Below are 57,671 nucleotides of genomic sequence, written 5' to 3'. Positions count from 1 at the left end.
TTCATTCTTTTTTCTGCATACAAAAACAGTGCCTGACCGATACAACCATTTCCACGAATCCACCGTGAATCTGACAGTATTAAAACCAGGCACTGTTTTTATTTTTATATGTTTGTCTTTCCTGTAAATTTATAAGATATACCGTTTACAGACTTTCTGCACGTTGTCTGATATTCTTCTTGAAATTGATCACCTTATGATCGTATTCCTGATCCATGTATTTGGAATTGATCATAAAATCTGCAGTCGACTTGTTATTTGCAATTGGAATATCATACACCTGCGCGATACGAAGCAGCGCTTTTACATCCGGATCATGTGGTTGTGCTGTCAGAGGATCCGAAAAGAAGATCACCATGTCGATTCTGCCCTCTACGATCTTGGCACCGATCTGCTGATCACCGCCTAATGGTCCGCTGTTGTAACCTCGCACCGGCAGTCCTGTCTTATCTGCGATCATCCGGGCTGTTGTTCCGGTTCCGCAGAGAAAATGATTTTTCAGTATGTCCTTATTATCATTACACCACTCGATCATCTCAGCCTTTTTGCTGTCATGTGCGATCAGTGCAATATTCTTCTGTTTCTCAATCGTAAGTGTCACAAAATCATCTGTCATATTAGGTCTCCTTTCTGTCAAAACCTGCTTACCTTATAAGAATTACCACGACATTTCTGCCAGTGGACATTTCTGCAAGCCTTTATTATTTTGTTATACCAAGCTTATGTGCTTCATCCGCAACTGCCTTGGCAACCACCTTTGCTACTCTGTCATCAAAGGCACCCGGAATAATATATTCTTCATTTAATTCTTCATCGGTTACAATTGATGCGATTGCTTTTGCTGCTGCCATCTTCATTTCCTCTGTAATTCCTGTAGCCTTTGCATCCAGTGCGCCACGGAAGATGCCAGGGAAAACCAGAACATTGTTGATCTGATTTGGATAGTCAGAACGTCCAGTCGCCATAACACGAACGCCGCCCTTCTTTGCTTCCTCGGGCATGATCTCCGGTGTCGGATTCGCCATAGCAAATACGATAGGATCGGCTGCCATGGATGCTACCATCTCTGCCGTTACGATATTCGGTGCTGATACTCCAATAAATACATCCTTCCCCTTCATGATCTCTGCAAGATTTCCGGTCTGTCTGTCTTTATTTGTGATCTCTGCCATATCTGCCTGTGCCGGATTCATCCAGTCCTGACCCGGACAGAGTGCACCCTGCTTGTCAACCAGAACTACATTTCCGATGCCAAGCTGAAGAAGCAGCTTACAGATAGAGATACCGGCTGAGCCTGCACCATTGATTACAACATTTGCCTTATCAAAATCTTTACCTACCAACCTCAGTGCATTGATCAGACCTGCGGATACAACAATAGCTGTTCCGTGCTGGTCATCATGGAATACAGGGATGTCCAGTTCTTCCTTCAATCTTCTCTCAATCTCAAAACATCTTGGTGCTGATATATCCTCCAGATTGATACCGCCAAATACAGGAGCGATTCGTTTTACGGTTTCTACAATCTCATCTACATCCTTTGTATCAAGACAAATAGGGAATGCATCTACTCCGCCAAATTCTTTAAACAGGATAGCTTTTCCTTCCATAACAGGAATCGCAGCCTCTGGTCCGATATCGCCAAGTCCGAGAACTGCAGTTCCATCGGAAACAACCGCTACCATATTGCCCTTACATGTATATTTATATACATCAGCCTTATTGTCACGGATCTTTCTGCATGGCTCTGCAACACCCGGTGTATATGCTGTACTTAGATCATCTCTGTCCTTGATCTTTACCTTTGAAATGACCTCAACCTTTCCTTTATTTTCTTCATGCATCTTTAAGCTCAGGCTATTGTAATCCATTTGTATACATTCTCCTTTTAATCTCTCATTATTTTCTTATGCCAGACTGCTTGACTGCCCGCATTTCTGCATGCTTCTGTTCATGCATATATTCTGTTTATACGGAATATAATATATAGATATAATAGCACAAACAAGCAGTCTGCATCAATGAATCCTGCTAATTATTATGGTAAAAATATAATTCTATTTTTAAATACAAAACTGCTTCTGCGCTTTATGAAAATCTTACAAGGAGAATCATTCTTATGTATCATTCCGGCAAATATAACTTTTTTATCTGGGGTATCTTTTCTTCGATCTGTATTGTCATTCTCGGAAGTATCTGGCATTTTCTTTATGATATTCTTGGAAAAAACAGCCTCATTGCCTGGTGTGCTCCGATCAATGAAAGTATCTGGGAGCATCTGAAGCTTACCCTGTTTCCGACTCTGATCGTCATGTTGATTCTTTATGCACTGCACTACATTCCCGATCAGCCTTCTATTCATAAAGTTATCCTGATGATCTCAACCGGTATCTGTATCGCCAATCTTATCATTGTAAGCATCTACTATGTCTTATCCGGCGGCTTCGATCGTACCAGCATGGCGATCGACTTGACCGCCTATGGAATCGGTATTCTTGCCGGGCAGTTCTTAAGTGCCATACATCTGCTGCCACTTCATCGGATCCCCAAATGGATATATGCCATCGGCTATATATTCCTGATCGTCCTTATCATAATTACGGCTGTATTCTCTTATAATATCCCGGATTTTCCAATCTTTGTTCCATCCGATCAGACGGTATGAAAAAAAAGGAGACAGTCACCCCACCTGCTATGGGTTGACTGTCTCCTTTTTAATTAATGCTGCTTAACTTCCGTTTTTACTCTGTAGATAGCTTTCTGAAATGCAATAATGTTATTCATACCATATTTTTTTACGCTAAGTCTGATGCGTCCACCTGCATATTCGATCACTAGCCATTTCTTGATCAAAACAAGGAATGTGATCAGGAATATAATTGCAACAATGATACCACTTGCCAATATACTGCCATCATCGGCTGATGAAGCTCCTATGATCGAACCGATCAGAATCAGTATCGCAACGATCAGAATGGAATATGGCTTGTTATCTGTTATCTTTGTACCGGTAATATCTGCTGCATCTACAATCTCTCTTGTAGATATCCGGTTGATCAGTCCTTCCCGGTGATTGTAATATAATCGTTCATCTGTAAGTACTGCCTGCTCATTTTTTAACCCCTCACCCGAAATCAGATTCAGAACCATGCCATTGCTTAATGTTGCAACCGGCGTTTCACCTTTTTCAACGAATACCTCGTCAAATACATCTCCGGATACCTGACTATTGTAATAATTGTTCTCCGACGATGTCGTCTGCTGTGACGTCTGCGTATAATAATTTGTATTATATGGATTTGCCTGTGCATTGTTATAATAGGCATTCTGCTGATAGTATGCATTATTCTGTGCATTCGTATCATATGCTCCATATGTATAGCCCTGCTGTGCTCCATACACATTCTGTGCTGCAGCTGTATTCGGCTGCGTCTGTGTCGCTGTTGCCGTGTTCTGTGTCTGTCCGGTCGTTTCCTGAACATTATTGTTTTCATTTGTAGCCATTTTCTCGTCTCCTCTTCTTTGTAATAAAATGTCCTTATGCAGGTCTTTCAGCTTTCGCTTTCTCTAATATTTAATATAGTCGTTTGCAAAAACAAACGCAAGCGGCTACACTGTTTATTTTGCAAAATCCACTTACAAATTTTCTGCCGCTATTTATATGACAGATCATGTGAACTAAAAGTTTTAAAATATTTGAAACCGGATCAATTTAAATACATACAAAAACCCAGATGCATAAGCACCTGGGTCTTTGTATGTATTTAATTTTAGATTATTGTCGAAGTATTCTGTAAATATTCGAGGTTTCCACACCCGCCATATAAAACGCCATTTTATATAAAATCTATAAATAAATTCTACTGAAGGATGAGCAATTATGTATGCTCCCGATGCAACTGCATCATTCAAATTTTAGATGTATGGTACAATATTTCAAAAGATGTGAAATGTTATACCGCAATGGTACATATTATATAAACTCCTGCTTATAACGAATCTAAACAAGTGGCATCTGTAACAGTCACTGCCTGAACAGATACTATGTTGTACCAATCCTTCCAACAACTTCTAAGCGTCTATGTGATATAGCCTAATGCCCTTGAAACACTACCTATATCTTGTGTTTTGAACAATCCTAGCAGAACATAATCGGTAATCTAATACCTACGTCCCGATACTTCAATCTATGCCGAACCGGCATCTGTGTGGGGACTTGTTTCAAGTTATATCGATAAGGCATCCCGTGTGGAAACAACTTCCCAATCATGTATGCTGCTATGATAAAACTGTTCTTCAATTGTATCCAACGGAATCTCCTCCTTCCTTGAACTTCTGGAAAACACCTTTTACTTTTGACCAGTTTCCGTGTACCGGACCTCGATCTGTTTATCCAGGTGGCATCTGTTTGATGACCGTTCTTTAATGTATCTTTATTATATGTGATAATACCCATTTTGTCAACATTATTTTTTGACAATTTAATCATTTTATTGTATTTATTTTGTCTTTTTTCATTCAAATGTTGTATTGTAGTATTAATTGTGTATATTTTTTAAACAATTATAATTCCATAAAAATTAAGTTGACTTTTCCCCTGTGCAGTGCTAGACTTTTAGAAAAATCAAAGGCTATGACAGGAAGGAGTACTTAAGCAAGTGTTACTTCAGAGAGCAGGCGGCTGGTGTGAGCCTGTAGAACATCTTAAGGAAGCAGTCCCCGAGCTGTGATTGCGAAATAGGTTTTAGATTAGCAGTCAACGGAAGGTTCCACGTTACAGGAACAACGGTTAAGAGATCTGGCCGTACAGAGTGCAGGAAGTTTTTCCTGAAGTTAGGTGGTAACACGGACTATAAAAATAATAAGTTCGCCCTAAGCAAAATTTATTTGCTTGGGCTTTTTTATTGTCATCTTATAAAGTCCGGCAAATTCCCATAACAACAGTTTCCTGTACAAGAATGGATTCTTAAGGTTGCTTAACTTCCGGTTTTGGGAGCCGGATAAATTCTTATAAAGAGAGGTATATCGCATGAGAACATACGAAAAATCAACGAAACTCGATAACGTTTGTTATGACATAAGAGGTCCTGTTATGGACGAAGCAAACCGCATGCAGGCAGCGGGCATTGATGTTCTGAAACTGAATATCGGAAACCCTGCACCATTTGGTTTTCACGCACCGGATGAAGTCATCAAAGACATGTCTTACAATCTGAGAGACACCGAAGGATATTCCGATTCCAAGGGCTTATTCTCCGCAAGAAAGGCTATCATGCAGTATTGCCAGTTAAAGCATATTCCAAATGTCGGAATTGACGATATCTATACCGGAAATGGTGTAAGTGAACTGATCACCATGTCTATGCAGGGACTTTTAAATAATGGAGATGAGATTCTGGTTCCTTCTCCTGATTACCCATTATGGACAGCTTCTGTCACACTGGCAGGCGGTACTGCTGTTCACTATATTTGTGATGAACAGAGTGACTGGTATCCGGATATCGATGATATGAGAAGTAAGATCACTCCAAATACAAAGGGTATCGTCGTGATCAATCCAAATAACCCAACAGGTGCCTTATATCCAAAGGAGATTCTGGAACAGATTGTTGATCTTGCAAGAGAATTCGATTTGATCCTGTTTGCAGATGAAATCTACGACAGACTGGTTATGGATGGCAGAAAGCATGTTGCACTCGCATCTCTGGCACCGGATGTGTTCACGATCAGCTTCAACGGTCTGTCCAAATCCCATCGTGTAGCCGGTTACCGTATCGGCTGGATGTGTCTATGCGGCAGAAAGGATCATGTAAAAGGCTACATCGAAGGTCTGAATCTTCTGTCTTCAATGCGTCTTTGTTCAAATGTTCCTGCACAGAGTATCGTTCAGACTTCTCTGGGCGGTTATCAGAGTGCCGATGAACTCCTGCTTCCGGGCGGACGAATCTACGAACAGCGTGAATATATCTACAATGCCCTTTGTGACATTCCCGGTGTATCCGTTGTGAAACCAAAAGCTTCTTTCTACATATTCCCGAAACTGGATCAGGAGAAGTTCCATATCAAGGATGATGAGAAGTTTGCCTTGATCTTCTCCGTGAGAAGAAGATCCTGATCACCTGTGGTACCGGCTTCAACTGTACAGACCCGGATCATTTCCGTATCGTATATCTGCCAAATATCGTGCAGCTTAAAACCGCTATGGGAAGAATTGCTGATTTCTTAAGCTACTACCACCAGTAAATCAAAAAAAGATTAAACCGCCTCCAGCCCTCATAAATAAAGGGCTGGAGGCGGTTTTTATCAACACGTTTTGTCCTATAGATCTATCTTAATTTATGAAACAATAAACACATCACTATAGTATTGTTCTGCTTGCTCCCTGGTCAGATCATATCGTTTCATTATTCTTTCAATGGTTTCCTTCTGATCAAGTCCACATTCATCATAAGTTTCAATCGCTTCATAAATTCCTTCTCTACGTACAAAAGCTGCAAATTCATCTTTCATATAACCATCCTCCTTTATACTGTTCTTCACATGTGTAAATTTGTTATAAGTATTTGGAAATTTATCCTTATCAGCGACTGTTAATTGCTTTTTTTGAAATAAAGTCATTAAATCCGATATCTTACTTCCATCCTTTATTTCAGTATTTACATAAATTTCTGTCAGTCCATTATCAACAACGCTTCCCGTTTCCAGAATTGTATTCTGAGCATGATATATCGTTCGTCCCTTTCTGAAAATATCAAATTCAGAAATATATATAATACATAATGTCTGAACATGATCAAACGAATCGCCTGGCTCTGAATTATTTGCTGTTATTACAGACGCATGAAACCGAACCCTTTTCACATGATTACAATTCATAGATCGTTGTATTTCTATATTAAATACATTATCTTCTTCTCCTATAACATATGCATCCATTCGAATTGAACGGCCCGCAAGATTGCGGATACTTTTTTGAGCAATCAAAGAATCTGGTTTAATTTTGAGTTCAGCATTATTGAAAATTGTTTGAAGAAGTTCTTCTATAAAAAGAGGGTCTTCACACATAACCTCAAACATTGCATCATTCATAATTACCAGCGAAGAAATAAGTTCCTGTTTTTCACTGTCAGTATGTCTTTTCTTTTTTCTATTCATTATATTACGCTACCTTTTTCATGTCAAAACACATCTAATATTGTTATTTGACAAGTTTCTTCTTTCCGGCACCTATATTGTCGACAGATTCAGCATAACAGAAAAATAATCAAAAAAGACACTAATGTAATAAACAGCATGTCTCAATGTAACTTTCGGTAAATTTATGTAAAAATCTTTGATTATAACCACAAATAAAACAAATACCATTATATAAAGTCAAAGGTTGCCTGCTGGTAGGTGATGTCCTGATATTCCAGTTCCTCCTGCGAGGTCTTGCTGGTGTAATCGACAACAACCGTCTGCTGGCGGTTACCGACCATCTGCTGACCAAGAACGTAGTTCACATCAAATTTGCCGGTGATCGCCGGAGTTGCGCCACGGGCAGGAACGATCAACTGCACATGATTAGCTGCAAGCATGGCAAAGATCGGCTCCCAGATATATACATCCTTTGCCGCGCCAAATGGGTTATCAATAAAGATCGTCTTTGTAGAGATCTCACCCTCCGCGCCATAAGAATACATACCTGCAATATAATTGATGATCGCAACCAGGAACTGAATGTAGATACCCTGTGACTGTCCGGTACTACCAACCGCTTCTTCATAACGAAGATACCGGCTCTGCTCCTTGATACGCTCTCTCTTATATAGTTTCAGCTTGATCGCATTCATGTCTGTGACCATTACGCCAAATAACCGCTTCAATGCAAGACAGTCACGGATATAACGGACACGCTTCCTCTCATCCTCATAGGCATCTGCGCCCTTTACGATATCGTCAATATAATCAGACATACGCTGTGCAAGGAATTCTTCTTTCACATATGGGATCGTCAGATCAACCATACGGATGACTTCTTCTCCAACGGTGATCTTCGATAATTTTGGAAGCTTCTCAAGCTCGGTCTTTACATCCATACAACGCTGTAAACACTGACTGCAAAAATTCTCCTTGATCGCAACCATATCTTCGATTCCTTTTTCCACTCTTTCCTTTTCCAGATCGATATAGGAAATGATCTGTAACAGGCTTTCAAGTAACGCCTTTGCATCATAGTAGTTTTCAGGTATGATGACATCTCTGCGGATCGTTTCTGCCATCTCGAATACACCCATTTCACTGAGTGCTTCCGCTGTCTGTCCCTTGAACCGCATCAGTTCATTTCTTGTCTTTTCCAAATTCTTGCGACTTCTGTCATATCGTAACAAACTGGTCTCAAATGCCTGTCGCAGCTCCTCTTTTCCGGCTTCTAACAGCTTACCATTTTCTACATTGATGTCATTTGTATCTACGATACGTTTTACATCTTTATAAAGCTCGATCATATAGCCCTGCTCTTTGTTACAGGTCTCATATTTCTCTGCTGTCTTCTTATAACTCTGTTCCAGCTCGGCAAGGATCTGATCGCCCTGTGCGATCGCCTGCTCTGCTTCACTTAAAGAAATCTGTTCTTCTACATATGCATCTTCACCATAAGTCTTTTTCAGACTGGCAACCGCATATTCGATATTTCCTTCCAATCTGCCGGAAGCCTTTGATACATTCTTCAGTTCTTCCGCCATGGATGCTGATACCAGTTCCAGACGCATCAATTCATCAGAAAGTGCCTGTAACTGCTGTTCAGATGTGGTAAATAACTGTGTCTGTGCTTCCAGATCCGAGAGTTTCACGCCACGCTTCTCGATCGTATGCAGGATACGATCCATTGACTGTGACAATGCCTGAACCAACTTCTTCTTATCCTCTACATCCGGTGCATTTTTATTTGCTACTGCATACATCGCCATAAATTCTGTCTCCAGCACTTCATCAGAGATCGTAAGGATCTCGATATCCCGTCTGGATACATCTTCCGTTTCCTGTCCAAGTGCCACCTGAATCTTCTGCTTTGGATCCAGTGACACATCCACTTTGCCATCCTCCAGGTAATAAGGTTTGAAGTAATTCTGCCATTTATCCTGTATATCCTGAATACTGTTTGCGATCGCAAGCATCCGTGCCTCCGTCTCGCTCACAGTTGTATTCCATCTGACTGCATCCCGCTTCAGCTCCTCGATCTGTCCGGTGATCCGCTGTTCTTTCTGAACATTCTCCGTATAACGGGATTCTTCCTCAACTGTCAGATCAGAAAGCTCCTTAATACGAAGCAGGATTGATTTGTCTTCCTCCAGCTCATGCAGCTTTTCTTTTACGGATGCCTCATCTTCTTTCTGCTGGGTGATCCGGCTTGTCCGTTCTGTTATACGATCCTGAAGCTCACGGACCTCATCCTTTTTATTTAACAGATCCTGATTCAGCTTTCGTTCGATATCTGCCGCATCCAGGTGCCTCTCATCTGCCAGATGACTGACAAATGCCAGATCTTCCCGGTAGGTCGCAAGCTTCTCATCGATCATGGATATCTCATCCTCAAGGCCACGGATCTGGATCGTCAGTTCTTCCTTTAACGATTTCAGAATCTCATCATCTGTAAAATATTCTCCTTTTCTGCAGACCATAACGGCATTTTCGTTTATGGTAACTGCCTTTTCAGACAGGTCATCCATATCGTAGATCAAAACCATTTCATTGTCTGTCTGAATCGAATCCAGATTGATATCCTCTGCAATATCAGCGAAATTCTTCACGACTACTCCATACGGAAGTGCCCCGTTTTTCTTCAAGATCTCCGTCCGCTGCTCCGGCTTAAGTGCTGCCAGATAATCAGCTCCGTGCATCGCCATATGTCCATGTCTGGTCACGATATAATCAATAACTGCCGATGCTCCTGCACTTGGTCCGAATAAACGTCCGGATTCCAGATATTTGCGTCTTGCAAGCTGTCGGTCAATCTCCTGTTTTCTGATGACCGTCTCGGTCAGCGTTCCTGTGATCCTTGCATTGATCGCATCTATGATTTCTTCTGCTTTCTCTACACTATATACCGCCATAATGCTTTCTAACTTCTTAGCTGCCTGACGATATTCCTCTGCATCCAGATGGCTTGTCTCATATTCTTTTTCCAGTGTTTCCAGACTGTTTTCCGCAAGTGACAACCGGTAACGGTCTTCAAATACCTGCTCCTGATCTTCCCGTATGCTCTCTGCAAGTGCCTGTAAGGATGCCTCAAATTCTGCTGCCTTTTCTTCGGATGCTTCGATCACGTTTGCCGCATCCGACACAACAAGCAGGGCAACCTGTGAGGTCAGCTCGGATATCTTGTTATTTAAGGACTGTAATTTGTCCGAAGCCGCTTTCCGATTATCCCCGGATACAGCCAGATCGATCTCGCCCTCTTTGATACATTTCATGCAGTAATCAGCCTCTTTCACTGCATACTCATGCGACTGTTCGACCTCTTCCTTTGCCAGAAGAAGCTCTTTCAAACGCGCATCATCCCGAAGCTTTCTGTTATAGGCATAGACCGTCATTTTCTCACGGTCTGCCCCGGTATTCTGTAAGATATGATCGATGATCTTCTGATTCTCGGATAACTGTTTTCTGTCTTCCAGATAACCCAGATAATCATTGATACTTTCTTTCATATTCATATCCTGCTTTAATGCCGATACCTGTCGTTCATTTTCAGCAAGATTTGCATTTAACTGTTCTGACTTATCCCGGAGCTCCTGCAGACGGAAACCATCTCTGGTGATCTTCAGATTCTCCAACCGCTTCTTCTGGCTTTCCTTCTGTTCAAATGCAGTCTGTTTTGCCACAAGCATTTCTTCCAGATGTTCATTTTCTCTCGATGTCAGTTCTTTTCCCGTCACATAGATATCCGCAAGCTGCCTTATGATATCTTCGTGTGCCTCGTACTGGTTAATACAGGAATTGACCTTTGCCTGCAGGACATTGATCAGCTCGATCTGATGATCGAAGTTCGCGATATCCCGTTTCTTCTGTGCCAGCACGTTCAATTTATCCTTAATATCAAGCAGCGTTTCTGCCATCGTGCTCTCATCCCCATCCCTACCGGTACGGGTCAGAAATGCTTTCTCTATGATCTCCTCGATCAGCAGATCTTCTACTACTTTTCTGGTCGTCTTATAATTCGTCTCAAAATAAGTACGGACATGACCCTCTGTCTTATTGATTCCACGGATGATCTCCCAGTGGCTCTCATGCAGACCATATTCGCTGATGAACCGCTGGTACTCCCCTTTCCGCTCAAATAAGCGCACTTCAAGGCTCATATCCTTATGTCCAAGCTCCTTAATGTAGGATTTTAGACCACTGTATGTAATTCTTTCATTACCATTTGACAATGGAAGATTAATGATATCGTTCTTATTATAATCCCGATAGAAAATGCAGTAATTGAAATACTCGATCGCCGCCGTCTGTCCGTCCTGTGATGCTCCCTCGTCGGATTCCTTTGCTTTCCTGGCACAGAAGCCGGTCGTCATGTAGCGGTATCCATCCTTGATATCCGCGTCGTCTAATTTCCATTCGATCAGGGAATGAATAGTCGTATTGCCGCCACCATTCCGGAATAATTTCTCGATCGGCTGCTTATCATCTAACGTACAATTCGGTATCAGATTCTGAAGCAGAAGAAGCATCAGCACACTCTTTCCTCCACCGTTTGCAAGGTCATAAAGCGTGTTCTTGCCATACATACGCATCGAAAAATCATCGTACTGCTGTGTACCAAAGTTGTATTTTACATTATTTACCCGTATTCGGTTAATGCACGGCATCCTCTTCACCTCCAAGCAGCTGATACAGACGTCCCCTGTATTCTTCAAAATAATTCTCACATAACGCCTTGAACCGATCGGTCGGATAGTAGCGTTCTTCGTTCTCGACAAATAATTTCTGGCTGACCATAAAGTTAAATGTCAGCTTCACATAACCGGATTTGGATGCCTTTGACGCCTTCGTCTTTTCTCCGTCATAGACTGCATGACTGACTGCCGGAAGCTCATCCCACAGCAGCCCAACCGCTTTAAAGCTCTCTGCCCCGACATCCTCTGCGGAAAATACAGACAACCGCTTCGTCACATCTGCCAGATATTTGTCCGCCTCTTCGATCACCTTTTCCGGCTTGATAAATTCACGGAACTGATAGCTTCCGGAATCTTTATAAAAATACAGCAGGATCACATACATGAGGAAATAGCACAGGAACAATTCTTTATTCAGCCGCAGTCCAAGTATGCGCTTCATATCGTCATTTGTATAACCAAATACCCGGTTGCCTTCACCCGGAGTGATATAAAGTGCTTCGTTGTATTCGTAAATACTCAGATTCAGTTTCTTTAACAGATTGCCTACAATCTCGTAGACCTCTGCATTTCCATAATAATCTTCGTACAGAGCACTGTTTTCTCTGCTTGCTTTCGCGATCGTTTCGCCCTGTATCAGTCTGGCGTAGATCTCAATCGCCTTATCCAAATTTCTGCTGTCCATCTTTTTTCCTCACATGTATTTTTATTGCAATTCAAATATTATGTTCGTAACATACATATCTGCTCCAACCGGGATCTCCTCAGTGCTGTCAAAGGTCAGCGTGAAGCGCATATCTTTGTATGGCTCAAATGAGATATCCGGAGCATAAGCATCTTCCGAATAAATATCCGGTACGCTTACAGTTGAAATGCTGTCGGCTGTAGCCTGTGGTATCTGCTGCTCTCCGATGCTGTCCCGCACCTTCTGATATTCCCGAATACTGTCAACTACCAGCTTTTCAAGCATGGTATCCTGCTTCTTTAACATCCGGCTGATATCATATTCCTTCTTCTGTGCCAGATGGGTAAGGAATGCGTAATAATCGGCATTCTCATAGATTTCTTTTCCAAATCGTATCTCTAGGAATCCGTTGAATTCTTTCAGGCTGAGCTTCTTCCAGCGGGCAAGCACATCCATCAGTTCAAAGAATAACTTGCCATAGTTTCTGCCGGAGCGTTCTTCTTCAATCTCGTCCTCGTAACGGAAGTTCGCATTTACATCTTCTTTCTTTGCTGTCACCATCTTCGCCTCATCCTCTGATTTGAGCGTAAGAAGATTGTCGATCGATGTCATCGAGAACGACTTCGTGATCGCCGGTGCAAATAAAGGAGCAAGAATCATGCCCATCTTATCCGGCCGATCCTCCCTGATCATCTTCTGTAATTCCTTTTCAAAATCAAATACCGGACGCAGACGCTTTAACTTCGCCTTCTGAATAATGTTGTCCGATATATTCTGTAATTCCATGGTGCTGTTGATCAGATTTCCATGCTTTAATATGGTCTTCTTCAATTCCAGCTCCAACTGACTGATCTCATCCAACAACGTAGAACCTTTTGTCAGATGGTCAAAGTTCGCTTTCGCAACTGCCTTATCGACCAGTGCCTTGTTCTTCGCAAATAATTTCTGTTCCTCGGAAAACCATTTGCCAACCGTCTTCATATATTTCTCATAAGCTTCTGCCCCAGCAAATACATCGTAAGAAAGCAGATCTACAATATCGTCTTTTTCTCTTACAAGCCGGTTCACTTCGCTGTTGATCCGCTTGACAACCTCGATACCTCCCTTGAAATTCTCTCCGGTGATCATCTTCTCAAGCAAAACCTGTTCTACATTGATCTTGCTCTCGTCCTTGATCTCCTTGGTATCAAGATAGAATTCTATTCCATCCGCAGTTATGTAATAGAGCACTTTTCCATCCGTGATCCGGCTGTCGATCAGTCTGACACGCCCGGTCTTCTTCTGCTTCTTACCCGGATCGTAAAATGTAAATTCAAATGCTTTTCCATCATTTCTGATCTTGTCAAATATATATAAGATCAGGTCTGCCATATCCTCGTCCTCGATCTCAATATCGAAATCACGGATCAGTAGCTCTTTTATAAATGCTTCACACTGGGGATATGTGATGTCCCTCTCGTTGAAGTTGTTTTCCTCAATAAAAAAACGCAGTACCGCCATGGTGATATATCCCATATCCAGACTGTTATATCGTCCATCCCTGTACTGTGTAAATGCAGTTTCCGATAACACAAAAAACGGGTAGTATTTTCTTAAGTTATACATTCTCGCATTATGTTCTTCGATTATGTCATTGATCATCACGTACTGCTTTGCCACTGTTTCTACTCCCTGTTTTGTGTGCTTTATTTTCTGTTTTTCTTAAAAAATCACGGACACATAACATGCCCGTGATTTTTCAATACCTATTCGCCCATCATCTGTTTAAAAAATAATTACCTGAATCAATCCTGCTTTGCAAGATTTTCTTTGTCTACTTTGTAAACCATAAGACGAAGAAGATAGTATGGCATTCTTCTATTTCCAAGTTCCCAGTCCTGTACAGTTCTATACGGTATCTCGAAATACTCAGCAAATTCGCGTCTGTTCATTCCTGTAGACTTTCTTAATTCTAATAATTCTTCACCTGATGTCATAGTCTGTGTCCCTCCTGTATCATTCCTATGTGCATTCTTTCTGAAAAAAAAAGAATGCTTTCATTCAATATTATTTCAAAATTCAGCACAAAATAAATTCTACAAGAATCCAACCCTAACCTCATGTATATTCTACAATATAACGGTCGGCATGACAATAGAATTTGTATACATAAATTAAATTTTATATGCGTGTCCTTTAGATAATTTAAACATTTTGTCCATTGACTTTATGATATAACCGGAAAATAATGAAATTAATTTTTTATATTATACATTGATATGCATGGGATACCTTTAACATTACCAATCAGGGGACGCTTCCGCTCGTTTTCCCGCTGTGTAACTTCGAACTAACCTCGGATAAACCTCGGTAAGGTCTCAGTTAGGTCTGCAACGGTACTAAGATGCCGCTAATGCGCCATCTAAGGACCGGCGACCTCAAATGCCCCTGTATTGGTAAGTTAAGATATCCCAACGCATAATTCACGCAATATAAAAAATTAATTTCATTATTACACAGGGGGTGTTATGTATGTTGAATAATCGAATTATGAAGGAAAAGCCATCGGACGAGGAAATGAATACACGGTTAAAGGCTTTGCAGAAAAAGCTGGCGGCGCAGACGCTGGCTGTCCGGGAACACAAGCTTCCGGTCATCGTTCTGGTAGAAGGCTGGGGTACTTCCGGCAAAGGCAGTCTGGTCGGACGGATCATCAACAATATCGATCCACGTTTTTACCGGGTTGCATCGCTGGAAAAGGTCAGAGAAGAGGACAGGCGGAAACCATTTCTTTGGCGATTTGTAAAAGAGATACCGGAAGCCGGCAATTTTGTCTTTATGGATTCCGGCTGGATGGATCAGCTTACGCGTGAATACGCACACAAAGAATTGTCAAAAAAAGACTACGAGCTTCGAATTGCCAATGTTCGGAGATTTGAACGACAGCTGACCGATAACGGCTATCTGGTTGTCAAATTCTTCCTGAACATCTCGAAAAAAGAACAGAAGAAACGAATCCGGACGCTTGCCGATGATCCTGCAACCAAATGGAGAGTGACCGATACTGACCTGGCACAGAACAAACATTATGACAAATACATGGACATCTTTGACAAATTCTTAGATGCTACCGATTCTTCCCGCGCGCCATGGTATATCATCGATGGCTGCTCCAAGAAATGGGCGGAGCTTCAGGTTCTGGAAATCCTGACCGAGGGAATCGATGTTGCCCTACAGAATCATTCACTGGCAGTTCCGATCCCGCAGAATGTATTCCCTCTTATGGACATGCCGAAGCTGTCAGATATCTCTTTACAGGACAAGACGATATCTGATGAAGAATATTCCATACGTCTGAAAGAATTACAGGGAAAACTTCGAGAGCTGCACAACAGCATTTACCACAAAAAGATTCCTGTCATCATTGCATACGAAGGTTGGGATGCTGCCGGAAAAGGCGGCAATATCAAGCGTGTAACGGAAGCATTAGATCCTCGCGGTTACGAAGTATTTCCGATTGCAAGTCCTCTTCCGTATGAAAAATCCCGACATTTTCTCTGGCGTTTCTTCACCAGGCTTCCACGCTCCGGTCATGTAGCTATCTTCGACCGAACATGGTATGGCAGAGTCATGGTAGAACGGATCGAAGGATTTTGCAGTGAAAATGACTGGAAACGTGCTTACAACGAAATCAACGAATTTGAAAAAGAACTGTATGACTGGGGTGCTGTGATCATCAAATTCTGGATACAGATTGATAAAGACACCCAGCTTGAACGATTCACGCTGCGTCAGAATACACCGGAAAAACAATGGAAGATCACAGATGAGGACTGGCGAAACCGTGAAAAATGGGATCAATACGAAACAGCCGTCAATGAAATGCTGCAAAAAACAAGCACCACCTATGCTCCATGGCACATCATCGAATCAGTCGATAAAAAATATGCCCGGTTAAAAACCCTGGAGATCATAGTTGATGCTATAGAAAAAGCTATATCTTAATGAATCTTTGTCTTCTGGTAGTCGATCATGACATCATAGATCCGTTCACAGTTGTCATGGTCGTCAAACCGGAAGAAATCATCGGCACGTCTGCGGTACTCCGGTTTCATCTCGCAGTTATTCTGCATATAAGAGATCAGAACATCGATCAATTCGTCGTTGTCCTCGCAGATCTCGCCAAATCCCATCGTATCATAGTGGAAGGTTCCTTCCTCATAATGCTTCGGTATATCGTGATGGTGCAGGTAGACCACCGGCTTACGCATATAAGCGAAATCGAACTGAACACCGGAGAAATCCGAAACCATCAGACTGGATTCCCGGAACACCTTCTCATAATTGACACCGGAATGTCCATGAACGGCAACCGCCGGAATGATCTCTACCGAAGGATTCTTATCAAAATCATCGATCTGCGGGCTGACGATCGGATGCAGTACATAGACGATCTTATAATTATATTTCTGTGCCGCAGCGATCAGACGCTCATCATTAATAAGGCTGTTATATACCTGATAATAGGTTGTCTCCTTAAAAAGTGGATTGTAGTCACGGCTCACACCCTCATTCTTTGTAACCGGAACTGCTGCCTGCATCCGCCAGGTCGGGGATAACAGGATCTGCCGTTTATCTTCATTTATAAGTCCATCATAACGCGGTACTCCGGTCAGCTTCAATGCATCATAACCCTCATAGCCGTAGATCGGCTTCGACAGATTTTCAATCTCATATTTGGATGCACAGAAATACAACCGTGTATTATCTCTCAACCGGTTCTGCGCAACTGCGATCTTCTGGATAGACATACCATGCTGGACACAGGCTACATGGAAGTTCATCAGATCACGGATCAGTGCCGAATTGATCGTACCGAAATCATTAAATGCGTAGACGGTAGAGTTTGACACGATCACCATATCCGCATACAAAAATGCATACCGGTGCTTGATGCTTCTCCGTTTGACCGGCTTCATACCTTCGCGTTCCAGACGTGCATAATCTTCCGATGCCCCATCTGCCAGATAATAGCATTTGATGCCATCCTTCTTGCTTCTTGCATATTTGTACATGTATTCTGCGGAGTCCCCCGCCTTATATATCTTATCAAAAAAGAGCCAGATCGGACGATGCTTTAAAACCGGCTTTGCCTTTAAGAACGCCCGGACAATGATAAACTTAATAACCTTCTTCTGTCCGGTTGCAAACATATCCCGCCATAACGTCAGTTCTCTGCCTGCGATCTTCCCATGCTTTACCGGATCAACCTTCATGATATTGGCTTCTGTCTTATACATATACAGCTTCTTATTGATCTTCCAATAGCTGTGACGGAAACGGTCACACAAACGGCTGAAATGAGAATCGAATTCCAGAGTGACCGGAAGATCCTCTACCGACATTCCCATCGTTTCACCATTTTCAAAGACATCCGCCCGGACTCTTGTTACATAAGCCAGTTCTGTTTCCTGTCCATATGGAAGCTCCACCCGGATCGTAAATGCCCGAAGCTTGAAGATCGACATGCCAAATGCTTTTGTATGTGCATACCGCTCATTATATTCTGCCGGATAGAAGCGGTCACCGACCAGAACACCAAACTCTGCTCCATTCATCAAAAGAATAGGCGATAACCGTCCTCGATCGTAAGCTCTGTGTGATCCTCCATATCTTTATTGTCCATAAACTGAATGTCCGCCGTCGGCTTCGTAAGCTCTCCAATCTGGATATCATTATAGCTGTAGCAGCCATCTGTAAAATCAAATTCCAGACCGGTGTCCTTATACTTTAAGATCAGCAATACCCATACCAGGCAGTCTTCATTCTTCATATCCACATGGTATCCCTGATTCTCACAAATGATCGAATCATCTATATAAGAGAGCACTTCCCCAAGCCTCCACAAAAAAGCCTCGCCGTCGGTCTCTTCAAATAAATGCTTGTTCAGGTTATCGAGATTTGCCTGGATCATATATTTTACAATGAACAGTGCATGCTGCATAACAAGCATCTGCAGGGTTTCCTGATGGATGGACATTTCCTTTAACCATTCGATCAGCTGATCAACGGTATCCTTATACCATGCCCGGTCATAGATTCCTTCAAAAAAGGTCTTATCCCCTTCAAAGCTGTTTTTCAAAGTATAGCCAACACCATCGATATAATAGAGTTTCTCATCCAGACAGGCTCTTGCCTGAACCGCAAGCAGCCATTTTAATACCGGAAATGATCCCTTTACCAGAACGTCCTCCAATGTATGCGCAGGGCTTCCGAATGTCACATTTGCATCCTGTCCGGCATTCTGTATTCCGGCAGAACTACCCTGTATTCCGGCATCTGCGATCTCCATTAACTGATTTAACAGGCTTCCCTTAAACACCATACCGAATGGTGTAAATCCGTGCAGGAATCTTAAAATCTCCGTAGAGATCACCCCATTTGTAAGCTGCTCATAGACACCATGAAATTCCTGATCTCTGTCCAGCTTCTGTGCAAGCCAAGGCGCATGCTTTCCTTTCTCGCGATATGCGGAAAACGGCGCATACATAATTCCCTTCTTGCTGTTCCTGCTCGGTCCGTATTTCTTCGGCAACAGAAAGATATCTCCGTTCCTGTGGTTATCAACAAAGGTCACGATACGCGCAAAATCCTCCTCTGAAAGGATATCGCCCTCTTCCATCAAAAGGAACATCCCCTGCTCATCAAATTTTCCATGTATACTGAAGCTGTCCGCTCCGACTACGATCCTGTTTACCAACTGTCACTTCCTCCTGTTTTCTTTATCCCAGACTTTCCTGTAATGCAAATAACTGCTGCTACCATAGAACAGATCGTCCCCTGCAGCAGCAGTTTCTGCTTATTTCTTCCAATCTTTATCTTGTATACTCCATGCTCTTCATCATACGGGTATACATTTCCTCAAGACCGATCACCGGCTTCCAGCCAAGTGCCTGAAGTTTATCTGAATTCAATCGCATATTTACATCCGGTGCATAGCCAAATGTCATGGCACTTTCCGGTATGTCAAATACGACCTTGATCTCATTATTTGCCAGTTTCTCTGCAACCATCTTTGCCATATCTCCGATCGTGATGTGTGCTTCCGGATGTGCTACGGTATAGGCTTCACCATCATTTCCTTTTACAAGAAGGAGTAAGATACCCATTACGGCATCTCTGGTATAGCAGTAGTTGCCAACGGATTTTCCGGCTGTGTGCAGAACAATATCCGTCTTATTCATAGCAGCCTTTGCGAACTGTGCAAATACACGATTCTCTTCATAGCTGATACCTGCGCCAAATGTCTGTGACAGTCTTGCAATACGAACCGGCAGCTTATACTCACTTGCGTAAGAAGAACACATACATTCGCAGAGACGTTTGCCCTCCGGATAACAGCTTCTTGGATTGTGGATATCAATGTATCCCAGATCATCTTCTTTTACATATGGCTTTTCAGGATCCGGTGCACCAAATGCTTCCATTGATGATATATATACAACACCCTCGGACTGCTTCTCCTTACCAAGGTCTAACATATTCTTTGTACCATTTACCGCAGTCATGATCGTCTCCACCGGATAGTCCACAAAGAACTTGGATGCTGTAGGGCTTGCTGCATGTATGATGTAGTTGATCTGTACTTCTGAGATCTTCTTGCCATTTGACAGGGTTACAGTCTCATCGGTAACCGGATTTCCAACATCGCCGATCACATACACCAGCTTATCCTTTGCAAATTCATCATAGATCTTGTCTGCCTTTTCTGCATTTCTGACAAATGCATAGATCGTGATATCAGCATTCTTTACTTCGTTCATCTTAAGCAGTGCCTTTACGATCTGTGAACCAACCAGTCCGGTTGCTCCTGTGATCAGGATGGATTTACCGTATAATTTCTCATAATCTCCACCTGCATTTGCAATATACAACAGGTCCTCTTCTAAAATCTTATCTTTCATTTTTATTTCCTCCTGAATGATTTTTATTTATTTTCGTCTTGATATGGAAAACACTTGTACTATTCATGTTGTCCACCGTTTACTCTGTTCCTTATACAAATATCTATATGCTTACTCTACCTGATACATTTTGATAATGTGAGCTTTCCGGTCTTCTTCTGGCGGAAGCTTCATATAGTCGCCGTAAAGGGATGTCAGGTAATAGTCTGTACAACCCGGTGCGATCAGCTCTCTGCCGCCAAACGTCACCTTCACAGGCTTCACATATTCTTCTCTCGGCATCTTTTCCTGCGGACCATAGCCACAGGCAATGCCTCCTACATATTTGCACGATTCAAAATCATACTGCGTACATAGCCGTATCAGCTTCTTCACGGTCCGCTTCTTGCCCCATATCAAATGCGCAAATGGTTTCAGGATCGGCTTCACGATCTTCTTGACCAGATTACCGCCCCGCCCTGTCTTCATCTTCAGATATTGGATGATGCGGCGATACCAATGTGCCTTTTTATAGATCCGTTCAATCTCGGCATCATCATCCGGCAGTCCGTCCATCGGGAAAATATCCATCCATAGATAGATGTCGTATTTGTCTTTCGTATAATATTTGTCCAGCCTTGTCCTCGTATCCGCAAGCTTCGTATACGGCTCATCCAGATTGCCAAGGCTTGCTGACAAAAACTTATGCTCCGGCAGAAACGGCTGCTCTTTGATCACTTCCTGTAATCTCTCATAATCCGGTCGTGGCATCAGAATATCGATATCATCATCCCACGGAATAAAATCCTGATGTCTGACTGCTCCAAGCAGCGTGCCGCCGCACAGATAATACCGCAGCCCATGCTTCTCACACAGATCATGGAACATGAACACCATTGTTTTCTCACGCTCATGGATATCCTCAAGCGTCAATAATTTTCTCACGTTTTCGTCTCCTCTTTTATGTATATGCCTGCATTTGCCTTCTATATACCCTTAATATCCTTATGAATACCCATTAAAAGTCTCCTTATAATATCAAAAGGGCCTCTGTCTGATCTCCCTTACAATGTCAGGAGCTCTTCCGGGCGGCTGATGATATATTCCGCGCCGGCTTTTTCAAATTCCTCACGATTTCCATATCCATACAGAACACCGACCGTATCAATTCCGCAGGCATGTCCGCCATCAATGTCAAACATCCGGTCACCGATCATCACGGCATCCTTTTCATGTATCTGTGTCTTAACCTCTGGCTTGGAATCGTCCATCATGACTGCCTCTTCCCGGTCTGCCTGTGGCATATCCGTACCTTCCGCATCGGCTTCCTTCAACCGCTTCAGGCACTCTGCGATCAGCACCTGCTTGTCCGATCCGGTTCCATCCGGATTGCTTCCTACCACAACATCAAAGTACTGTGCCAGATCGAATTTCGCCAGTATCTTCTTCGTTGGTTCTGTCGGTTTGGAGGTCGCCACTCCGATCTTCGCGCCTTTTTCTTTTAAATCCTTGAGTGTCTGTGGAATGCCATCATAGATAGATGTCTCATACAGACCTGTCACATTGTAGCGTTCTCTGTATTTGTCCACCAGCCAGAGTGCCTGATCGTAGTCAACATGACATTTGGAGGTAAAGGAATCGTACAACGATGGTCCGATAAATGTCTTTAACACTTTCTCCGATGGCTCCGGCAGTCCGGCTGCATCCAGAGCATAGCGGATGCAGTTGAGAATGCCCGGCTCGGACTGGCTTATTGTGCCGTCCAGGTCAAATAAATAGTATTTATACATAGTGTTGCCTTTCTATCCGTTCAAAATTCACGCCACCATTGTAGCATAGATTGTTTTTTCCCTCAACAACATTGATGTAATCTTGGGTTATAGGGGGATAAACAGCAAAAATTACCGAAAGTTACATCCAGACATACCATTTGTTACATTGGCAGTCTTTTTCCTCTTTTTTCTGCTATGCTGTTCCTGTCGACAAAACAGGCGCCGGAAATCATGAGGAATAAAATTTATGTATAACCAAAACAACAATCATCACCTTAACAATCAACCGATATCAAACGAAAAAGTTACCAACTACAACCATGCCAGTCAGCCAGCCAATGGTTCTCCAATAGACATCCACCAGCTTTTTCCTGCCCGCACAGAGCAGGAATGTCTCGCGGAGCTTCGGAAGCATCCGCGAAGTTACTTTGCATATCAGAACATGTCGCCAGAATGGAAGAACCGCTTTCTTGGATTTATGGAGGGTACGAAAACTCTGCCTTTAACCTACGATCCATTTTTCAAGAAGCTGTTCAACCCGGACATCTATCCCGAGCGGTTGTCCAGTCTCATCAGCAGTATCATCGGCACAAGGGTGACGGTTCAGTGTATCCTGTCAAACGAAGACAGTATGCTGCCGTCCACCTCGCTCCTGCTTCTGGATATCCTTGTCCAGTTGGAAGATGGCTCAATCGCAAATGTGGAGATCCAGAAGATTCCCTACGCTTTCCCGGGAGAACGTATGTCCTGCTACTCCTCCGATCTCATGCTGCGTCAGTATACAAGAGTGAAAAGCCTGAAAGGAAACGCCTTTACCTACAAGGATCTGAAAACGGTTTACACGATCGTGATATATGAAAAAAGTCCGGATGCATATCTGACTGATGCATTATCCGATATCTACCTGCACCACGGCAGAACTGTTTTTGATACCGGAATCGAACTGAAGCTTTTACAGGAATTCTATGTGGTTGCCCTTGACGTTTTCTGTGAAAGTAAGTATGCTAAAGATATTAATGAATTAAATGCATGGCTGTCATTACTGACTGCCCAGTCGGTTGACGACCTTGCTGCACTGGTATCTGACTATCCATGGATGGAAGCTATCTGTAAGGATATGTCTGAATATATGTATGATCCGGAGGAGGTAATCACCATGTTTTCAGAAGCACTTCGAATGTTAGATGAGAATACGGTTCACTATATGATCGATGAACTACAAAAGGAACGGGATGAAGCAGTAGCTGCTCTGTCTGAAAAAGATGCCGCTCTATCCGAAAAAGGCGCTGAAATTGCGGCTGTTCTTTCTGAGAAGAACGCAATGCTTTCTGAGATCGCAGCTTTAAAAGCACAGCTTGCCGCCCTCAATAAATAAACTATTTTATAACAATAACACATAAAGTAAAAACGCCTGCTGGCTGTATCCATGGAATATACGATATTCCTTAGGTACAACCAGCAGGCGTTATTCTTTAAACACATCCTACCTGTTTCCTTCTATTTTATTATTTCAGCTTCCATGTCTTGACATATCTGATGAAGCTCTTTTTTCAGATTTTCTGTGTATGTTTCTGCCAGACTCTGTACATACTAGTGGCATAAAACTATGATTTGAGGGTTGTATATGAAACAATTTAAACCATATATTCCGGCAGACCGGGTGATGCCGGAGCTTACGCCGACATCTGTGATCCTTGGGATCATTCTGGCAGTTGTGTTTGGTGGTGCAAATGCATATCTTGGCTTAAGAGTCGGCATGACTGTATCCGCTTCGATTCCTGCTGCCGTTCTTTCTATGGGTATTGTGCGCATGATCATGCGCCGCGATTCAATTCTTGAAAATAATATGGTTCAGACGATCGGCTCTGCCGGAGAATCTCTGGCTGCCGGAGCTATCTTTACGCTGCCAGCCCTGTTCATGTGGGCAGATGAAAATCCCGACATAAAACCTCCATCTTTTCTGATGATTGCATTTGTCGCCATCTGTGGCGGACTGATCGGTGTTCTGTTCATGATCCCACTTCGTACCGCTCTGATCGTAGAAGAACATGGTACACTTCCATTTCCGGAAGGAACTGCCTGCGCTGAAGTACTGCTCGCCGGAGAAACCGGCGGTCACAAATCCACGCAGGTATTTTCCGGGCTTGGTATCTCCGCTGTCTATAAATTTATTGCTGATGGTCTGCACTTGTTTCCAAGTGAGATCGCATGGACGATTCCTGCCCATAAAGGATCGGGCTTCGGCATGGATGTTCTCCCTGCACTGGTCGGTGTCGGCTATATTTGCGGCGCAAAGGTTGCTTCGTATCTGTTAAGCGGTGCTGTACTTGGATGGTTTGTTATCATGCCTTTGCTCGTTCTTGTTGGAGGTGACAACATCCTGTTCCCCGCTTCCGTTCCGATCCGCGAACTGTCAGTCGATCAGTTATGGGGAAATTATGTGCGGTATATCGGCGCAGGCGCGGTGGCAGCCGGCGGAATCTTCAGCCTGCTAAAATCATTTCCGCTGATCGCATCCACATTTGCCAAAGCCCTGAAAGGCTTCGGACATACAGATGGAAATTCGCGAACATCCAAAGACATTCCGCTTCCTTATGCAATCGGCGGTATCCTGATCGTAGCATTTGGTCTGAGTGCATTTCCGGATATTCCGATCAATCCGGTCACATCCATTCTGATCATTATTTTTGGATTTTTCTTTGCAACCGTATCTGCAAGAATGGTCGGTGTCGTCGGCTCGTCGAATAACCCCGTGTCCGGTATGGCGATCGCAACCCTGCTATTTGCAACGATCCTGTTAAAGCAAGCCGGCATAACAGGATACCGGGGTATGACATCTGCCATCTGCATCGGTACTGTTATCTGCATAATTGCAGCCATGGCCGGAGACACCTCGCAGGATCTAAAAACGGGGTATATCGTCGGTGCAACCCCATATCTGCAACAGATCGGCGAACTGATCGGATCGATCGCATCCGGTCTTGCGATCGGTGGTGTTCTCTATCTGCTGAATGCCGCATGGGGATATGGTTCTACCGAGCTTCCTGCTCCGCAGGCAACCCTTATGAAAATGGTCGTTGAAGGTGTTATGAATGGCAATCTTCCATGGGGACTTGTTATTGTCGGCATTTGCATTGCTGTCGTTGTCGAAATCTTAGGTATCCCGGTTCTACCATTTGCCATCGGACTGTATCTGCCGATTTACCTGACAGTTCCGATCATGATCGGTGGTCTGATCCGCCTTTTCATAGAGAAACGCCGCTTTGCCAATGAAGTTTCCCGCGAAACCGTCCGCAATAATGGTATCCTTTTTTCCTCCGGTATGATCGCAGGTGAAGGGCTGGTCGGAATCCTGCTTGCCGTCCTTGCCGTATTCGGCGTAAGTGATCGGATCAATCTGGGACTTATGGGATTCCATCTTGGAAAATGGGGCGGCTGCCTGTTCTTCCTTGCCCTGCTTTTCAGTATGATCTACATGATCCATAAAACGAAGGATAAACAATCATCCAATAACACACTTTAATATCTTCACCCGGAAAGGATTTATTCTCTCATGCAAAAATATAATATACAAAATGTCATTGCAAAACAGAACCATAATCGTAAAGATACCCTCTCGCAATTTTTTATAAAAAGATCAAAATCCGGTTTTCTTTCCCATACTGCAAACTATATGGACAAAATCCCCTGCATCAATCTGAATTATACATGGGAACAGTCGCCCGATGGAATTATTGTGATCGAGATGCCGCATACCGGTTTTTATCACAAGATCGCCCAGAAATATTTTCACAAACCAAAGAAAAGCCATATCAGGCTTGACCGATATGGCAGTACCTTATGGGTTCATATAAATGGCGACAACACGGTATTCAATCTGGTATCCATCATGGAAGAACAGTTCCCCGAAGAAGCTCCTGATATGTTAAAACGTGTTATCGCCTTTCTTGAAACGCTGGAGAGAGTAAGGTTTATCTATTTACTGTAACCCTGTGCTGAAATATCCTTTTTCCTTATCTACATTATAAATGGCATAGCAGTCAAGGGCATCCGGTATCGGGACATTGTAATAATGAAAGCCCAGCCAGTTCTTCATTCCATCCGGCATATCTGCTGTCGGTGCACCCGGAAGATACACTGTAAATGTCGTTCCACCCGCAATTCCGTAAAGCTCTGTAAATGTGGTTTTGTATCCGTTATCATTTGCAACCACTTTACCGATCTCATCATCATACTTTAAAGTGTCCAGCTCCATTGTGTAAGTATATTTATCAACCTGTTTAATATTCTTAAATGATCCGGAACCGCTGGACGTTGATCTGCCCTCATAATTGCTATCATAATAAGATGCCGTAAAGGTTCCGTCCGGCTTGATATCCATACCGGCTCCCCATGCACCTACTCCACTCGTCAGAATAAATTCTTCCGGCAGATCCTCAGGCAATGTCACTGCTACCTCTCCGGCATTTCCGGCAGAGATTTCTTTCTTATCGGCAGATTTCTCCTGCTTTTTGTCAGATGCCGTTTTGTCCGTTTTTTTCTGTGTGATCTTTCCCAGATATTCCATAGCCTCATCATAAGTCATAGCGGTATCATCCAGCGTACCAAGAACCTCCTTGGCTTTATCCTTGCCCTGTCCATTGTACATTAATAACGTATGAAAATTCTTCTGCAGCTTCTCTACCTGAGCATTATACTTATCCTCTGTGATCTCAGAGCCGTTCTTTTGACATGTGACAACAGTTGCTGAATAATCGTCATTCGGACCTTTCTTTCTTGTCCAGGTTGTTGACTTCTGAAGCATGCCGGAATCATCTACCGTGAATTTGATATAACTGTCTGTATAACTCTCATCTCCGAACCCACTATATGCATATAAGGTTCCCTTTTTGGTTGTAAACAGATAGTAGCTGGTTCCGGAAGCAGCATTTATATCCCAGCCACCATATTCTTCCATATCCGTTCCAAAGATTCTTTTTGCTTTTGTTCCGTCAAAGCTATAAATATCCATCTGTGCAATTGAAGCTTCGTTCTGTTCTGACCTTATCAGGATCATCTCCGGCACATCATCACCTGTCACATCGGCAAACGTGATTGGAGTCTGTTCTTCCTTGGCTGTCTTTGTCGAATAATCATACTCATACTGCCAGTAATAATTGTCGATCTGTGTCTTATAGGATTCAAGTACCTCTTTGTATGCTGCTTTATAAAGACTTTCATCGATAGCTGCCTCTGTAGTTATCTCCGTTGAAGTTTCTGTAGTAACCTCTGTGGTTGCCTCTGTCTCCGCTGTCACTTCTGTTGTAACAGTATCATCATTTGCTTCCGAAGCGGCTTCTGTTGTCGCATTCTGATCTTTCTTCTTATCCTGTGAGTGCTTATATGCAAATCCTGCTCCGACCGCACCTCCTACCAGGGCAACGGAAGCGGCTGCGATCACGATCTTGCCTGTTACCGTTTTTATAAATGCCTGCTTTCCAACTGTAGCTGCGATAGCCTTTCCGCCTTCTACTGCCCCCGCAGCCGATCCGGCAGCTCCTGTCTGTGCTGTTCCTCCGGCTACTTGTCCAGCAGTTTCTCCTGCTATCTGGGATGCTCCTCCGGTCATCTGTCCGGCGGTTCCTCCTGCTATCTGGGCAGCCCCGCCTGTAACATTGCCCGCCATCTGCATAGCACCACCATGAATGATGCCGGCTGCAACATTTCCACCAAGACCTGCCATCTGCTCAAATACATGCGTAACGATCATATTTCCACGTTCTGCCATAAGCAGATATACAAGAAGACACATCGGTGTGTAGCTGTAAAGCTTGTAGCCCTTCTTCTGAAGCTCCTCTGCCTTTGCCTTGATATTCTTACGTCCATAATTCAACCTGGACTTTACGGTATTCTCCGAACAACCCAATATGGTCGCGATATCCCTGATGCTGTAGCCCTCCAGATGGAACATCAGCACACAGACCCTCTGTTCATCCGACAAGGAATCGATCAGCTCATGCACCATATCCTGTGTTTCCTGTACCGTACATGCCATTTCCGGCTGTGTGCTCATATTCTCATCTTCCAGATTGTATTCGAAGACATCCCCTTCATCATTTTCATTCTGCAGATCAGAAAACAGAACTGCCTGCTTCTTCTGAAGTGCGTTAAGCGCTGTATGTGCTACGATCGTACTCATCCATCCCGGAAATGCATTTGCATCCTGCAAACTATCTAATCTGGCAAATGCCTTTATATATGCATCCTGCAGGACATCCATCGCATCCTGTTCATTCTTCATATATTTCATTGCAATGTATAGCTTATTCCTGTATGTGTTCTCATATAAGAATGTAAAGCCTTCTTCCCGTCCTGCCTTCGCCTGCTCCACTGCCTGTGTATAATCGACACAGCTGCCACAAAACGGACAGTTGTATTCATTCCCCTGTAAATCATTTCCACATGTTCTGCACTTCATGTTATCCTGCTCCTCCTGCTTTTTATCTAATCTCTGTAATTATTGATTCTTTTTAACCATTATTTATCTGGACTGCCTGTCGTGCTCGATCCGTTCAAATAATTCTTTCTTTTGCTCTGGATCGTCCGGCAGCTCCTTTCGTTCTTTTCTTAACAATGCAACAAACGTGCACACTGCCTTCCACACATCCATATATCTCACCTCCTGTTTATTGGACAGATCAGGTGGGTAAAAAGTTTTAAGTTTTTGGATATTTTTTGCTTTATTATAGCATACCACAAAATCAGGATAACATTATATTCTATTTCTTTATCTTTACAGTCTTATATTTGCTCCATACAGAGTAACATTTCTTCTCGCGGGAACCTGCCTTTACATAAGAACGGACACGAACATAATAAGTCTTGCCTTTTTTCAGATCCCAGAATGTACAGTTATTGTAATTCTTAAATGGCGCATCATATACTTTCTTATTCTTTTTAAATTTCTTATCCGTTGCGATCTGGATCTGATATCCGGTCGCCTTGTTCTTGCACTTCCATGTTACCTTTAACTTTCCGGATGAAAGATTCTTTACCTTGTTTACAGTGGTCTTCGGAACATCTGTAAATGTCGTCTTAAATGTATACATTCCGGCATAATTTGGATCAACACTATATGGCCAGCCTTTGGTCATCGTGATGTAGTAGGTTCCCTTTGGCAGGAAAAATGTGTATTTTCTGGTTCCCGGTGTAACACCCGTCTGAATATAGTGAATGTCACCATTCGTATTCTCGATCACAACATTCATTTCCTTGATCTTGCTGTTGATCTGAATGTTCATGTACTGGTTCTTTGTCATCTTCATCTTATAGATATCTGTTGTCTCGTTAAATGCAAACTGTCCTTTATAGGTCGTACCTGCCTTATAGGTAAATGCCATCGTTTTCTCATCGTTCTGTGACAGCCATGCCTCGGAACGTGTCTCGCCGGATGCCTTGTATGATGCGGTAAATGTAAACTTGCAGCCGGTATAAAAACCTGCACACAGTGATAATTTATAATCACCTGCTAATAATTCTGCCTTATAGCTGCCATTTCCTTCACTGACTGATGCTGTATAGATCTCATTATCATACATATCGCTGACTTTTATATAATTAAGCCCGGTGTGTGTCTTTCCAATTCCTTCCGTCGCAATCGCAAGAGAAAATGTACCGGATTTCTTCATCGTAAATGTATACTCATATGTATTCTGTGCATCCTCCAACTCGCCACTGTAACTCTGTCCCCATACGATCTGCTGTGGACTGTTTAACACCTCTGCGGATACCTTTCGTGCAGGACTTACTGCACACATCATCACCATTAAAATTACTGCTAACATGATCTGTTTCATTTTTCTACTCATAATAATCTGTCCTCTCTTTCTACATTCTTTTTACTCAACTACTTCAACATCCATCATCTGCTCTTTGTATGCCTTACGGATCGGGATGATCGGCAATCCGATAAAGACCATGATCGAGATGAAGAAGGATACCATACCTGTAACGATGTCATATGGAAATGGTACGATGAGCCAGCCCCATTTTGCTATCTTGCCTGCCATTCTCACCGCAGTTCCAAACCCTCCGAAGAAGTAGGAAACAATGCCTGCCATAACTCCATACCCCATCATAGACATCGGGATCCTGCCACCAAAAATACCGGAAAGGACAAATCCTAAAACGGTTAAACAGGTTGCTCCCAATGCGATGTACTGTGCGATTTCGATTCTTTTCATTTTCTTCATTTTTTATTCTCCTTTTCTTTATCTGAGGAGCATTTTTTATCCGGAAATTCATCCATAAAAAATGCAACCTCTGTATCGTTTCACCTATATGACACAGAGGTTGCAAAAAAGTTTTATATTTTTTGAAATTTTTTAAAAATTTTTTCAGACACCATTTTTTAAGTATAATCGGAGAGTTTTTGGAAATACAATCGGAGAGATTCGGTATTTTCAGTCGGAGAGTTTTTTTATAGAATGAACTTTCTCTTATAAAATAAAATGCCTTCGACTGATTCTTAAAAAACAGCCAAAGGCACGCTAATAATTTTTTATTATTTGCTCTCTTTAAAATATTTCAATGCATCTGCATAGGACATTTCACATCCGTCACTTACTCCTCCTAAATTTCGACCTGCCATTATATTTCCTGACGAATCTCTGTTAATATCTGCCAACTGATCATATATGCCATAAGGAGCTGTCGCCGCCATGTTCTTCAGAACCTCACTATCCACTTCTTGATATATTTCGTCGCGTTTTGTCTGATATTCCTCCCAGGCCACAGATATACCATCCCGTTCTGCAACCGGCACCGTTTCTTCATCCCCCACTTGTTCTGCATGACAGGTCCAGACAATCGGTTGTAAGCTATCTCCACGAGAAGTAGCCACATCGAATTCTATCATCTTATCTATGATACCAATCTCTGTATCATCACTCTGTCCATCGCTGCAAAGTATGTACAACCGGCATCCATGACCTGAAGTTTCGTTAGCATCAACTATGACATACGGAGTTCCTTCCGCTCCCCATTTGTCCCGGTTCTCATCTGACCTTGTATCAAGTTCTCCACTATAAACCTGTACTGCTTCATTATCTATATATGTATATACATGAAGATCCGCTTTATTCGGATCTGATTCATCCTGTGCCGCAAAGATCAGTTCAGGAGTATCATCTCCCATAATATCAACAACAGTAATCGCTCTGGCTTCTCCTACCAACGTCGGTTCGTTCTCCCGCACCTGTGAAGTCTGCCAGCCATAATCCTGAATTTCCTGTCTATATTCCTTCAGCACCTCTGTATATGCATCCTGCCAGGTGTTCTGGTTGTGATTGTATATTGCTACACCGGCTGCTCCTCCTGCTACTGCCACTCCGGCTGCCGCCATTGTGATTTTTCCTGCTACTGTTTTCAAGAAGGTCTGTTTTGCCGCTGTAGCTGCTGCCGTCTTGCCTCCTGCGGCTGCACCTGTTCCCGCTGCCGACCCTGCAGCTCCGGCGACTCCGGTACCCCCGGCTGTGGCTGCACTTCCGGCAACAGATAATGCGCCTGCGGCACCACCATGAATCAACCCGGCACCGACTACACTTCCAACACCTGCCAGCTTGTCGAAGGTTCCTGCTACCAGCATGCCTCCACGCTCTGCCATCAGCAGATAGGTAAGAAGCGCCATAGGTGTGTAGCTGTACAGCTTGTAACCCTTCTTCTGAAGCTCCTCTGCCTTTGCCTTAATATTCTTCCGTCCATAATTCAATCTGGACTTTACTGTATTCTCTGAACATCCAAGAACTGTCGCAATATCTTTTATACTGTATCCTTCAATGTGGAACATCAGCACACACATTCTCTGTTCATCAGACAATGATCCGATCAGCTCCTGTACCATTTCCTGTGTTTCTTTCGTTGTACATGCCATCTCAGGCTGGGCTGTCATGTTCTCATCTGCGATCGAATATTCAAATGTCTCTCCATCCTGATCTTCTCTCTGCATATCCGAAAAATTCACTGTATGGCGATCTCTCAATGCATTCCTTGCGGTATTTGCAACGATGGTACTGAGCCATCCCGGAAATGAATTTGCATCCTGAAGACCGGAAAGCCGTTCAAATGCTTTCACATAGGAATCATGCAGAACATCCATCGCTTCATCCTCATTCTTCATGTATTTCATCGCAATATACAGCTTATTCCGATATGTCATCTCATACAGATAGGAAAAGCCTTCTTCCCTTCCGGCTTTTGCCTGCTCCACCGCCTCTGTATAATCAACTGCCGCCCCACAGAACGGACAGTTATATTCATTTCCCTGCAGATCATTCCCACATGTTTTGCAAATCATTTGTAGCCTCCCACACGCCTGTTTTTTCATTTTTGTATACTTTTAATAGAAATATGTCAGATCCGTTTTTTCTGTTTAGCCTATTATAGCCTTTACTGCACTAACATCCAGATTTGTTATCTCAACAATCTGATCCAAAGAATAGCCTTTCTTATGCATATTTAGTACAATCTCTGTTCTTGCCTTCTCTTCACCTTTAGCTTCACTTTCTTCCTTGATACCCTGACTTAAATTACACATAATACTCACTTCCTTTTCTACCACGTCTCACCGTCTCTCCAGATTTCATTGTAACGTAGTTCACAGGGGATAGCAAGATGAAGAAAATAAAGGCAACAAAAAACTGACATGAGGATCAGGTATCTTTCTTCCGAAAATATGATGATCCATATGTCAGTTTTTGTACTTATTTATGTAGGGTTGTATTTATTATTATTTAATCTTAACAGTCTTAACCTTACTCCAAGAAGAATAATAATATTCATCCGGAGTACTACCATAATTATCAATCTTCACATAAGAACGAACACGAACATAATATGTTCCTTTTTTCAAATCAACCATATACATTCCTGTATATTCATCCTGCTTTGTCTTTTTGCCCTTTTTAAACTTTTTGTCTCTTGCAATCTGGAACTGATAGCCATTTGCCAATGAATTTTTCTTACACCGTATATACATCGTCTTATACTTATTATCCGGTTTTGTTTTAGTAATAGTTGGCTTTGGTATTGCTTTTGTAGAAGTTCTAAAGGAATAATTACCTGTATAACAATAATCAGTTGCATAATTCATGCTTCCTCTAAAGCTGACATAATATGTTCCTTTTGGTAAAAATACTCTGTATTTATGGAGTCCCGCTTCTATATCTGATACACTAACACTCCGGCTACCACTTGTATTTGCAAAACTGACATTCAGTTCACGAATCTTACTGGAAATTGTCAGATTTACATACTGGCTTTTTGTTACCCTCATCTTGTAAATATCTACATCATCATTCAACGCCAACTGACCTTTTACAGATTTGCCAAGCTTATAAGAGGTTGCTGTTCCCATCTCATTGTTCTTTGCCATTGTGCTTTCTGATTTGGTTTCCTTAGATGCTGTAAATGATGGTGTAAATGTGAAATTACAACCACTCATGCCATCATTCATACCTAGTACTAATGTATAATTACCAGCCAGCAAATCTACCGATATGCTTCCACTTACTACATTATAAGTATAATATACTTCTTTTTCTGTTTCATCTAAAATTTTCACGTTACTAATATCGGTAAACCCATATCCTGCATTCGATATCTGAATTACAAAAACAACCTTTCCGGACTGTTTCAGAGAAAATGCATACTTATAACAAGTACTGGTCTCTGTACTGCCACTATACGAACTGCCCCATTTCAGTTCTGGTCCCTCTGTTGTTCCTGCTGCAGATGCCTTCTGCACTGGCATCACTAACATTACGAATGCTGCTGCCAGCATTACAATTAACCCTTTCCATAAACTCTTGTTTTTCATCATCTTTCTTCTCCTTTTCATTTTTTTATTACAACAAATATTTACAGATGCAAGAGAAATATTTTATTTTCCTGCCTTCTATTATATAAGACAGGGGCAAATGGAAAAAGGTTTTAAAGTTTTCAAATTTTTTAAAAATTTTTTTCACCTTGACTCATACTGTCCAGATAAAACGAAAACGCCGTCTGTAATATTCCTACCACAAACGGCGTCCTTTGCTTTTACTGTTATTTTGTTATTTTGTTACCTTGACCTTGGAAGATAAGCCTTTGCTCTTAAACAGCTTCTGATAAGAGGAAACCTTCTTCTTAGGTACCTTGATCGTTGTAACCTTGGTTATACCCTTAAACGCATTTTTAGAAAGCTTCTTTGAGGTTATCTTTGAAGACTTAATTGTAATTGTCTTCAGCTTCTTACATCCGCTAAATGCCTGATCTCCAATCTTCGTTGTCTTCGCCGGAAGCGTAATACCGGTAAGAACTTTGCAGCCCTTAAATGCATATACTCCGATCTCCGTTACGTTCTGTCCCATAGTAACGGTTTTAAGTTTTATCGCTCCGCTGAAAGCATTCTTGGAAATCTTACTAACATTGCTTCCGATTGTAACCTTTGTTACCTTCTTATTATTCTTGAAAGCACCCTCTGCGATCTGTGTTACTTTGTATTTCTTACCTCTGATCTTCACGGTTGCCGGAATGCTGACAGTCTTAGCCTTTTTATTTACAGGTGCTTTATATGCAACTGTTTTCTTGGATGTGCTTATAACCTGAACCTTTGCAGCTTTACTGTCATCAGAAACCACATCCCCCTTCTTGAGCGGTTTTACTATTGGTTTTTCCGGTGTTGGCTTCACCGGTGTCGGTTCCTGAAGTTTTGCGATTGGCTCTGTTCTTGTCTTTTTGCAGACACTACAGGTATATGTCTTTACACCCTCTGTCTTTGTAGTTGGCTGTGTTGTAACCTTTCCTTTATCCCATGTATGTCCGGTTGCCTTCAGTTCTTCTATATCTATAACCTCATTACACTCGGTACATCTATATGTGATAGAACCATTTTTCTCACAGGTTGGCTCAACTCTTGTTCCATTATCTTTGATATGTTTCGTATGTGGTGCCTTAACCTTGATTATTACTACATATTCGTCAGATGTATATGCTCTTTCTTCTGTATAAGATGTTACTGTAATTGTAGTCTCACCGCATCCCGTTATAGTAACTTTACCGGTCTCATCTACAGCAGCAACCTCCGGATCAGCCGAAACATACCGTAATGCAGAGAGCTTGGATTCAAGCGCTGTATCCTTTAAAGCCACATCCAGTGTAAATGCACTATCGCCAAATACCTTCTCATAAGTCTCCGTACCGGTTAATTCAAGTCTGGTAGTTGGAAGAACCGTTACTGCAATCCTCTTTGTTGTAGTGCCCTTACCTGTACTTGCAGTGATAATGGTCGATCCCTTGCCTAACGCAGAAATGGTAATTCCATCACAAGCAGCTATCTCTTCGCCGCCTTCTGCAACCTTATAGTCAATAACATCTGTTGATCCATCGTTAAGTTTGGCATCGATCCAGATCTTCTCGCCCTTATAAAGCGTCACCTTATATTCACCGGCTGATGCATCCCACGCAAAATCATCAGAATCGGAAGTGATCGTAATACTGGTTCCCTTTACATACTTTGTTAATGTAACATTTATGGAATGTGATAATTCAGAATCTGCATAGTAGTTTACTGCACTATCCTTAATTGTTACATTAACAGCGATTTCTGCTGTTCCTGCCTTTGAATAGGATGTATCATAAGCAGTCGTGATAACTCCGTTTGATACATTTGCCACGATATTTGACTGATCGGATATCTTCTTATAAGATACAGTATATTCATCTGCTGCAAGGCCTTCGATCTCGCCAAATTCTATCTGAAGCTCATGCTTTACATCATTCTGAACTGTAAATTCATTTGATCTTACAAGTGCATCGATATCCGTAAGCTTCGCTTTTGCAATTGTAAATGTTGCTTCCTTACTGTTTGTAGTATGAATACCATCACCCTTGATCGTAAGTCTACCGGTACCGGCATTCACATTCTCACCATACTCTACCGTATACTGATCGTCCGGAACAACTGCGCCATCGATTGTAACTTCGATATTTTCCTTATCCGGTGTCTGCTGCGTTCCATCATAGGTATATTCGCCATTTACTGCTACTGCTGCCTCTGCAAGATCATAGTATAAGGTTGGCTGTGTGATCACTATTGTATACTGGATCACTACTGTTTTTGCTTTATCTACATATATATCTGCTACATATGTTGCCTCAACCGCATTCTGTCCGACTACCTCACTTGATACAAAATCGATCTGACCAACTGTATTGGTAAATCCCTGTACCTGAAGACGGATCTTATCCTTCAGTGCTGAGATATCACCGACATTCTTACCTAATGCAAACTTAACAACATGCTCCTCATTATCTACATCTGTAGCAACAAATGATTCGCCGCCCGCAGTAAGTGTGGTCTTTCCCTTATTTAAGCCTGCAAAATCAAATACAGTTATCTCATAGGATGCTGTAATATCATCACTGTATCTGTCATCTGCAATATACTGAAGTGTTACCGTCTGTGCAGAAACGCTGTTCATATCATAGCCTGTAACCTTCAGCTCTTTATCAATATCAACCGGTGCAGTCTTCTTATTCTTATATGTCTTTACTACCTTCAGACCATTCAGATCAAACTCTGCCCCTTTGGCAAATGCTGTCTTATTTGGGAAACGTTCGATGCTGATCGATTCTACGGTTGATTTTGCTTTTACTGCAAATTTTATCGTCTCACCACGATATTCAGATACCGATAATACTACATTGTACTCTCCTGTTTCCTGATTCTTTGTAACATAACTGCTGTCATTTATAATGGACTTGCCATCCAACAGGATATCTGTGATCTGGAATCCGTCATGTGCAACAATGTTATTAATTGCATATGTACCGGTAGTAGTATCCTCTAGGCTGGACTCATCAATGATCAACTGATTCTCTGCAAGATTACCCTTTGCATTGTAGGTTACACCATCATCAATATCCAGATCAAGGTATACTGCAATCTCCCCCTCTTCCGGAGTCTGATTCTTTCCCTTTGTGATAACACCATTTCCGGTATATTTACCATTCATAAAGAACTTACCGTAAATATTAGCATTTTCTTCCAGATTAAGAGAACCGTTCAATACAATGATACCATATTCGGAATCCATCGCCATTGTTCCCTTAACTGTTAAAGTACCATTGATGATTAACTGTGCATCACTGTCAGCTGCCCAGACAAGCGCACCCGGAAGTACATTATCATGCTGTGGATCAACTACAAGTTCAACGTCCTTAGGAATGATCAGCTTGGATGATGACGGTAATTCTAATGTTGTTCCTGCTTTAATATGTGTACTCTTGCGAATGGTTGCTGTTCCATAAACCTCATATGTCTTTCCTACGAACAGAACAGAGTTAGAAACAGTTCCCAGAACAGGAACATCCTCTGCCTTTGCTCCACAGATATTATCACCGATAATTGTAATATCAGAAGCAGATGAGCCATTCAGTGCTCCTACTGCAATACCATTTTCAGCACTGAGGTTGACTGTTGCATCTGTTAAGACATTTACGTTCTTAACATCTCCTGCATAAGCACCGATTGCCGGACCATTTGCAGCAATAACTATAAGCTTTCCTTTTGTCTCAACGACCTCGCCGATAATATTAATATCCCTTGTCTCTGAATTCAGACCGGCTCCGATACCGGCTCCATTTCCTCTTGCTCTGATACTAATAAAACCTGTATTTGAAATATTAATATTTGTTGCCTCTGATACAGTATCTGTTGCTCCGGAACCAATACCGGCTCCGTTTTCTGTACCATCGACAGTCAGATTTCCTGCATACTCTAAATAAATATTGATATTATCAACGGATGCATTCTTACCGGAACCGATACCGGCTCCGTCTGTTCCTGCTGTTACCGTTACAGCTACATTTCCTGAAATGTAAATATCGGAGGCTGCACCTGCCAGACCGGAACCGATACCTGCTCCATTTGCTCCACCAACTGCTGTTACAGTTCCACCTGATATCATAATATACGATACCTTTGCATTTGCTCCCGAACCAACACCGGCTGCATCTGTGCCGCCTGTTGCTTTTTTTACAACACCGCCTGTTACCTTAATCTCTGTTGCTTCTACATCAGATCCGGAACCGATACCGGCTCCACCGGCTCCACCGGTCGCTATTACAGTTCCTCCTGAAATGGTAATACCGGAAGCAAGCTTTGCTTCATCATTTATGTAAGCACCGGAACCAATACCGGCTCCGCCAATATTTTTAGAACCGATCGTTCCACTTCCCGCTGTTGCATTTACGATTCCGCCTGCAATCTCGATATTGGCAGCATCAGCATTTGCACCGGAACCGATACCGGCTGCTCCGTTTGCACCAATTGCTGTTACGTCTGCATTTTCTGAGATCCGGATGCCATCAACCGGCATATTGTACTGAGAACCGATACCGGCTGCTCCATATGCTGCATAGCTTTCATTTGATGGCTGTGATCCCCTTGCTTTTATAATTACATTTCCATTTATCTCAATATTTGAAACAACCTTTAAGGTTTTGTCTGTACCACCACCGATACCGGCTGCTCCATATGTCGCATTGTTACCGGCAGTTGCATTTATAGTACCTTTCGTCGTAGAAGTCAGTACCAGCTTACCGCTCCATTCTTCTGGATCGCTGCATAAGCTCCCGATGATGTCAGATTGTTTGTTCCGTAAGCAGTGATCGTCACGGTCTTACCCTCTGCCGGATTTACTGTGATCGCTGCCCCCTGAGTATTCCGTGTGATCGTCAGACTACGGATCGCAAGATTCACATCAATATCCCCTGCTGCCTTGATCTGACCCTTCATAACCTTACCGGATTTTGTTCCGAACAGGATCATCTCCTTATCAGATTTGATCGTAAGTCCATCCGTCTCCGAATAAGAATAGTCATCTTTTGTTGCTGTTTCCGCTGTGCTCTTTACTCCAAGCCAGAGTCCATCCTCCAGCTTCGTGTATTTGTCATAGCCATATGGATCAGCGATCGTATTTGTAAATGTACCATATGCTGTCTCCATACCGGATTTTGACACCGCATATTTTGTAGTATTACTTCCTACCTGATACATACCGGTATTATCATATGAGATCGATACGCCGGATGTCTTTGACTCTACATATCCCCTATGATATTCACCATCAAAAGTAATCCTTATATCATTTGGAATCACATAAGGTGCTCTCTTACAATAAAGATAAATATATGCACCTCCGGCATTTTTATTGAGATCTCCATCAATCTTGTTCCAGTTGCTGTCAACATTCTCGACCCTCTCTGCATTCTGGCTTTTAAGACTGCTTCCTGAATTTCCTCCGGCATACTGCAGCTTTTTATCAGTGTCATTCCAGATACCAAGTGATGAGATTGGATCTCCAGCATTCCTGTCCTTTGTTGCATAGATGTAGATATAACCGGATTTTGAACCTACACCATCATTCAGGTCACCCGTCTTTCTCTCAACGCTATATCCGTCAAGACTGCTTGAAGTACCTGAATTATTCTGCCATACAGACCATATCCTTGTATATGCCTGTGCCGGATCTGTGGTCGTCTTTACCCAGATGTATTCATCTGAACCTTTACCATATCCCCTGTTTACATTTCCCGCATTTCCATCAATAGACAGTCTTGTATATCCTGCATAATTGGCACCAAATCCACCGGATTTAATATCACAGATATACAGTGTCTGACGTGTCGCCGCTTCCGACTTTATATTCGGAAAAAAGTTACCGATACCTGCAACCATTGCAAACACCATAGTTGCAGCCACTACCACTGACATGAAACGCTTCACAAATTTAATTTTCTGTTTCAATCTTATTTCCTCCTTTTTATTTTTTTATATAAAAGAGCCAAATGCTCTTATATATTAAAGCGTCTGTTTTATAACAGACCAATCTCCCGACCGCGTTCGACTGCCTCCTGACGCGTCGGAACCTGCAGCTTACGAAAGATATTACAACTATGGAACTTCACGGTTCCCGTCTTTTTGCCCAGTTGTCGTGCAATATCATCATTACTTAAGCCCTGTGCCATCAAACGAAAGACTTTTTCTTCCATCTGAGTCAGAGGTTCATAATATTCATATGGAGATTTTAAATAATCAGGGAAATAAGTACCGACCGAATATGCAAGTTCTTTAATCTCACTTATGAAGGAATCTTCTTCATATTCTTTCTGATAAATTGCCAGCATTTGTACCATACAATTGCCTGTGTCCGCAAGCAGTCTGATATAACCACACCTTTTTGCAAGCGCAATGGCCTTGGAAAGCTCCTCACACATGCCTTCCATATTCTTCATCTTATAATATATGATAGCTGACAACATATAGCATTCACACAAATCCATATAACGTCTGCCCGGAATCAACAATGCAATAAGCTGGTGTGTCAATACATAGGCAGCCATATATTTGCCTGTCTGTATATAACATCGCACCTTAACCATCCATGCATACATATCCATCATGAAGATGCCCTTATTCTCATCCGGTGCTATATCATCTAACCAACGCTCTACATCCTGTAGTCGCCCATCATAACAGGCACCAAGACATTCGATCGCATTCAGACTTGAAGTTAATTCATCCCATCCCGTAATCTGTATCCGTTTCCGAATCTTTTCCACCAAAGGACGTGCAGCTTTTGTCTGTCCATTTACCAAAAGGATCTTCATCTGAAGTGCAAGTGCCACAAACAGACAACGCATATCCTTCTCCTGCTCGATCAACGGAATCGTTCCGGTCACAAGAATCAGTGCTTCAAAACAATTATTGTTCTGATAATACCACTCTGCCAGCATGATCTCATACACTTTCTGTCCAACACTTCCACCATATAATCGGCATGCGGCTTCTGTTATCTCGTCCTTGCTTTTTTTCAGATATTTTCCATATCTTGTAAAGTCGCGAAAACCATTCAGTATACTTGGTCTGCATGCTGAAAGCGTAAGACCCATCACGGGCACCAGATTTTCTTCAATTAGAAAGCTTACGATCCGAAAAAACATTGCATCACTTATATATGGCATGACAAGTTCTGTTTTGATACGACAAATGTCCATCATATCATATGTATCCATTTTCACCAGCCGCGGTGTCTTCCCCATAAACTGTACATATGCTTTTGCCTGACTCAAGTCCCCATCCATAGCAGATAGCAATGCAAGATGAGTAAACAGAACCGGATGTGCGGACAGCTCTTCTTTTTTCAGCCCGTAGAAATATGCCCGGCACCCCCAAAGTACCGGCATGGAAAATGGTTTCTTCACAAACTCATCAAAAATAATCTCTAACAGATGGCCTTCTTTTTTTGCTGTCGCTAATATCAACAACACTTCTTCTTCCGATCGTGGATAAATTATCTCGTTATTCATTTGTTTCATACATACCCCCATAACCCTGACGCTTATAGATTATATTATTTATTCCTGTTTTTGTATAGCAAACCTTTCAGACATAAAAACCAAACCCTTGCCCAAACCCTTGCGGTTTTCACACCTGACCGGAACGCTTTTTTACAGAACATATTTTGTGAATAAAGTAAAAAACGGATCCACCTTCCGATGAACCCGTCTATTGTCACAATTGTTTTCTTACATAATATCTACATCTGCACTGTAATCTACACCATCGATCTTAAATCCGAACATATTGTAGAACTCATCCCAGTATCCATCGATATCTGCAAGCTCTTTTACATTTTCGCTGGTAACCGCATCCCAGTTCTTTGCAACTGCTTCCTGAATGTCATCTGCCATTTCCCAGTCATCCATACGAATAAATCCATTCTCGTCTGTCTCTGCTTCTCCAGCCATCTTATCAAGGAAAAGTCTTGCCATCTGCTCGATACAGCCCTCATGAACACCCTTTGCCTTCATCTGCTTATATAACAGCGTGATGTATAACGGAACAACAGGAATTGCTGCACTGGACTGTGTTACAAGTGCCTTGTTGATTGCAATATAAGATGTAACATTTGCAAACTTCTCATTGATGATATCACTTGATCTGTACAGATCCTTCTTTGCCATACCGATCGAACCTTCCGCATAGATTGGGAATGTGATCTTTGGTCCGATATAAGAATATGCAACAGTTGTCACATGCTCTGCCAGAACACCTGCATCTGATAATGCCTGCATCCAGTCGATCCAGTCCTCACCACCCATAACCTTGATGGTGTTCTCGATTTCTTCCTCGGTTGCTGCCGGGATATGTGCTATTGTTACTGTATTGTCCTTCAGAACTAAAGTCTTATTGGAATACTCCTCACCTACAGTCTTAAGTACAGAAGAATACTTATGTCCATCCGGTGTTACACGTCTTGGTGCTGCAAGGCTGTAAATAACCATATCGACAGTTCCAAGATCTGCCTTGATCGTATCAATTACCTGCTGTTTGATCTCCAGTGAGAATGCATCTCCGTTGATGGATTTTGCATACAGACCAGCCTTCTTTGCTTCTTCTTCAAATGCTCTTGTATTATAGAAGCCTGCGGTCGCTGTTCTTCTTCCATTGGATTCCTTCTCGAACATAACACCAAGTGTATCTGCATCATAGCCAAATGCAACTGCGATTCTGGAAGCGAGTCCATATCCGGTCGATGCTCCGATCACAAGTACCTTCTTTGGTCCCTCAACCTTTGGCTGTGCCTTTACATACTTGATCTGATTCTTTACATTTTCTGCACAACCAACCGGATGAGCGGTGGTACAGATATAATCCTTTACTCTTGGTTCTACTACCATTTTAATTTTCTCCTCTGATCTTCCGATTTATTCGGACTTTCTTTCTCGATTTATATTTATACATTCCGTATTAATATCTTTTTTCTGATCCGTTACATCTGCGGGTGCTCTTTATTTGCAAACTTCGTGTAATCCTGCATCCATACAAGATCAACGGAACCTGTCGCACCTTTTCTCTGTTTTGCGATGATGATCTCAGCGATACCTTTTTTCTCGGTATCCGGATTGTAATAATCATCACGATAGATGAACATAACAACATCGGCATCCTGCTCGATTGCACCGGATTCACGCAGATCGGCAAGCACCGGCTTATGATCCGGTCTGGAGTCAACTGCACGGTTCAACTGTGACAGGGTAATAACCGGAACATTCAGTTCCCTTGCAAGCACCTTTAATGCTCGCGATGTATCAGAAATAAACTGCTGTCTGGACTCTACATGCTTGTTCGTGCTCATCAACTGCAAATAGTCGATGATGATAAGCCCCAGGTCGTTGTTCTGTTTTAATTTTCTGCATTTGGAACGCAGGTCGGCTACCGTGATCGCAGAATTATCATCAACAAAGATCGGAGCATCAGCAATAACCTCTGTACTCTCCATGATCTTATCCCATTCATCATCTACAAGCTGTCCCGTCTGGATCTTCTGTGAATTAACAAGTGAATCCAGCGCGATCATACGTGTTACCAACTGTTCCTTCGACATTTCCAAACTGAATATTGCAACCGGAATACGCTTCTTTACAGCTACATGATGTGCGATATTTAAGACAAATGCAGTTTTACCCATAGCAGGACGAGCCGCTACCAGGATCAGTTCCGATCCATGCAGACCTGTCAGCATGTTATCCAGATCGATAAATCCGGTCGGCACACCGGTAACTCTGGTGTTCTGTCTGGATGCAGCCTCGATCTGATCGATAACATCTAATACGATTGAATCGATCGACGCAAAATCATTTGCACCGTTTCTCTGCTGTACGATCTTGTAGATTCCACTCTCTGCCGTCTCAAGCAGACCATCCACGTCATCCGTATCCAGATAACAGTCCTTTTCAACATCCTCACACATCTTGATCATACGGCGAAGCACCGCTTTATCTGCTACGATCTTCGCATAATACTTGGCATTTGCCGAGGTTGGCACTGCGGCTATGATATCTGCAATATAACTCATACCCGCCACATCTTCCGGAATATTCTTCTCCCGGAGCCGGTTATTCAGCGTGATCAGATCGACCGCCATTCCTTCCTTGAACAGCTCGATCATGTTCTCATACAGAATCGCATTCTGTGCACTGTAAAAGTCTTCCTTCGTAAGTATATCCGATACGTCTACGATTGCATCACGATCCATGATCATAGAACCGATAACTGACTGTTCTGCATCCAGGTTATATGGTTGTTTCTTCCTGATAAATGCGTCTTCCATTAGTCAGCCTCTTCTACCTTTACTGTTAGCTCTGCCTGTACCTGTGGATGCAGCTTGATCTTAACAGTAAATGTTCCCATTGCTTTGATCGCATCCTTCAGCACGATTTTCTTTTTATCAATATCATAATGCAACTGGCTCTTGATCGCATCTGAGATCTCCTTGGAAGATACAGAACCAAATGCCCTTCCGCCTTCTCCTACCTTGATACCGACGGCTACAGATGCCTTTTCAAGCTCTGCTGCCAGCGCCTTTGCTGCTGCAAGATTCTCTGCTGCAACCTTTTCTTCATGCGCTTTCTTTAACTTATAATCATTCAGGTTCTTAGGTGTTGCCTCAAGTCCCAGCTTTCTCGGGATGATATAATTTCTGGCATGACCGTCACTGACATTTACCAGCTCTCCTTTTTTTCCGAGACTCTTTACATCTTCCAGTAAGATAACCTTCATATTAAATATCTCCTTCCTTGTACATCTCCTCAAGTAAATTGACAAGCTGTTCCTTTACTTCTTCCTTCGTTGTATTCTTAAACTGTGCGGCTGCAATATTTGCATGACCGCCCCCACCCATACGTTCCATGATGATCTGTACATTTACATCATCGATCGACCGGGCTGATATCTTAACATCATCTCCAAGCTGTGCAATGACAAAGGAGGCACGCACGCCTGCTATATTTAACATCTCGTTTGCCACCTTCGCTGTCAATACGATCGGTGACTCCGGACCTTCTTTCGGTTCAAATACAGATACCGCAAACATTCCGAGAACCATCTCGGCATTTCTGACACCATCTGCCTTCTGTCTGTAAGAATCAATATCACTCCGGAACATCTTACGGACACGCATAACATCCGCACCGCTTCTTCTTAAATATGCGGCCGCTTCAAAGGTACGCACGCCTGTCTTTGTCAGGAAATTATCCGTATCGATCAGGATCCCGGCATACATAGCATCCGCCTCGGACGGACGCAGCTTAATTTTTTCATCCATGTACTGCAACATCTCTGCGATCATTTCACATGCAGATGATGCAAATGGTTCTACATAAGAAAGGGTTGCATTGGCAATGACATCCTTGGTCTGTCTGTGATGATCGAATACAACTACCGTCTTTGCATAGGAGATCAGCTCCTCACATTCCGTCAGACTTGGATTATTGACATCCACAACAACCAGCATGGTATCAGCATTGATCATCTCGATCGCCTGCTCATTGTTGATGATCATATCATCCCCATACATACTATTGGCAGTAAAATTACCATAGATCGGACTGATGGCAGAGGACACTTCATTGATTACGATATGTGCCTCCTTATTCATGGAATTTACCATCCGGTATACGCCGATCGCCGATCCAAATGCATCCATATCCGGATTCTTATGCGCCATAATGATAACTTTTTCTTTTGTTTCCAGTAATTCCTTGAATGCCAGGGTCTTAACACGGGCTTTTACTCTGGTTGATTTCTCAGTACCCTGACTACGTCCACCGTAATAAGTGATCTTGTCATTCGACTTTAATACAACCTGATCACCACCTCGTCCAAGTGCAAGTTCCATTGCAGAACGGGCAGCTTCAAAATCTTCTATAAAGCTCTTATATTCCGTGCCCAGACTGATTGAAAGCGTCAATGGAAGATCATTTCCGATATTGATTGCTTTTACTTCATCCAGCAACGCAAACTTATTCTCCTGAAGCTGTGGAAGATATTTTTTCGGCATGACAAACATGTACTTGTCCTTCTCAAAGGAACGTACAATGGCATCTACGTTTGCCATATATTTATTGATCTTTCGATCGACGAGAGCAACCAGCAGAGAATGTCTTACCTCTTCCAGGTCATCAAATATCTCATCGTAATTATCAATGTAGATCAGACCGGTCACCAGCTTCTGCTCTTCATTCTCTTTTGCCAGTTTATTCCGTTCTGTCATATCAAACAGATACATAGCGGTGAAGTTTGTAACTCCTGTATGTTTTTTCCGTTTGATCGTTTTCTTCTCCTGTGGCTGGTCCTCTGTAACCGGCAGATTCTCCATTTCCTCCTCATGTTCTGAGGTCTCCTGTTCCTGGACACTGTCTACCGGTCCATCCGGATTTACCCGGATATTCTTAATCTCAACCCTGTACTCTTTTCCATCGTATTCAATATCCGCATGTACCGGCTCATCACACTCACCCGGTATCATCTCATGGGTCAGCCCCTCAAATACCTGCATCGCAGTCAGACGCATCAGCTTCCGCTTGCTGGTGTTCGTAATATGAGCAAATTCATCATTCACCCATGCGAGCCTGCCTGTCTTATCCAGTATCGCATATGGAATCGGGAACTCACGGATCAGATCTTTCTGAACCCGCCCATTTTCCATTGCACGATTTGCATATGCGGCTTCACTGGACACTCTGGAAGAAATATAAAGGACTATCACCACAACCGAGTACACTGCAGTAAATATGATCCCTACAATTCCTGCAACAACACTGACCGTCAGCATCCAGATATCACAAAGTACAAATAATGCGATCACATAAAGCGGCATCTGTAAATATATTTCATGTCTGGTGTCTGTATGTCTGTTATCATTCATGGAGATAATCCTTTCCGGGCATCCTGAAAAATGCCCTGTCTTTATTCATATTTGTATGTGAGTCTATGATCTATTTCTCATTGTCTTTCTTATACTGACTCATTCTGGTATCAATCTTGTTTGTAATTCCAAGACCAAATGCCTGCTCATTTTCCTTATACTGCAATAACGCACGGAACATGTATACATCCTCCGGTGTTGTTACCTTGATATTTCCTCTGTTGCCTTCTACGATATGTGCAACGATATTCTGGCTTCTGATGATCGTACATGCATCTACCATTCCTTCATAACCGGTTGGTGTAGCGCGGACAACATCATGTGCTGCAATGATATCCTTCAGATAGAAGGACTGCGGAGCCTGTGCAGAATAAGTATCCTTTCTTGGTGGTACGGAATCGATCTCGATACCATCCTCACTGATCATAATCGTTTCATAGCAGGCTGTTGATGTGATCGCATTTCCATATTTCTTAACAGTTGCAATATTGTTTGCAATAACATCATAGGATACATATGGACGAACACCATCATGAATCAGCACGATAGAATCCTCCGGGCATTCTGACTCTGCCATCTTAAGTGCATTGTAGATAGAATCCTGAGAAGTTGCTCCACCTGCTAATACATGCTTTACCTTTGTAAGATGATATTCGTTTGCAAGATCCTCTACATAAGGAATATAATCCTTCAGAACAGAAATATAAATCGCATCAATCTGATCATGATACTGGAATAACTGTAATGTATGGATCAGAATTGGTTTTCCATTGATCTCAAGAAACTGTTTTGGGACACCTGCTCCCATTCTTACTCCGCTTCCACCTGCAAAAATAATTGCTATATTCATCTACTGTTTTCTCCTTTTTTCTCTAATTATTTTCATGAAACCGGACTGCGTCCGGCAATCCCCTCACAGAATGTTCCTGTATATACTTATCCCATTCTGCATAGATATATTAATATTATAACGTATTCACAAAAAATTCAACTATAGGTTTTTCACAACCTCCAAAATCCGCTCCGTTGCCTGTCCATCACACATTTGCATATGGTATTTCAGGCATTCCCGGATCTCATCTGTCCGATTCTGTGTGAATTCCCGGTCTATCGCAGCCGCCAGCTTCATTCCATCGGATACGATCTGGCATGGGAAAGAATCATATGGAACATAGAATCCTCTGGCATGGTCAAAGGAATCAAAATCCGGTGCAAAGAATAAAAACGGCTTCTCATATACCATATAGTCAAATAATACCGACGAATAATCCGTGATCAGCAGATCTGCAACTGCAAATATTTTCTCGGATGGCAGATCGCAGTTCGACTTCATTCCCTTTTCTTCCAGATGCGGATGCAGCTTGATCACCCAGTAATACCGGTCTGAGGTTTCTTTCATGGCTCTCTGTATTTCTTCCATTCCACAGAGCGTCGGCATAGCTGCATTTCCACGAAATGTCGGAGCCCACAGGATGACTTTTTTCCCTTTTGCATCTGGATATTTTCGGTAGAATTCCTCACGGTTTGCCTGATTCCACGCTTCATCATAATAACAGTCTGAACGGCTGATCCCGGTTGCCTGTACAACACCCGGTGCAAGCCGCATCGTCTTTGTAAATACTGGCACACAGCATAGTGCACTGACGGTCAGCAGATCATAGTTTTTGTAAACCGAACCGCCTTTATACATCTTCGGAATATCCTCCGTCGTATCATATCCGCTTTTCTTAAGCAGTCCTCCGGAATGCCAGAGCTGCACAACCTTCGTCTCCGGACGTTTTGTGCAGGCAGAAACCGGAAGGAAATTATCACAGATAAACACATATTCGGCGGCCGCATACCGTTTCATAAACTGCTTCAACCATTTTAACAGGCTGCCATATCCCATCTTTCCAAAATCAGTGACCCACGTTTCATTCTTATACTCTGGATCTCCCTGCAGTGTTTCATACATTTTTCTCATGGAAAAAGGCAGTTCTTCATGATGTGCATCGGCAAAAATTACCAGCCCCCTTTCGACCGGCTTTCCGGCATACCGTTTGTAGAGCATCGGCAGATAGATCTGCTGCATCGCCATTTTCAACACCTGTTTTATATAAAATACTATCTTCATGTGCTTCAAAATAAACCTTTCGACTATTTTGAAAACCGGCGGCATCCGCGTTTTCATGCGTATGCCGCCGGCTTATCGTCATCTTCTATCTAACTTTATTAACCATTGATTCTGGAAAGAAGCTCTTTGCCAAGTTCTTCGTTTCCTGGTTTGCCAAGTAATGCGAACATGTTCTTCTTGTAGCTTTCTACACCTGGCTGGTTAAATGGATTTACACCAAGTGTGTATCCACTGATACCACATGCAAACTCAAATGTGTAGAACAGCTCACCTAATGTGAACTCATCGATCTTGTCGATGTTAATCTGGATGATTGGGATTCCACCATCAACATGTGCAAGAATTGTTCCGTTCATAGCACTCTTATTTGCAAAATCTACTGTCTTGCCTGCAAGGTAGTTCAGACCATCAAGATCACAATCCTCTTCTTCCATAACGATCTCACATGTTGGATGTAACACATTGATTACTGTCTCGAAATGGTTCTGTGAACCCTGCTGGATAAACTGTCCTAATGAATGAAGGTCTGTTGTAAAGTCAGTTGCTGTTGGGAATAATCCCTTACCATCTTTTCCTTCGCTCTCGCCGTATAACTGCTTCCACCATTCTGCTACGAAATGTAATGCCGGCTCAAAGTTGGCAAGGATCTCGATAGACTTGCCCTTTCTGTACAGAATATTACGAACTGCTGCATACTTCATAGCATCACTGTCGTCGAAGTTCTCTGCAAGACAATCCTTTCTTGCTGATGCAGCACCTTCCATGAGCTTATCAATATCTGCTCCGCTTACTGCGATTGGAAGAAGACCTACTGCTGTCAGAACTGAGAAACGTCCACCTACATCATCAGGTACTACGAATGTCTCATATCCTTCTTCTGTAGCAAGTGTCTTTAATGCTCCCTTTGCCTTATCTGTTGTAGCATAGATTCTCTTAGCTGCTTCTTCTTTGCCATATTTCTCAATTAATTTCTTCTTGAAGATTCTGGATGCAATACCAGGCTCTGTTGTTGTACCTGACTTGGAAATAATGTTGATAGAGAAATCTCTGTCTCCGATCACCTGTAACAGATGTGCCATATAGGTACTGCTGATATTACTTCCTGCATAATAGATCTCAGGGGTTTTACGGATCTCTTTATCTACTGAATTATAAAAGCTGTGTCTTAAAGCTTCGATCGCTGCTCTTGCACCAAGGTAAGAACCGCCGATACCGATAACTACCAGAACATCTGAATCTGACTGGATCTTAGCTGCCGCTTTCTTGATTCTGGCGAACTCTTCCTTATCATAGTCAACCGGAAGATCGATCCATCCAAGGAAATCGTTTCCTTCACCGGTCTTGTTTACAAGTGTTGATTTTGCTGCAACAACTTCTTCCTTAATAGCTGCGATGTCCTCAGCGGAAGCCATACCAGCAACATTCTTAAAATCGAAACTTACTGTCTTTGCCATTTTATTATCTCTCCTTGCTTATATGATTTTTCAAAGCTATGGATAATTGTAGCAAAAGGAACCCCCATAATCAACTATTTTTCGAACATTTCATCAAGTGATACAAATCTGTAACCAAGTTCTGTTAAATTTGACAACATTGTATCTAACGCCTGCGCATTTGACTCCGACACATTATGCATGAGCGGGATCGCTCCATTATGATAATATTTATCAAAATGCTCGATCACATAATCCTTCCCCGGCTGATTATTTACATCATAATCCAAATATGCCATGCTCCAGAAAATGGTCTTATACCCATATCCTTTGCCAGTTGGAGTACCCTTTCACTGTACTCACCGCTTGGCGGTCTGAAATACGGATCCATCCGGTAGCCCGTGGCCTCCTTCATATAATCGGCACAGGTCTGCAATTCTTCCTTCTGTTTCTCCACACTGATACCGGGCATGGAAGGATGAGTAACGGTATGGTTGCCAACCTGGTGGCCCTCCTCTTTCATTCTTTTTACCAGCTCCACATTATCCCTGATATACGTCTGTGTAACAAAAAAACAAGCTTTTGCATTATGCTTCTTTAACGTGTCCAGTATCTGTTCTGTATATCCGTTCTCATAACCGCAGTCAAAGGTCAGATACATAACCTTGTCATCTCCTGCATCCTGATCCACATAATATGCATCATACTGTTCGATCGAAAAACTGTGATCGCAGTCACTGATCCCATGATTTTTATCCCGTACAATGTACCATGAAAACTTCTTATTGCTGACCGCATCATAATCCCGAAGCAGCGTCATATCCTCCGTCGTCGCCTCTGTCCGGTCTTCTACACTTCCATTATCATTTCCTCCTTTTCGTCCATCCGTACTGTCATTTTGTCCACCGGAACCATCAGCTGCCTGATTTCCCTCTTTCTGCACCCGACAGTCTCCCGGTGTTGCTACATTTCCGTTTTTACCAGCTCTGCTCTTTGCCATTCCGACACAGCCTGTCAGAAACAGACACATCATAATTCCCGAAACTACATACAGTTTTTTGACTGCAACCACTTCCAATTGTTATTTTGGATATAATATATGCTGTTTCTTCTGCTGTTTATACCTATACCTGTCAGGTTGTACTGATTCCCTGCAGCAGCTTGTCAAATAATGCATCACACGCCGCAATCTGTTCCTCCGTTACCTCCCGCTCTTCAGCCTTTGCGGTCTGTTTCAGAGACTGCTGCTCTTCAGCTGCCGTCTGCCGCCGGTTTTTCTCTGATCTGCGTTGCTCTGCCCGCATTGTTTTTTTCGATTTTGCCGTGATTCTTTCCCGTGCAGGATCAGACTCCTGCATGTTTTTCTTCTTGCTATCCGCTTCCCGTCCTTTTTTACGCTCTGCTTCTGTCTGTTTCTCGCTCCGTCTGTCCTTCTGCTCTCCCATCTGTGCCAGTGCCGCATCAATATCGATCACATTTGGCTCTATAATAGACGCTGCTGTCTGTTTCAGACCACTTCGGCTTCTGTCTTCTGCTTCCTGTTTACTACTCTCCATCTGTTTTTCCTGTTCCCGTTTCAGGCGGTTTGCCAGGCTGTTATTCATATAGTTGACAAGTTCTGCTGATAGCATTTCACATTTTCTCCGGGTATTGAATACGTTGTAGACCATCTGCATAACCCCACATGCAACAATGCCCCACATGCCAATCTGTGTACTTGCAAATACAGAACTGCCTGTCCGATATTCCCACCAGGTTCCGATCAGCCCTGTTCCGGCGGCAAGGATCATCATATTACTGCAGAAGCTGTTCCAGGAGCTGACGTAGCTCTTACCAATCTTCAGTTTATATATGTATTTCTCGACAAACGATCTCGTATCCCGGATACCCACATCAAGATACGATAACTCCTCGTACCTTTTTCGTATCTCCACCAGTGCTTTCTTTTTTGTACTTTTCATACTTCCGACTTCCCTGACCAGCCCCTTTAAAAATCCATTCATTATCAGCTTTGCTGCAATTCCACATATTCCCGTTGCCGCGATCACATACAAAAAAATACTCTGTTCCAAAATAGTTCCAAACATAACCATTTCCCCTTTTCAAATAATTTTTCATGTTTTCAGTTCCGATACCCCGCTCCGGATTCAGGGTGGTTCCATTATAGTTTTGAATTTTTTGATTTTTCAAGCCAAATCACACGACAAATGTTTACCTTTATTTTCATTTTTGGTATACTGGTTTCGATTTGAACCCATTTAAGAATGTATATAGTTATTTTGGACTATAATAGAAAAGAGGTAATTTAATATGGATTACAAAACAAAAGGAACCTGCTCTACTAATATTCATTTTGAAGTAGAAGATGGAAAAGTTAAAAATGTTTCTTTCACCGGTGGCTGCAATGGTAACCTGAAAGGTATCAGTGCCTTAGTCGAAGGTATGAAAGTAGAAGATGTCATTGATAAACTGGAAGGAACAACATGCAGCTTTAAGCCAACATCCTGTCCGGATCAGTTAGCAAAGGCGCTTAAGAATTATCTTCAGGGGGCATAAATATATGAAACGAATCATCTTACCGGTGGCGGAACTGCCGGACATGTTACACCAAATATAGCGTTGATACCGGAATTACAGAAGCTTGGATATGATATCCATTATATTGGTTCTTATAACGGAATGGAACGTAAGCTGATCGAGGATCTGAACATTCCTTATCATGGAATCTCCTCCGGTAAGCTCAGACGTTATTTTGACCTTAAGAACTTCACGGATCCATTCCGCGTTATTAAGGGTATGGGCGAAGCAAGAAGTTAATGAAGGAACTGAAGCCGGATGTCGTATTCTCAAAGGGTGGCTTTGTAACAGTTCCTGTCGTATTTGCAGCCAAATCCTGCAACATCCCTGTCATCATCCATGAATCTGATATGACACCGGGACTTGCAAATAAGCTGGAGCTTCCAAAGGCATCCCGTGTATGCTGTAACTTCCCGGAGACAAAGGATATGTTCCCGGAGGGCAAGGCAGTTGTGACCGGAACTCCGATCCGTAAAGAGCTTTTCAACGGAAATGCAGTTGATGCGATCAACTTCTGCGGATTTACAGACAACAAGCCTGTCATCCTGATCGTTGGCGGCAGCTCAGGAAGTGCCGTGATCAACAGAGCGATCCGCGAAAATATTGATAAACTGCTGGAGCGTTTCAACGTGATCCATCTCTGCGGTAAGGATAATCTGGATCACAGCTTAGATAACAAGCCGGGCTATGCTCAATATGAATATATAAAGAAGGAACTGAGCAGCATGCTCGCTCTTGCCGATCTCGTGATCTCCCGTGCCGGTGCAAATGCGATCTGTGAATTACTTGCCCTTCGCAAACCGAATATCCTGATCCCGTTATCCGCTGCTGCAAGCCGTGGCGACCAGATCTTAAATGCGAAATCCTTCAAAAAGAGCGGCTACAGCTATGTGATAAAGGAAGAGGAATTATCCTCCGAAACATTATTCGCTGCGATCGATGATGTATACAATAACAAACAGACTTACATCGAAACAATGGAGAAGAGCAACCTTACAGATTCCACTTCAATTATAGTCGGCATGATTGAGGAGCTGGTAAATAACAAATAAGCACAGCAGCAGTCAAATACAGACTGTTTGCTGCACCAGTTGGCTTGCAGTTACCAAATGCCGGCATAACGCATATAAAAAACAGGCACATATCAAAATGATATATGCCTGTTTTTTTTATGGTATGTATTAAATTACTTCGCTGCATTTGCAATCTTTTCATACGCGGCTGTCTTCGCCTGATCTGTAGAAAGAATATCTCCCTTGATCTCCATTACGATATCAACCTGAGAATTATTTCGAACTGTAAATGTTACCTTCATCGGCTGTTCTGTATACATCTGATCCATGCCTGCTGTTGTCAGATCCATTGTTGCCTTTGAACCATAGAATGTAACCATCCAGTCACCATTTGCCTCTTCTTCATAGTACCATGCACAGCTCTTACAAAGTCCTTCAAGTCCTGCACCGAATGTCTTCTCAGTTCCCGGAATCTTGGTTTTCTTGATCTTATCAACCTGAGTCTTAGCTGTTTCATTTGTACGGTACTGAATATTTCCCTTTACATACATCTGAGATGTTTCCGGAAGAATACAGTAAATTCCAAAACATAATGCTCCAACAATGATAATTGCTACTAATATCTTCAAAAAAGTTTTCATATTAACACTCCCATTTCCTTTACACTATTAAATCTAAAATAGCTCTTTTTCCAACTGAAAGATAAATTCTTCAAGAAGCTGCATACGCTTATTGTATTCCACTCTTCCTGCATCGGTTTTACAACGTCTGATCTTCGGTTTATTAATCCTGTAAAAGTTTTTAATTCTGTAATATGCTCTCTTATAGCTGGCATCATCCTCCAGCGCTGTAGCCATTGAATCCCAAAGTACACTGACAGCTCCAACCTCATCCAGAAGATCAGCATCCATAACGATACGGCATTCCAATGACAGGTCTGCATCTGTATCCTTTTCTTCATGGATCATAATGATCTCTCCGATCTTGGCAATCTTCTCCGGATCAACTCCTATGCTGTCAAGATATTCTACTGCAATCTCTGCTCCAACCTCTCCGTGAGGTCTGTTCTCATCCCATCCAATATCATGCAAAAGTGCCGCAAGTACAATAATATCCAAATCACCGCCTAATTTAGACTGTAATTTGATCGCCCATCTGTACACGCGCATTGTATGCTCGAATCTACTTCTAAACTCATAATTTGGCGGTCTGCCATTCTCCGCGGTCTGCGTTTTGACAAACTCAATTACATCAGCGTAGTTCATCTCTGTTCGCCCCTTGATATCTACCTTTTTTGTATCTTTCGTACTGTCAGAATATCTGAAGTCCTACTAAATATCATTTCTCCAGAACTTTCCCATAAAAAAAGAAAGTATCATTTTCTATGATAGCATCTTTTATATAGATTTGCTATAATTTTTTGAAAATTTTATAAATATTTTTATCAAAAAAATCCATGCAGTTTTCTCTCGAAATGCCGCCATAAGCGTTACCTTAGCAGTTAACTCAGCCCAGGCACCCTCGCGGCACACAGGAGATTCTCCTTAGTGCTGCTTCGTCTCCGACCTGACACGGTTCGAAGAGTCCTGTTGCGCAAGACCCAGACATCAACGCCACTTACTAAGGGCAGCCCTACAGTGGACATCCCTCAAGAAAACTATCACCCCTGCTATAGCGGATTGCAGGTTCAGGGCACCGCTACTTCCCCGGTTGCATGGAAACTTTATAACATATTAAATTGTACGCCATATTTTGACGCATACTTGATTATAAATGACGATCGCACATACGTCAACCTGTTTATTTTTTTGAAATAACACCTTTCCGCAGGTCTGCAAAAAAGTTCTTCATCAGGCTGCTGCACTCCTCCTGCCGGATACCATATACGGTTTCTACCTGATGGTTAAACGCAGGCATATCAAACATATTCAGGATTGAACCGGCACAGCCGGCTTTCTTATTCATACAGCCGATCACAACCTTCGGGATCCTTGCCTGTACAATGGCTCCGGCACACATCTGGCACGGTTCTAACGTTACATACATCGTGCAATCCTCTAAGCGCCAGTCACCGAGTTTCTTTGATGCCTGCTCGATCGCAAGCAGCTCTGCATGTGCCAGTGTTGTCTTCTTCAGATTTCTCTTGTTATATCCCCGTGCGATCACCTTATCATCCTTTACGATCACACAGCCAATCGGAACATCCCCCTGCACATAGCTTTCTGCGCCAGCTTAATCGCCTTTGCCATATATGCTTCATACATTTTCCTGTCTTCATCGGATATCTCCGGTTCTGTCACCTGTTGATCTGCACATATATCTTTTTCTTCGTCTTCTCTGTTCCGTACATTCTGATCATCATTTATTCTTTGTTCTATTACATTTTCTTCTGTACTCTGTTCCATCTTCTTCTCCACACCGGCATTCTCCGTCATTCAACCAACATTGCTTTTTGCCGCAATCCTTTTTATTTCAGATCTACCACCCAGTAACCAAAGCTTCCGGTCTTGATCCTTGTCTCCTTCACCGGTATAAAACGATCAAATCCAAAGATTCCTGCAAGATATTTTTCTTTGGATGAATACTCTCCCGGCACTCCCAATATGTATCCATTCGTATCTTCTTCATCAAACAGCACCCTGCCGAGCATCAGATATTTGTAGCTGTAAAATCCATGTGTCAGAAAGCTGTTCACCCCCAGCCGCCAGTTATCCATGTTCAGCAGTCCGATATCGTTCGGATTGATCTTCACACACTCGATCACTCCATTTTCTCCATCCGGGCAATTCGGCAGAAGCGGAAGTTTTTCCCGATTCGCCATCAGTTCTGCTGCCCTTCCGTCTTCTTTCATTGTTTCTAAAACCTCAGCTGCCGTTACCCGCTTCTCTGTTTCCTCATCGGTCCTGGAAAATGTCTCTTCATCCGGAGACTCCTCCGTTTCCGGCAAAACGGTTTCCCGGTTGTCTGTATCTGTATGTGCCATTTTTTTCACCTCTGAAGCCATTGTCTCCGCCTCAGATTCGCTGTCCATGTTTTCTGATTCCGTCATCGTCTCAGACACGATTCTTCCCCGATCATACTCCGTTGCTGCAACATCTGCTCTTCTTTCCCGTTCAGCTTCTGCTGCCTCCCGCCGGGCAAATGCCTGACTGTAATCCACGATATTATCCGTCCATGAGGAGCAGAAAATATCACTTTCTTCTTCACCCATCCGTCTTATGATAATGCCGCTCCATGCTGTGATCGGCCGACCGGTATGATTGACATTATTCCAGTCAAAGGTAAAGCAGTCTTCTCCTCTTCCGGATTTCAGGCTTAATTTTCCAAGATACAACACAACCGGAATCATGCTGTCCGGCACAGCCTCCGGATATTCCTCCGGATCTGCAAGCGTCTCACGATACAGATAAACCGAATACAACCCCTCTTTCTTGACCTGATCCTTAAAATTCACCTGCATCTTGCCCTTCTCATTCTGCTTCTGCACCTTCGCAA

Annotated in this window: 44 protein-coding genes, 1 other RNA gene, 2 pseudogenes and 1 other annotated feature (1 of these 48 running past the window's edge); of the genes and pseudogenes, 8 read left to right on the top strand and 39 right to left on the bottom strand. The window is 42.6% G+C overall.

Annotation, left to right across the window (positions count from 1 at the left end):
* Positions 1 to 145: 145 nt before the first annotated feature.
* Positions 146 to 616, bottom strand: coding sequence for a methylglyoxal synthase (locus DXA07_RS01780; protein WP_021944671.1), 471 nt, complete (start codon positions 614 to 616; stop codon positions 146 to 148).
* An 85-nt stretch (positions 617 to 701) separates the two neighbouring features.
* On the bottom strand, positions 702 to 1,871 hold the full coding sequence (locus DXA07_RS01775) for an NADP-dependent malic enzyme (protein WP_117808079.1): 1,170 nt from the start codon (positions 1,869 to 1,871) through the stop codon (positions 702 to 704).
* A gap of 248 nt (positions 1,872 to 2,119) precedes the next feature.
* Here DXA07_RS01775 and DXA07_RS01770 point away from each other — a divergent pair, with 248 nt between their 5' ends.
* Positions 2,120 to 2,665, top strand: a complete 546-nt coding sequence (locus DXA07_RS01770; protein ID WP_117808078.1) for a DUF6512 family protein — start codon at positions 2,120 to 2,122, stop codon at positions 2,663 to 2,665.
* 53 nt (positions 2,666 to 2,718) lie between these two features.
* Here DXA07_RS01770 and DXA07_RS01765 read toward each other — a convergent pair whose 3' ends face one another.
* Positions 2,719 to 3,504 carry a hypothetical protein gene (locus DXA07_RS01765; protein ID WP_118483084.1) on the bottom strand — a complete coding sequence of 262 codons (786 nt, stop codon included), beginning with the start codon at positions 3,502 to 3,504 and terminating at the stop codon, positions 2,719 to 2,721.
* A 1,120-nt stretch (positions 3,505 to 4,624) separates the two neighbouring features.
* Positions 4,625 to 4,878 (top strand) — a binding site (T-box leader).
* A gap of 151 nt (positions 4,879 to 5,029) precedes the next feature.
* Between DXA07_RS01765 and DXA07_RS01760 the strand changes: the two are divergent.
* Positions 5,030 to 6,243, top strand: a pseudogene (locus DXA07_RS01760) (aminotransferase class I/II-fold pyridoxal phosphate-dependent enzyme).
* Positions 6,244 to 6,336: 93 nt separating this feature from the next.
* On the opposite strand, the gene DXA07_RS01755 reads toward DXA07_RS01760, so the two are convergent.
* From DXA07_RS01755 to DXA07_RS01735, 5 genes are all read right to left on the bottom strand, one after another.
* Positions 6,337 to 7,155: a PD-(D/E)XK nuclease family transposase gene (locus DXA07_RS01755; RefSeq protein WP_117808076.1), complete on the bottom strand. Its 819-nt coding sequence runs from the start codon at positions 7,153 to 7,155 to the stop codon at positions 6,337 to 6,339.
* A gap of 209 nt (positions 7,156 to 7,364) precedes the next feature.
* Positions 7,365 to 11,843 (bottom strand): hypothetical protein, encoded by a 4,479-nt coding sequence (locus tag DXA07_RS01750; protein ID WP_118483082.1) that lies wholly within the window; start codon positions 11,841 to 11,843, stop codon positions 7,365 to 7,367.
* Complete coding sequence (locus DXA07_RS01745) at positions 11,830 to 12,555, bottom strand: DUF6063 family protein (RefSeq protein WP_008402483.1); 726 nt, start codon at positions 12,553 to 12,555, stop codon at positions 11,830 to 11,832. The genes DXA07_RS01750 and DXA07_RS01745 overlap by 14 nt, the downstream gene beginning before the upstream one ends.
* A gap of 21 nt (positions 12,556 to 12,576) precedes the next feature.
* On the bottom strand, positions 12,577 to 14,214 hold the full coding sequence (locus DXA07_RS01740) for a hypothetical protein (RefSeq protein WP_118483080.1): 1,638 nt from the start codon (positions 14,212 to 14,214) through the stop codon (positions 12,577 to 12,579).
* Between the two features lie 125 nt (positions 14,215 to 14,339).
* Entirely contained in the window at positions 14,340 to 14,531 is a 192-nt protein-coding gene (locus tag DXA07_RS01735; protein WP_008402480.1) for a transcriptional regulator, read from the bottom strand.
* Between the two features lie 535 nt (positions 14,532 to 15,066).
* Between DXA07_RS01735 and pap the strand changes: the two genes are divergently transcribed.
* The gene (gene pap, locus DXA07_RS01730; RefSeq protein WP_117822373.1) at positions 15,067 to 16,539 is read left to right on the top strand and encodes a polyphosphate:AMP phosphotransferase; all 1,473 of its coding nucleotides are present in this window, start codon (positions 15,067 to 15,069) and stop codon (positions 16,537 to 16,539) included.
* Here the strand turns inward: pap and DXA07_RS01725 are convergent.
* The 5 genes from DXA07_RS01725 to DXA07_RS01705 all read right to left on the bottom strand — a co-directional run bounded on the left by DXA07_RS01725 (position 16,536) and on the right by DXA07_RS01705 (position 22,267).
* Positions 16,536 to 18,152 (bottom strand): CDP-glycerol glycerophosphotransferase family protein, encoded by a 1,617-nt coding sequence (locus tag DXA07_RS01725; RefSeq protein ID WP_118483078.1) that lies wholly within the window; start codon positions 18,150 to 18,152, stop codon positions 16,536 to 16,538. The two genes, pap and DXA07_RS01725, sit on opposite strands and share 4 nt — an antisense overlap.
* Positions 18,152 to 19,294, bottom strand: coding sequence for a hypothetical protein (locus DXA07_RS01720; protein WP_118483076.1), 1,143 nt, complete (start codon positions 19,292 to 19,294; stop codon positions 18,152 to 18,154). The genes DXA07_RS01725 and DXA07_RS01720 overlap by 1 nt, the downstream gene beginning before the upstream one ends.
* Positions 19,295 to 19,409: 115 nt before the next feature.
* Positions 19,410 to 20,498 carry an NAD-dependent epimerase/dehydratase family protein gene (locus DXA07_RS01715; RefSeq protein WP_021944663.1) on the bottom strand — a complete coding sequence of 363 codons (1,089 nt, stop codon included), beginning with the start codon at positions 20,496 to 20,498 and terminating at the stop codon, positions 19,410 to 19,412.
* 111 nt (positions 20,499 to 20,609) lie between these two features.
* Positions 20,610 to 21,422, bottom strand: coding sequence for a LicD family protein (locus DXA07_RS01710; protein WP_118483074.1), 813 nt, complete (start codon positions 21,420 to 21,422; stop codon positions 20,610 to 20,612).
* Between the two features lie 119 nt (positions 21,423 to 21,541).
* Entirely contained in the window at positions 21,542 to 22,267 is a 726-nt protein-coding gene (locus DXA07_RS01705; RefSeq protein ID WP_118483072.1) for an HAD hydrolase-like protein, read from the bottom strand.
* Positions 22,268 to 22,496: 229 nt separating this feature from the next.
* On the opposite strand from DXA07_RS01705, the gene DXA07_RS01700 reads away from it, so the two are divergent.
* The 3 genes from DXA07_RS01700 (at position 22,497) to DXA07_RS01690 (ending at position 26,237) form a co-directional block, all read left to right on the top strand.
* Positions 22,497 to 23,624: a PD-(D/E)XK nuclease family transposase gene (locus DXA07_RS01700; RefSeq protein WP_243015395.1), complete on the top strand. Its 1,128-nt coding sequence runs from the start codon at positions 22,497 to 22,499 to the stop codon at positions 23,622 to 23,624.
* Positions 23,625 to 23,873: 249 nt separating this feature from the next.
* Complete coding sequence (locus DXA07_RS01695) at positions 23,874 to 25,772, top strand: oligopeptide transporter, OPT family (RefSeq protein WP_118483070.1); 1,899 nt, start codon at positions 23,874 to 23,876, stop codon at positions 25,770 to 25,772.
* A 150-nt stretch (positions 25,773 to 25,922) separates the two neighbouring features.
* Positions 25,923 to 26,237, top strand: a complete 315-nt coding sequence (locus DXA07_RS01690) for a PqqD family protein (RefSeq protein ID WP_173784022.1) — start codon at positions 25,923 to 25,925, stop codon at positions 26,235 to 26,237.
* On the opposite strand, the gene DXA07_RS01685 is transcribed toward DXA07_RS01690, so the two are convergent.
* From DXA07_RS01685 to DXA07_RS01605, 20 genes are all read right to left on the bottom strand, one after another.
* Positions 26,229 to 28,706, bottom strand: a complete 2,478-nt coding sequence (locus DXA07_RS01685) for an RNA polymerase sigma factor (RefSeq protein WP_117808058.1) — start codon at positions 28,704 to 28,706, stop codon at positions 26,229 to 26,231. The two genes, DXA07_RS01690 and DXA07_RS01685, sit on opposite strands and share 9 nt — an antisense overlap.
* 63 nt (positions 28,707 to 28,769) lie before the next feature.
* Positions 28,770 to 28,898, bottom strand: a complete 129-nt coding sequence (locus tag DXA07_RS13655; RefSeq protein WP_284467253.1) for a hypothetical protein — start codon at positions 28,896 to 28,898, stop codon at positions 28,770 to 28,772.
* A 109-nt stretch (positions 28,899 to 29,007) separates the two neighbouring features.
* The gene (locus DXA07_RS01680; RefSeq protein WP_117808057.1) at positions 29,008 to 30,096 is read right to left on the bottom strand and encodes a fibronectin type III domain-containing protein; all 1,089 of its coding nucleotides are present in this window, start codon (positions 30,094 to 30,096) and stop codon (positions 29,008 to 29,010) included.
* 30 nt (positions 30,097 to 30,126) lie between these two features.
* Positions 30,127 to 30,480 (bottom strand): hypothetical protein, encoded by a 354-nt coding sequence (locus tag DXA07_RS01675; protein WP_117808056.1) that lies wholly within the window; start codon positions 30,478 to 30,480, stop codon positions 30,127 to 30,129.
* Positions 30,481 to 30,791: 311 nt separating this feature from the next.
* Positions 30,792 to 32,582, bottom strand: a complete 1,791-nt coding sequence (locus DXA07_RS01670; RefSeq protein ID WP_181986520.1) for an RNA polymerase sigma factor — start codon at positions 32,580 to 32,582, stop codon at positions 30,792 to 30,794.
* A gap of 75 nt (positions 32,583 to 32,657) precedes the next feature.
* Positions 32,658 to 32,822, bottom strand: coding sequence for a hypothetical protein (locus tag DXA07_RS12955; RefSeq protein WP_156782874.1), 165 nt, complete (start codon positions 32,820 to 32,822; stop codon positions 32,658 to 32,660).
* A 192-nt stretch (positions 32,823 to 33,014) separates the two neighbouring features.
* Positions 33,015 to 34,106 (bottom strand): hypothetical protein, encoded by a 1,092-nt coding sequence (locus DXA07_RS01665; protein ID WP_118483068.1) that lies wholly within the window; start codon positions 34,104 to 34,106, stop codon positions 33,015 to 33,017.
* A gap of 232 nt (positions 34,107 to 34,338) precedes the next feature.
* Positions 34,339 to 38,646, bottom strand: coding sequence for a leucine-rich repeat domain-containing protein (locus tag DXA07_RS01660; protein WP_118483066.1), 4,308 nt, complete (start codon positions 38,644 to 38,646; stop codon positions 34,339 to 34,341).
* Positions 38,647 to 38,855: 209 nt separating this feature from the next.
* Positions 38,856 to 40,076 carry a hypothetical protein gene (locus DXA07_RS01655; protein ID WP_118483064.1) on the bottom strand — a complete coding sequence of 407 codons (1,221 nt, stop codon included), beginning with the start codon at positions 40,074 to 40,076 and terminating at the stop codon, positions 38,856 to 38,858.
* Between the two features lie 68 nt (positions 40,077 to 40,144).
* A complete protein-coding gene (locus DXA07_RS01650; RefSeq protein ID WP_182427484.1) occupies positions 40,145 to 41,647 on the bottom strand; it encodes a LuxR C-terminal-related transcriptional regulator in 1,503 nt (500 codons plus the stop codon).
* Positions 41,648 to 41,857: 210 nt separating this feature from the next.
* Entirely contained in the window at positions 41,858 to 43,012 is a 1,155-nt protein-coding gene (gene fabV, locus DXA07_RS01645) for an enoyl-ACP reductase FabV (RefSeq protein ID WP_118483060.1), read from the bottom strand.
* Between the two features lie 92 nt (positions 43,013 to 43,104).
* Complete coding sequence (dnaB, locus tag DXA07_RS01640; RefSeq protein ID WP_021944647.1) at positions 43,105 to 44,445, bottom strand: replicative DNA helicase; 1,341 nt, start codon at positions 44,443 to 44,445, stop codon at positions 43,105 to 43,107.
* A complete protein-coding gene (gene rplI, locus DXA07_RS01635; RefSeq protein ID WP_021944646.1) occupies positions 44,445 to 44,894 on the bottom strand; it encodes a 50S ribosomal protein L9 in 450 nt (149 codons plus the stop codon). The genes dnaB and rplI overlap by 1 nt, the downstream gene beginning before the upstream one ends.
* A gap of 1 nt (position 44,895) precedes the next feature.
* Positions 44,896 to 47,040 (bottom strand): DHH family phosphoesterase, encoded by a 2,145-nt coding sequence (locus DXA07_RS01630; protein WP_118483058.1) that lies wholly within the window; start codon positions 47,038 to 47,040, stop codon positions 44,896 to 44,898.
* A gap of 70 nt (positions 47,041 to 47,110) precedes the next feature.
* Positions 47,111 to 47,890 (bottom strand): IspD/TarI family cytidylyltransferase, encoded by a 780-nt coding sequence (locus tag DXA07_RS01625; RefSeq protein ID WP_021944644.1) that lies wholly within the window; start codon positions 47,888 to 47,890, stop codon positions 47,111 to 47,113.
* 141 nt (positions 47,891 to 48,031) lie between these two features.
* The gene (locus tag DXA07_RS01620; RefSeq protein ID WP_182427483.1) at positions 48,032 to 49,153 is read right to left on the bottom strand and encodes a CDP-glycerol glycerophosphotransferase family protein; all 1,122 of its coding nucleotides are present in this window, start codon (positions 49,151 to 49,153) and stop codon (positions 48,032 to 48,034) included.
* A gap of 98 nt (positions 49,154 to 49,251) precedes the next feature.
* On the bottom strand, positions 49,252 to 50,607 hold the full coding sequence (locus tag DXA07_RS01615; protein WP_008402430.1) for a glucose-6-phosphate isomerase: 1,356 nt from the start codon (positions 50,605 to 50,607) through the stop codon (positions 49,252 to 49,254).
* A 74-nt stretch (positions 50,608 to 50,681) separates the two neighbouring features.
* Positions 50,682 to 50,876 carry a hypothetical protein gene (locus DXA07_RS13235; protein WP_243013841.1) on the bottom strand — a complete coding sequence of 65 codons (195 nt, stop codon included), beginning with the start codon at positions 50,874 to 50,876 and terminating at the stop codon, positions 50,682 to 50,684.
* Positions 50,861 to 51,586, bottom strand: a complete 726-nt coding sequence (locus tag DXA07_RS01610; protein ID WP_243015394.1) for a polysaccharide deacetylase family protein — start codon at positions 51,584 to 51,586, stop codon at positions 50,861 to 50,863. The genes DXA07_RS13235 and DXA07_RS01610 overlap by 16 nt, the downstream gene beginning before the upstream one ends.
* 133 nt (positions 51,587 to 51,719) lie before the next feature.
* On the bottom strand, positions 51,720 to 52,673 hold the full coding sequence (locus DXA07_RS01605; RefSeq protein ID WP_118483054.1) for a hypothetical protein: 954 nt from the start codon (positions 52,671 to 52,673) through the stop codon (positions 51,720 to 51,722).
* Positions 52,674 to 52,896: 223 nt separating this feature from the next.
* Here DXA07_RS01605 and DXA07_RS01600 point away from each other — a divergent pair, with 223 nt between their 5' ends.
* The gene (locus tag DXA07_RS01600) at positions 52,897 to 53,142 is read left to right on the top strand and encodes a TIGR03905 family TSCPD domain-containing protein (RefSeq protein ID WP_008402427.1); all 246 of its coding nucleotides are present in this window, start codon (positions 52,897 to 52,899) and stop codon (positions 53,140 to 53,142) included.
* Positions 53,143 to 54,215 (top strand): annotated as a pseudogene (locus DXA07_RS01595) (undecaprenyldiphospho-muramoylpentapeptide beta-N-acetylglucosaminyltransferase).
* A gap of 134 nt (positions 54,216 to 54,349) precedes the next feature.
* Here DXA07_RS01595 and DXA07_RS01590 read toward each other — a convergent pair.
* From DXA07_RS01590 to DXA07_RS01570, 6 genes are all read right to left on the bottom strand, one after another.
* Positions 54,350 to 54,817, bottom strand: coding sequence for a hypothetical protein (locus DXA07_RS01590; protein WP_021944639.1), 468 nt, complete (start codon positions 54,815 to 54,817; stop codon positions 54,350 to 54,352).
* Positions 54,818 to 54,850: 33 nt separating this feature from the next.
* On the bottom strand, positions 54,851 to 55,441 hold the full coding sequence (locus tag DXA07_RS01585) for an HD domain-containing protein (RefSeq protein WP_021944638.1): 591 nt from the start codon (positions 55,439 to 55,441) through the stop codon (positions 54,851 to 54,853).
* Between the two features lie 189 nt (positions 55,442 to 55,630).
* Positions 55,631 to 55,894: signal recognition particle sRNA large type (gene ffs / locus DXA07_RS01580), an RNA gene on the bottom strand.
* An 82-nt stretch (positions 55,895 to 55,976) separates the two neighbouring features.
* Positions 55,977 to 56,390 (bottom strand): nucleoside deaminase, encoded by a 414-nt coding sequence (locus DXA07_RS01575; RefSeq protein ID WP_348980715.1) that lies wholly within the window; start codon positions 56,388 to 56,390, stop codon positions 55,977 to 55,979.
* On the bottom strand, positions 56,360 to 56,593 hold the full coding sequence (locus DXA07_RS13860; RefSeq protein WP_347475334.1) for a hypothetical protein: 234 nt from the start codon (positions 56,591 to 56,593) through the stop codon (positions 56,360 to 56,362). The genes DXA07_RS01575 and DXA07_RS13860 overlap by 31 nt, the downstream gene beginning before the upstream one ends.
* A gap of 50 nt (positions 56,594 to 56,643) precedes the next feature.
* On the bottom strand, positions 56,644 to 57,671 hold the 3' portion of the coding sequence (locus DXA07_RS01570; protein WP_118483052.1) for a DUF6128 domain-containing protein. It continues 73 nt past the right edge of the window; only the last 1,028 of its 1,101 coding nucleotides appear in the window; its start codon lies beyond the right edge, outside the window; its stop codon occupies positions 56,644 to 56,646.

This window comes from Clostridium sp. AM54-37XD, from assembly GCF_003478225.1.
Taxonomy (GTDB): Bacteria; Bacillota; Clostridia; order Lachnospirales; family Lachnospiraceae; genus Coprococcus; species Coprococcus ammoniilyticus.
Note: the sequence above shows the minus strand (reverse complement) of the source record. Positions and strands in the feature narration are given on the sequence as shown.

Excerpts from the sequence above, each read along its gene's own strand:
- DXA07_RS01780 (WP_021944671.1), bottom strand. The coding sequence starts at position 616 with ATGACAGATGATTTTGTGACACTTACGATTGAGAAACAGAAGAATATT.
- DXA07_RS01775 (WP_117808079.1), bottom strand. The coding sequence starts at position 1,871 with ATGGATTACAATAGCCTGAGCTTAAAGATGCATGAAGAAAATAAAGGA.
- DXA07_RS01770 (WP_117808078.1), top strand. The coding sequence starts at position 2,120 with ATGTATCATTCCGGCAAATATAACTTTTTTATCTGGGGTATCTTTTCT.
- DXA07_RS01765 (WP_118483084.1), bottom strand. The coding sequence starts at position 3,504 with ATGGCTACAAATGAAAACAATAATGTTCAGGAAACGACCGGACAGACA.
- DXA07_RS01755 (WP_117808076.1), bottom strand. The coding sequence starts at position 7,155 with ATGAATAGAAAAAAGAAAAGACATACTGACAGTGAAAAACAGGAACTT.
- DXA07_RS01750 (WP_118483082.1), bottom strand. The coding sequence starts at position 11,843 with ATGCCGTGCATTAACCGAATACGGGTAAATAATGTAAAATACAACTTT.
- DXA07_RS01745 (WP_008402483.1), bottom strand. The coding sequence starts at position 12,555 with ATGGACAGCAGAAATTTGGATAAGGCGATTGAGATCTACGCCAGACTG.
- DXA07_RS01735 (WP_008402480.1), bottom strand. The coding sequence starts at position 14,531 with ATGACATCAGGTGAAGAATTATTAGAATTAAGAAAGTCTACAGGAATG.
- pap (WP_117822373.1), top strand. The coding sequence starts at position 15,067 with ATGTTGAATAATCGAATTATGAAGGAAAAGCCATCGGACGAGGAAATG.
- DXA07_RS01725 (WP_118483078.1), bottom strand. The coding sequence starts at position 18,152 with ATGAATGGAGCAGAGTTTGGTGTTCTGGTCGGTGACCGCTTCTATCCG.
- DXA07_RS01715 (WP_021944663.1), bottom strand. The coding sequence starts at position 20,498 with ATGAAAGATAAGATTTTAGAAGAGGACCTGTTGTATATTGCAAATGCA.
- DXA07_RS01705 (WP_118483072.1), bottom strand. The coding sequence starts at position 22,267 with ATGTATAAATACTATTTATTTGACCTGGACGGCACAATAAGCCAGTCC.
- DXA07_RS01700 (WP_243015395.1), top strand. The coding sequence starts at position 22,497 with ATGTATAACCAAAACAACAATCATCACCTTAACAATCAACCGATATCA.
- DXA07_RS01695 (WP_118483070.1), top strand. The coding sequence starts at position 23,874 with ATGAAACAATTTAAACCATATATTCCGGCAGACCGGGTGATGCCGGAG.
- DXA07_RS01690 (WP_173784022.1), top strand. The coding sequence starts at position 25,923 with ATGGACAAAATCCCCTGCATCAATCTGAATTATACATGGGAACAGTCG.
- DXA07_RS01685 (WP_117808058.1), bottom strand. The coding sequence starts at position 28,706 with ATGAAGTGCAGAACATGTGGAAATGATTTACAGGGGAATGAATACAAC.
- DXA07_RS13655 (WP_284467253.1), bottom strand. The coding sequence starts at position 28,898 with ATGGATGTGTGGAAGGCAGTGTGCACGTTTGTTGCATTGTTAAGAAAA.
- DXA07_RS01680 (WP_117808057.1), bottom strand. The coding sequence starts at position 30,096 with ATGAGTAGAAAAATGAAACAGATCATGTTAGCAGTAATTTTAATGGTG.
- DXA07_RS01675 (WP_117808056.1), bottom strand. The coding sequence starts at position 30,480 with ATGAAGAAAATGAAAAGAATCGAAATCGCACAGTACATCGCATTGGGA.
- DXA07_RS01670 (WP_181986520.1), bottom strand. The coding sequence starts at position 32,582 with ATGATTTGCAAAACATGTGGGAATGATCTGCAGGGAAATGAATATAAC.
- DXA07_RS12955 (WP_156782874.1), bottom strand. The coding sequence starts at position 32,822 with ATGTGTAATTTAAGTCAGGGTATCAAGGAAGAAAGTGAAGCTAAAGGT.
- DXA07_RS01665 (WP_118483068.1), bottom strand. The coding sequence starts at position 34,106 with ATGATGAAAAACAAGAGTTTATGGAAAGGGTTAATTGTAATGCTGGCA.
- DXA07_RS01660 (WP_118483066.1), bottom strand. The coding sequence starts at position 38,646 with ATGCCGGTTGATGGCATCCGGATCTCAGAAAATGCAGACGTAACAGCA.
- DXA07_RS01650 (WP_182427484.1), bottom strand. The coding sequence starts at position 41,647 with ATGAAACAAATGAATAACGAGATAATTTATCCACGATCGGAAGAAGAA.
- fabV (WP_118483060.1), bottom strand. The coding sequence starts at position 43,012 with ATGGTAGTAGAACCAAGAGTAAAGGATTATATCTGTACCACCGCTCAT.
- dnaB (WP_021944647.1), bottom strand. The coding sequence starts at position 44,445 with ATGGAAGACGCATTTATCAGGAAGAAACAACCATATAACCTGGATGCA.
- rplI (WP_021944646.1), bottom strand. The coding sequence starts at position 44,894 with ATGAAGGTTATCTTACTGGAAGATGTAAAGAGTCTCGGAAAAAAAGGA.
- DXA07_RS01630 (WP_118483058.1), bottom strand. The coding sequence starts at position 47,040 with ATGAATGATAACAGACATACAGACACCAGACATGAAATATATTTACAG.
- DXA07_RS01625 (WP_021944644.1), bottom strand. The coding sequence starts at position 47,890 with ATGAATATAGCAATTATTTTTGCAGGTGGAAGCGGAGTAAGAATGGGA.
- DXA07_RS01620 (WP_182427483.1), bottom strand. The coding sequence starts at position 49,153 with ATGAAGATAGTATTTTATATAAAACAGGTGTTGAAAATGGCGATGCAG.
- DXA07_RS01615 (WP_008402430.1), bottom strand. The coding sequence starts at position 50,607 with ATGGCAAAGACAGTAAGTTTCGATTTTAAGAATGTTGCTGGTATGGCT.
- DXA07_RS01610 (WP_243015394.1), bottom strand. The coding sequence starts at position 51,586 with ATGGCAAAGAGCAGAGCTGGTAAAAACGGAAATGTAGCAACACCGGGA.
- DXA07_RS01605 (WP_118483054.1), bottom strand. The coding sequence starts at position 52,673 with ATGTTTGGAACTATTTTGGAACAGAGTATTTTTTTGTATGTGATCGCG.
- DXA07_RS01600 (WP_008402427.1), top strand. The coding sequence starts at position 52,897 with ATGGATTACAAAACAAAAGGAACCTGCTCTACTAATATTCATTTTGAA.
- DXA07_RS01590 (WP_021944639.1), bottom strand. The coding sequence starts at position 54,817 with ATGAAAACTTTTTTGAAGATATTAGTAGCAATTATCATTGTTGGAGCA.
- DXA07_RS01585 (WP_021944638.1), bottom strand. The coding sequence starts at position 55,441 with ATGAACTACGCTGATGTAATTGAGTTTGTCAAAACGCAGACCGCGGAG.